Genomic DNA, 55,947 nt, shown 5'->3' with positions numbered 1-55,947 from the left:
TGCCGCTCTCCACGGCCGCGTGGGCCTCGGCGACGTCGGCGAGCGTGAAGTGCCGCGGGTCGAGCAGTGGCCTGAGTGCCCCGGCGTCGGCGAGGGCGGCCGCTTCGCGCATGATCTCGCCGTGGTGCTCCCGACCGCGCCCGGTCAGCAGGGGCAGCAGGGTGAAGACGCCGGAGTAGGTCGCCCCGCGGAAGGACAGCGGGGCGATGCTGTGGGTCCCCCAGCCCAGGGCGCTGACGACGTGGCCCGTGTAGGTGCGCACCGCCGTGAAGGAGGCGTCGAGCACGGAACCGCCGACGGTGTCGAAGACGACGTCGAAGCCCTCACCGCCGGTGTACTCGGCGACGTACTCCTCGACGGAGGAGGCGGTGTAGTCGATCGGGGTGGCTCCCAGTCGCTCGACGACCTCGTGTCGCGCGGGCGAGGCGGTGGCGAAGACCTCGGCACCGCGGGCTCGGGCGATCTGGACGGCCACATGGCCGATGCCGCCGGCCCCGCCGTGGACGAGGACCTTCTGCCCCGCGCGGACCTGCGCCCGGTCGACCAGGCCCTCCCAGGCCGTGATGAAGACGAGCGGCAGGGCGGCGGCCTCCCGGAGGGTGAGGGCGGCCGGCTTGCCGGCCAGTAGACGGGCGTCGACGGCCGCGTACTCGGCGAGGGAGCCCTGCACGTCGCCGACGCCGCCGGTCATGCCGAAGACCTCGTCGCCGGGCGCGAAGCCGTGGACATCAGGACCGACCTCCTCGACCACGCCGGCCAGGTCCAGGCCGAGGACGGCCGGCAGCGTGCGCCGGGCGTGGGCGGCCTTGCCGGCCCGGATCTTGGTGTCCAGCGGGTTGACGCCGCTGGCGCCGACCTTGACCAGTACCTGGCCCGGGCCGGGGGTGGGTACGTCGATCTCGCCGAGGACCAGCGGGGTGCCGAACTCGTGGAGGACCACTGCGCGCATGACTGCGCCTCTTTTCCTGTCGTGCTGGGGTGGGAGCGGACCGGCGCGGCGCCGCACCGGGTGCGGTCAGGTGTGGGCGGTCACGAGCAGGCGTGCCGCGGACTTCGCCTCCTCGACGACGGCGCGGTCCTGGAGCAGGCGTCCCGAGGTCAGGGCTCCGTCGATCAGGAGTCCGATGTGCCGGGCAAGTGCGTCCGGGGCGGTGGCTCCGGCCCGCTCGCTCAGCTCGGTCAGCCAGGCGTGGCGGCGCCGGGTGTGCTGCACGGTGACGGCCCGGGCCTCGGAGTCCAGGTCGGCTTCGACGGCCGCGCTGACGAACGGGCAGCCGAAGAAGCCGTGCCGGTCGAAGGCGTCCGTCAGCGCGTCGAACAGGCCGACGAGCTGTTCACGGGGGTCGTCGCCGGTACGGGCGGCGGCGTCCTGCAGCTGTGCCGTCCAGGAGTCGTCGGTCCTGCGCAGGTACGCGGCGACCAGCTCCTCCTTGGTGCGGAAGTGCACGTACAGGGTCGACTTCGCGACGCCCGACGCCGCGATCACCTGATCGATGCCGACTCCACGCAGCCCGTTCGCGTAGAACAGCTCCGCCGCCGCGCCGAGGATCCTCTCCTCGGACTTGGTCTTCCTGATCCGCGTCGCCATCACCGCACCTCCTTAATCAAACAGACTAGTTCGTTCGATTAGTGGGAGCAAGTGCCTGGGCGGCGAGGGCGTCGCGCAGCAGGCCGGCCCGTTCGCGCAGCGAGAGCGGGTCGAACTGGCCTGCGGCCGCCCGCGATGCGGCGGGTTCCACGCCGGGCAGCGCGGTGCGGACGGCCCGGGTCGGCAACCGCGCGATGTGGCCGCTGACGAGGTCGTCGCCAGTCGACGGTGCTGCGCCCCACCGCACAGGGCTGACCGCCGAGGCACCGAGGCCGCTCTGCGCCCGGCGACGGGAGCATGGGCGGTGACGTCGCTGGTCACCGGGTGGATGACAAGCCCCGGCCCGGGCAGCCACAGAGAGGGGCCTGGGCGGCAGGATCGCTCATCGTATCGACCGATGGCGCGAGTTTCGACCGCGAACGGCCCTCCTGACAGCCCTCACCGCCTGCACGACGGCAGGCTCCTCTCACACCCCGCAGTGCAGGACCGCGACCGGAGGGACCCCCGCCATGTCACCCGCTGACTCCCAGCTGCTCGAACCGATGACCGAAGCCGTCCACGCCGTCGGCGCGCTGGTGCGCACGTTCGACCTCCCTCCCGAGCCGGCCCGGGACCGGGAGGAGTTCCTGCACCGCTTCTCGGCCGTCGACGAGCCCGCGCTGGCCCTGCTGCACGAGCGCCTCGGCCCGCTGCGGCCCGGGGCCGTGTGGGCCGACGAACTGGACACCCGCCTGCCCGGGGACGGGGAGGTGTGGATCGCCGACGCCGTGGACGGCGCGGTGCAGTTCCTCCAAGGGCTGCCGCAGTGGTGCGTCTCGCTCACCCTGGTGCGCGAGCGCCGAGCGGTGGCCACGGTGCTGCACCACCCGTTGCTCGGCGAGACCTGCGTCGCGGCGCCGGGCGGCGGCGCCCTGCGTGACGGAAGGCCGATGCGCCCCTCCGGCAAGCGCACGCTCGACGCCGCCCTGCTGGGCACCAGCCAGCCGCCGGGTGTCGCCCGCGAGCCCGAGGCCGTACGGGGCGCCGGCCGGTCGCTGAGCGCGCTGCTCCCGAAGGCGGGCGCGGTCCGCGACCTCGGCGCCACCTCCTGGCAGATCGCCGACACCGCGGCCGGCCGGCTGGACGGGTTCTGGCAGTACGGCACCGACGACGCCAACCTGATCGGCCCCGCGCTGATCGCCGCGGAGGCCGGCCTGACCGTCACCGACCTCGCCGGACGGCCGTGGCGGGCCGGCGCCGACGGCTTCCTCGCCGCGCCGCAGCCGCTGCATCCCCTGATCCTCGACACGATCCTCGGCTGACGCCGCCACACTGCACGGTGTGAAGCACAGCGAAGGCAACCACGGCGGCGCCCCCGACCCGGGTGACGCTGACGTCCTGTCGGCCGCCGACCAGCGTCTGATCGCCGCGCTGCAGTGCGACGGCCGCGCGGCCGCGGAGCGGCTGGCGAGCGTACTCGGCGTCAGCACCCGCGAGGTGCACCGGCGGCTTGGGGCCCTGACCCGCCAGGGCACCGTCCGCGTCCGCGGCCGCCTGGCGCAGCCCCCGGATCTGGGAGCGGTACAGCTCCGCATCCGCGTGCTGCGCGGCAGGCTTCAGCAGATCGTCGCGGCGCTCGCCGCCCGGGACGACATCCCGTTCCTGGACGTGTCCGCCGCGGGGGACGAGATCCACGCCGTCCAGTTCACCCGCGGGTCCGCCGCCCAGCGCAACCGCCTGCTCTTCGAGCAACTGCCCGCCACCAGCGCCGTCACCTCGGTGGAGGCGCAGACGGTGCTGCACGCCTTCCGCCAGGCCCACGAGTGGCGGCTGGACGTGCTCGCCCCGGCCGAGCGGCAGGCGCTCACTCCGCCGTGCGTCGCCCCGGCGTGGCGGGAGTTGGACGAGGCCGACCGGGCCATCGCAGCCGCTCTGGCCGAGGACGGCCGGTCGTCCGCGTCGGCTGTCGCCGAGCGCACCGGTCACCCGGCCTCGACGGTCCGCCGGCGACTGGCCGCGCTGCTCTCCGAGGGCCTGCTGCGCACGGAGGTCGTGGTCGATCCCCGGCGGCTGGGCCTGCATGTCGACGCCAACGTGTGGCTGCAACTCCCGCCCGACCGGCTGGACGCGGCCGGCCGGGCCCTCGCCGCACACCCGGCCGTGCACGGCGCACTGGCCGGCACCGGGCGCAGCAACCTCTCCCTGGCGCTGTGGCTGCCGGACACCGCAGCGCTGTACCGCTTCATCAGCGAGGACCTCACCGGTCTGGGCATCACCGCCGCGGAGACCTTCCTGGTCGGCCGGGCCGTGAAGCGCCCCGGGTGAGCACGGATGCCACTGACGGCGCCGATCGCCGTGCCGGCGCCGGTGTTCGCGGCCGGCGCGCCAGGCCGTCTGCCAGAGCGCTGACGAGGCGGATGAGGGTGGGTTGCGTCGCCGAGCGGTCACGGCATGGTCAGCCGCCGATGGTGGTCAGGCCGGCGATGCCTATGGCGTAGAGCACGAGGACGGCGATGCTGTCGACGCCCATCCGCAGATACTGCCGCTGCGGCCGGAAGATCAGCCCGGTGATGTAGACGGTGGTCAGGATGATGCCGAGGGCGGTGAGGTAGATGTCGGTGTGGTGAGCGTCGGGAAGCACCGGCTTGCCGGAGATGACGGTGGCCGGCAGGAACAGCACCGGCAAGAAGGCGTTGCCGCCGAAGATGTCGCTGATGGCGAGCTGGTAGTCGCCCAGCTTCGTCGAGGTCAGCCCGGTGCTGATCTCCGGCAGGGAGGTGGCGGTGGCCAGCACGGTCGCGCCGAAGAGGATGCCGCTCAGGCCCTGCCGGGCGAAGAACTCCTCACCGCTGCGCTCGATCACCACACCGGCGACCAGCGTCGCCACGGCGGCGGCGGTGAAGACCAGCGCCGCTCGCCCGGTGCTGACGCCCTTGCCGGTGGCGGCCTTCTCCTTCTTGCCCTTGGAGTGGCCCCGCGGCTCCGGCTGAGCGCCGGGGGCGTCCCCGCCCTCCCGCCACGGCAGCCCCTTGCCGGCCCGGTTCAGCAGCAGCAGGCCGATCACCCAGAAGGCGGCGACGACCACGGCTGCCGGGCTGAGCCGGGCGAAGGCCAGGCCGCCGGACAACTGCGTGCCCATGACGACCACGCCCAGCACGGCGATGACCAGCGCGCCCTCCAGGACCAGGACGAGACTGGCGGCCAGCCGGGTCAGCGGGGCGCGCGGCCGTACCCCCGCCGCGTCCAGGACGACCAGTACGACCGTCTGGACGGCGATGCCGCCCAGGATGTTGCCCACCGCCACCCCGAGCTGACCGGCCACGGCAGCGCCGGCCGTGATGGCGATCTCCGGCAGGTTCGTGGCGATCGCCAGAAGGATCAGGCCGCCCAACGCGCCGCCGAGGTGGAGACGTTCGGAGAGCACATCGGTCGTGTCGGACAGCTTGATCCCCGCGTACCAGATGACGGCCGCACTGGCCAGGAAGAGCACCAGCAGTGCAGGCGAGCTCAAAGATCCCATGAGTCGCCGGGTACCCGAGACGACGCGAAATATCGACCTTCGGTCAGTGGCCAGGGGTCCAGTACTGCCCGTCAGACCCGGCGCAGGACCGTCGACTCGGCTTCCTGAACGGCGCGCGAACGCGTGGCCGCAGCCGATCTCCCGAGAGACCGGCTACGGCTCGACACGTCATCAGGTCACCGTCATCGGCGTCAGCTGACGTCCTTGCAGGGCAGTCCGACGGAGGTGTACGTGCCGCCGGAGAGCTCCCACCCCTCGGCGCAGGTCTGACCGGTCCCCCTGCCGGACCCCGCCACGCCGGGATAGGCGCTGTCCTGGCCGTTGACCCTCATGTTGGGGCCCCAGACGTTGATGTGGCCGTAGAACCGGTTCGTGCCGCTGTAGCTGCCTCGGGTCGTGTAGCCGGACGCGTTGCCGGTCACGCTGATGCAGACCTTGTGGTTGCATCCGCGCGCGTCCTTCAGCCGAGCCTCGCTGCCCACCCGAAGACACACCTCCTTCGCGCATGTCCAGCTCGCGCTGGACGCCTGAGCCGTCTCCGCGGCTCCGGCGGCCGCGCCGCTGCCTACGACCAGGCCGAACACCGCTGCCGCGACGAGTACCGAACGCATCGAGCCTCCTGTGTGAGGGTGTGCCGGGCCCAGGGCCGTCCCCGGGGCCTCGGCTCAGGGATAGCCGGGATTCCTTGTTCGGTGTCCGGACGGCGGCGATGAACAATCAATCGCCGAACATCAAGGGCCGGCCGGCGCGCGCGAGCCCCAGCCGTCGGTGGTGGCTCCGGGCTGGAGGTGTCGTCCACTGAACGGAGGAGCCGAACCCGAACGTCACACCGGACGGTGACGAGCGGGCCGGGAATCGCCGCCTCGGCACCGGTGACTTCCCCGGGCGACGACACTGGTCGCAGAACAGGTCGGATCGGGGGAAACATGCCGCGCAGAGAGTCACCGCTTCCCGAAGGCGACGGCCCGGTGGTGAGGTTCGCCGCAGAGCTGAGGGAACTTCGCCGGACGGCGGGCAGCCCCTCGTACCGCGATCTCGCGGCACGCGCCCACTATTCGGTGGCGACTCTGTCAAGCGCCGCCGCGGGCCGGAAACTTCCGTCCCTGGAAGTGACCCGGGGCTACGTCAGTGCCTGCGGCGGCGACGTGGAGCGATGGGAGGCCCTCTGGCACACAACGGCCGCGGGCGTCGCTCTCGCGGAGCGCACGGCGGACGGCACCGCTCCCCCACCGGAGGAGGAGGACTCGCCCTACCCGGGACTCGCCTCCTTCGGCTCACGGCAGAGCCGGTTCTTCTTCGGGCGTGAACGCGTGGTCGAGCAGTTGCGAAGGCGGCTCACGGAACAGCGGTTCATCGCCCTCTTCGGTGCTTCGGGAGCCGGCAAGTCCTCGGTGCTGCACGCGGGGCTGTCACCGCGCCTGCGATCCGAAGGCCGATCCGTCGTCTCGCTCACACCGGGCGTCCGGCCGCTGGAGGAGCTGGCGGTACGTCTGGCGGGCCATGTCACCACCACGCCCGGTCGCCTGCTGCAGGAGGTGCGCGCACACCCCGTGAACCTCCACCTCCTCCTGCGTCAGATCGTCACCGAGAACCCCGGGCGGGGCGAGGTGATCCTGGTCGTCGACCAGTTCGAGGAACTCTTCACCCTCTGCCCCCAACAGGAGGAACGGAACCACTTCATCAATGCTCTGCTCATGGCCGCCCGGGCCGGCAACAGCGCGTGCCGCGTCGTTCTGGGGGTCCGCGCGGACTTCTACGCCCACTGCATCGCACACGTCGAACTCGCCAGGGCCCTCGACGCGGCGATGGTGACCCTGGGCCCGATGGACTGCGAGGAACTCCACCGGGCCATCTGCCGCCCCGCGGACGCGGTCGGCTGCCGAGTCGAGGGCAGGCTGCTGGCCTATCTGATCGCCCAGGCCCAGGGCAACGCCGGGATACTCCCGCTGCTCTCCCACGCGCTCCTGGAAACCTGGCGGCACCGCCGGGGCACGCTGCTGACCATGGAGGCCTGCCGGACCGCGGGGTCCATTGAGCACGCCCTGGCGCACAGCGCCGAACGGTTCCACGAGGCGCTCAGTGCCCGGCAGAAGGAGGCAGCCCGGCACATCTTCCTGAGGCTCGTCGCCGTCGGGGAGGGCGTCGAGGACACCAAACGCCGCATCCGCCGCTCCGAGTTGTCCCCCGATCCGGACACCATGACGATCGTCGATCGGGCCGCCGCCGAGCGACTGATCACCGTGGACGGCCAGCACGTGGAACTGACGCACGAAGCACTCATCCGCGGATGGCCACGACTGGGCGGATGGCTCGCGGAGGACCGCGAGGTCCTGCGCACCCGTCGGCAGCTGACGGAAGCGGCCGCGACCTGGGCGCACCTGCAGCGGGACCCGGGCGCCCTGCTGAGAGGCGCACGACTGGAAGCGGCCCGCCCCCTGGCCCAGGCCGAAGACGCGGGTCTCACCGCACGCGAGAGGGCGTTCCTCGACGCGAGTCTGGCAGCGGACAGGGCGGCCATGGCGGAAGCGGCCCGGCGCAGGCGCCGACGGCGTCTGCTGATCGCCGCGGCGGCGGTGCTCCTCCTCGTGTCCCTGACCACCTCGCTCCTCGCGGTGCTCGCCGACCGGGAGGTCAGGGCCCAGCGCGACGAAGCCGTCGCCCGCAACGCGAGCACGGCGGCCACCGAACTGTCGCATCGCTCACCGGGTCCAGCCGCACAGCTCGCCCTGGCCGCCTACCGGTTACGGCCTGGCCGGCACAGCCGCGACGCGCTCCTCAGCACGCTGATGTCCACGTGGACCGCGCACAGGGCCGAGATGTACGCCATCGACATCAGCCCCGACGGCGGCGTCCTGGCAACGGGAGGCCGGGACCGCACCGTGCGCCTGTGGGACGTGCGTACCCCACGTCACCCCCGTGAGACAGCTGTGCTCACCGGCCACAAGGACGCCGTCTACGCGGTCGCCATGCACCCCAGCGGCTCCGTACTGGCCGGCGCGGGAGCCGACGGAACCCTCATCCTGTGGGACATCACCGACCCGCACCGACCGCGCCGGCTGTCCACCGTGCGGACGCACACGAAGACGGTACGCGCACTGGCCTTCAGCCCGTCCGGAGCCACCCTCGTGAGCGCCGGCAGCAACGGGGACGTGGTGTTGTGGAACACCCGGTCCGTCACGAGACCCGTCCGCGGCGTCAGCTTGCACGGCCATCAGGACGAGGTCCGGTCCGTGGCCTTCAGCGCGGACGGACGGCTGCTGGCGAGCGCGGGAGGGGGCGACGAACACGTCATCCTCTGGGACACCACGTCCCCGGCTCACCCCGTCGAGCGCGCCGACTGGCAGGCGCACACCGGTACCGCTCTCTCCGTCGCCTTCAACCCGCGCACCGCTGTCCTCGCCACGTCCGGCGGCGGTGACCGTCCCGTGAAACTGTGGCGCGTCACGGGAACGCACCGCCCGGTCCTGCTCGCCGCACTGGACGGGCCCACCGACGTGGTCGGCAGTGTCGAGTTCAGCCCCGACGGCCGCATGCTGGCGGCGGCCAGCGACGACCGCACGGCCCGGATCTGGCGAGTCTCCTCACCTCGGCGGCCCCGGAAGGACACCGTGCTCACGGGATTCACGACGGCGGTACTGGGACTGAAGTTCACTCCGGACGGTCAGCAGGCGATCACCGGCGTGTTCGACGGCACCGCCCACACCCTGCCGACCGATTTCGGCCGACTGGTCGCCCACGCGTGCACATACGCCGGCCGACCCCTCACCCACGGCCAGTGGCGCCACTACCTCGGTGGAGTGCCCTACCGCCGGCTGTGCTGACAGCAGGGGGTTCCACCGCTCAGGGCGTACGAGGTGCTCCCTTCGGAGGAAGGACGCTGAGCAGGACGCGCGAGGTCAGGCCCAGAGCTCCCGGCTGTCGCAGACCAGTGCCCCCATGTTCCGCTCCATCATGCGCAGCGCCGCGTCCGCCAGGTCCTCGTGGATGTGCGCCACCGCGTCCCGGGGGACGACGACGTCGAAGTGCCGGATGTGCGCGTCGAGGGACGAGTAGAGCACACACTGCTCGGTCACCTGGCCGGAGAGTACGAGCCGCTCGATCCCCTGCTGCCGCAGCAGGTACGCCAGCGGAGTGTCGAAGAAGATCGAGTGACGGGCCTTGAGTACGAACAGGGAACCCTTGTCGGGCCGCAACGGCTCGACGAGCCCTGCATGCGGCCCGGCCAGCGCGTGATCCAGCAGTTCGCCGTGGTGGGAACGCCACTCGCCGAAGTTGTCGTTCACGTAGATCACCGGCACGTCGTCGCGCCGGGCGCGTGCGAGGAGGTCGGTCAGCACGGGCACGACGGTTGTCACCGAGGGGAGCAGCAGCTCGGCGTCCTCGTGGTCGTATGTGTTGATCATGTCGATGACGATCAGCGCGGTCTTGCTCATGCCGCCTGAGTTCCACGCGGAGGGGGCGGGCAACCGGGGGGGGTGACGGAGAACGATCTCGGCGTACACCTTCGTGATCCCCGTGTCTCAGAGCGCGTGGGTGAGCAGGGGGAGATAGCCGAGGGAGTGGCCGCCGGCCGTCGGGTGGTAGGACGCACCGAGGTCCAGCCAGTCGACGCTGTGCAGCCAGGGTGCTGACGAACATATCTCGTGGCCGCCGAAGGCCCTCCGCACGTCGACGAAGGTGAAACCGTGGGCGGCGGCGCGCGCGGCGAGCACCTGGTCGAGGTGGTCGGCGGCGGCGTTGAGCGCGGCCCGGTCGGTGTCCGGCAGGCCGCCCGAACAGCTGCCGTGCAACTGGTACAGGCGCGGGTAGCCGAGCACCACGACACGGGCGGCGGGCGCCTTGCCGCGGATGGCCGAGTAGAGACGGTCGAGGTCGCCCGGCAGCGCTCGGTCCGTGGCGGCGCGGGCCTTGGCCACGGCGGACCGGCACCTGCCGCCCCCGCCCAGCGCGCAGGTCGCCATCACGCTGGTGAAGCCCACGTCCCGGCCGCCTGCCGTGATGGTGACCAGGCCGGTACGCGGGCCCAGGGGGCCCAGCTGGTCCTTCAGCACGTCGCCGGTCCGGGCGCCGTCGCAGGCGGTGAAGCTGAACGACGACGGCGAGTGGGCCGCGGCCCACAGGGCGGGGAAGGACAGGCTGCTGCGCAGGCAGCGCGGAGCGGCGGTGAGGTAGCTACCGGCGCCGACCCCCGCCGAGTAGGAGTCACCGAGGGCCACGTAGCCCGTGGCCGCGAGGCCGGGTGCCGCCGCGGTGGCCGCGGGACCGGCGAGGGTGCAGGCGGCCGCGAGCAGGAGGGCGGCCGCCCAGGGCGCTATCCGGGACTTTCTCATGACTCTCCTCTATCCCGGCCCGGCCGGCGCCGCCCGCCCCGGTCCCCCGTGCGCCCCGCCCGGGTTGACGGATGCCGCCGCTCATGGCGCGGGCGCGGAACCGTGTGAGGTCGGGAGCGCGAGTCCGGCGTAGGCCCGCGGCCGAGGTCCCGTCCGCCCGGCTGGTTTCACCCGATGGGCCGTCGCCCGCATGGCGCACAGCCCGCACCGCTTCGGCGGGGCCGGCGTGACGTGAAGCGAGGAACACGTGTGTCGTGGGTTGAGGAGTCCTATGAGATCGACATCCCTAGCGCTCCCGGCTCTCCTCACGTGCCTGCCGGAAGGCATCGGAGATCGTCTCCGCAGCACCCGACAGGGCGCCCTTCGTCTTGCCTCGTGCGCCGGACTCCATGACTTTCCCCGTGAGCTCGGTCAGCCCCGCGGGCTTGCGCGGCCCCGCTTCCAGGTCGAGGCGGTTGCACGCCTCGGCGAAGCGGAGGTAGGTGTCGACGCTGGCGACCACGATCCGTATGTCGATCTTGAGTATCTCGATGCCGACCAGGGAAACCCGCACGAACGCGTCGATCACCAGCCCGCGGTCGAGAATGAGTTCCAGCACGTCGTACAGGCCGCTCGAACCGCCTCCGCCGCCCTGCTGTGTCGCCACGGTCATCGCGACCAACCCCTCGCGCTTCGTATCTGCTCAGTACGGTCTCATCGGCGCTCGGCTGGCGGCGATGTAGGTCTCCCCGTGCTAATAACCCCGAAACCGGCAACCACGCACCGGGAAGAGACCGGCGAGCCGGCCGTGACGAGCCGGGTCAGCTCCCCAAGGCCGGCCATGGTGGGCAAGGCGGCACTGGCGCTCCGGGCAACTGACGGCGGGCCCCGATGAGCGCGGCGTCGATGTTCCCGGCAAGCGGCACGGGGAAGCGACACGGGCAGGAGGTACCCCTGGCAAGGTCTCAGAGGCGGGGCTCCAGCACCTCCAGGGCGCCGGTCTCGGTGTCGTAGCTGCGCAGGGTGGTGAGCCGGACCGACAGCGGCGGCGCCGGCAGCAGATCGGGGACCCGGCGGTCGGCGAACGCACCGGCCCGCCGGGTACGGCCCAGGGTGACGTGCGGGCTCCAGCGGCCAGGTGCGTGGAATGGATTGAGCGTCTCGGGCGGGCTGTCCGAGGCCACCGCCTCCCACACCAGGCGATGCAGGCCGGCCAGCGCGGAGTCGAGGTCCAGCGCCCACGCCAGCACCGAGGTCGGCCGCTCGAAGCGGACCACGCCGGTGAAGCGCACCGGAAGCGGCAGGGCGGCGGCCACCCCGGCGAGCTCCCAGCGGATCGGGGCGGTCAACTCAGGACAGGCGGCCAGGGTGAGGTGCGGGCTGTTCGTCGGTGAGCGGTGGCGCGCCTGACTGGGCAGCCCCGCCTCCGCGAGCCGCCGCCAGGCCTCCCGCACCGCCAGGTCCGCCGCCTCGTCCAACAGGAGCTCGACCGTACGCACCACCGCAGCCTACCGGCGCTCAGCTGCGGCACCGCCGCCCACCGGCCCGAGCATCAGGCCAGGTGGGCGGCGGGGTACCGAGCCACAGCCGCCCGGCGTCAGCCGACGTGCTTGGTCTTGCTGACCCACTGCGGCAGCGTGAGCCCTCCGGCCAAGGGAGCGGGGTTGCGGCGACGGGGCGGCACGTGGCTGCGCCCGGATCGGCCGTCGTGGTGTCCGTGCTGGTCGCGGTGGGTGTCGCGAGCCAGGCTGTCGCGCAGGAGGGTCAGATGCGGCGCCACGGCTTCAATGCCGTCGTGGACGTCGTGCGTCCGGCGGAGCGCCGTGGTCCGGTCGTAGTCGCTGGTCCGGCTGAGGGTTTCGATCATGGTGAGACCTCCGTTCGCCATCCCACCTTCGCCCAGCGGCGACCCCTCGCGCGTCGTCCCCGCGCAGTGATTCCCGGCTACCGCGGCCGCAGTATGCGTGTGGCCTGACTACAACCGAGGCAGACATGCGGGGTTACGTGGACGCCTGCGAGCGCGTCGGTTCCGGCGCCGGGCAGGCCAGGCCGCACTGGTACGCGATGACCACGAGCTGGGCCCGGTCGCGGGCCGCCAGCTTGGTCATGGCCCGGTTGACGTGCGTCTTGGCCGTCAGCGGGCTTACGAACAGGCGTTCGGCAATCTCTTCGTTCGACAGCCCGAGGGCCACCAGCCCCAGGACATCGCGTTCCCGTGGCGTCAGGCACTCCAGCCGCTCGTGCACCTCCCCCGGGCGGGGGTTGGGCTGGGCGAGGAAGCGCGCGATCAGCGCGCCTGTGGCCGCGGGGGACAGCAGCGCGTCCCCCGCGGCGACCGTGCGGACGGCCTCGACCAGTTCCTCGGGGCGCGCGCCCTTGCCCAGGAAGCCGCTCGCTCCGGCGCGCAGTGCTTCGGCCACGTGCTCGTCGTCCTCGAAGGTGGTCAGGATGAGCACCTTCACCGCCGCGAGATCGGGGGACTCACTGATCAGCCGGGTGGCGTCGAGGCCGTCCATCTCCGGCATGCGGATGTCCATCAGCACGACGTCCGGTTGATGGGTCCGCGCCAGCTCCACCGCCTCCCGGCCGTTGGACGCCTCGCCCACCGTCTCCATGTCGCTGGTGGAGTCGAACAGCATTTTGAAGGTGCCCCGCAGCAAGGCCTGGTCATCGACAAGCAGTACGCGAATCGTCATGCCCGTTGCTCCTTGGTAGGTCACTGATGAGCAGGCCGGGGCGCAGCGGCAGGTCGGCCGTCACGCTGAAGCCGCCCTCAGGGCGCGGTCCCACGTGCAGCCTGCCCCCGACCGTGGCGACCCGCTCACGCATTCCGATCAGCCCGTGACCGGTGCCCGCGGGCTGAGGACGATCGTGCGCGGTCCTGCCGTCGTCCTCGACGGTGATCGTCAACCGTTCGGGGTGATGGTGCAGGATCAGCCGGGCCTGGTCGGCCCCGGCGTGCTTGCGCACGTTGGTCAGGGCCTCCTGAACGATGCGGTACGCGGCCAGATCGACCGCCGGCGCCAGGGGGGCGGCGGTGCCGTGCCGGGTGAGGCTGACCTTGAGGCCCGCGCGTTCGAAGGACGCCAGGAGCGCCGGTATGTCGACCAGGCCGGGCATCGGGTTGCGAGGCGCGACCGGATCGCTCGACTGGCGCAGCAGCCCCACGGTGACCCGCAGCTCGTCGAGCGCCGACCGGCTGGTGTCCCGGATGTCCTCCAAGGCGGTCAGTATCTGGTCCGGCTGCTGCTTCGCGAGGTGGGCGGCGACGCCGGCCTGGGCGTTGATCAGCGCGATGTGGTGCGCGACGATGTCGTGCAACTCGCGCGCGATGCGTACCCGTTCGGCCGCCACGCGCTGCTGCGCCTCCTGTTCACGCGTGCGTTCGGCGTGCTCCGCCCGTTCCTCCACGGCCGCCACATAGGCCCGGCGGGAGCGCAGCCCGTCGCCGACGGCGGCGGGCAGCGCCGTCCAGGCCAGCAGTGCCGCGTTGTCGGGCTTCAGCCATGAGTGCGGGGCGTACAGGAGGGCGGCGCCCACCAGGATGACGCCCGAGGCGGAGGCGGCGGTCCAGGTGGTGCGCCGGTCGGTCACGAGGGCCACGGTGTAGACGGACAGCAGCACCGGGCTGATGACGAGCGGGCTCTCCCGGAACCCGAGGACCAGGAAGCTCACGCCGCAGCCGAGTGCGACGGCCAGTACGCCGATCGGGTGGCGGCGTCGCCAGATCAGCGCGGAGCAGCCGACGCCCGCCAGCACCACGGCGGTGCAGCGTAAGGAGAAGCGGTGCTCGTGCGGTTCGATCGACGCAGCCACCACGGACAGCAGGAAGAGGACGGCCAGACCCAGCGCGTCCGTCACACGCATCGGGGTCGGCGCGTGCCGCCTTTCGTCGCTGATCAGCACCATGCCACTACCGTAGGGTCGGCAGGCGGATCGGGCATCGTGTCGCCACACCGGCGGCCGCCGCCGCGGAGGCGACAACGAAACGAACGCGACGGCGGCCCGCTGACGAGGGAACAGCGGGCCGCCGAGGGCGCGATCGCGCATGACGACGAGGCTCGGGCCGGCCGAAGGGGACCGTCCTGTCAGTCGCCGACCACCGTCGCCTAGCGGGCCGCCGTGGCCGCTTCGCGTCGGCTGTCGGTGCCGAGTGCGCGCAGGATCTCCTCCACGCTCTGTTTGGCGTCGCCGAAGAGCATGCCGCTGTTCTCGCGGAAGAAGAGGGGGTTCTGCACGCCCGCGTAGCCGGAGGCCATGGAGCGCTTGAAGACGATGACCTGCTCGGCCTCCCAGACCCGCAGCACCGGCATGCCGGCGATCGGGCTGGTGGGGTCCTCGGTCGCGGCGGGGTTGACGGTGTCGTTCGCGCCGATGACCAGCACCACCGAGGTGTCGGCGAAGTCGTCGTTGATCTCGTCCATCTCCAGGACGATGTCGTAGGGCACCTTCGCCTCGGCCAGCAGCACGTTCATGTGCCCTGGCAGGCGCCCGGCGACGGGGTGGACGCCGAAGCGGACCTCGACACCCCGCTCGCGCAGGTGCCGCGTCAGCTCCGCGACCGGGTGCTGGGCCTGGGCGACGGCCATGCCGTAGCCGGGCGTGATGACCACCGATCGGGCCTGGGCGAGCATCTCGGCCGCCTCCGCGGCCCGCACCTCGCGGTGCTCGCCGTGGTCCTCCTCGCCGCCGGACGGCGCCTCGATGCCGAACCCGCCCGCGATGACGGAGAGGAAGGAGCGGTTCATCGCCTTGCACATGATGTACGACAGGTAGGCGCCGGAGGAGCCCACCAGCGCGCCGGTGACGATGAGCAGGTTGTTGTCGAGCAGGAAGCCGGCCGCGGCGGCCGCCCATCCCGAGTAGCTGTTCAGCATGGAGACGACGACCGGCATGTCGCCGCCGCCGATCGAGGCGACCAGGTGCCAGCCGAGCGCCAGCGCCAGCACGGTGACCGCGATCATCAGGGCCAGGTCCGGGCTGATCGTGAACCAGACGGTCAGCGCGACGAACGCCGCGAGCGCGCCGACGTTCAGCGCGTTCTTGCCCGGCAGCATCAGCGGACGGGACTTGATGCGCGCCGAGAGCTTCAGGAACGCGACGATCGAGCCGGTGAACGTGACCGCCCCGATGAAGATCCCGATGAACACCTCGGCGTGGTGGATGCCCAGCAGGTCGGCGCCGATCCGGGTCTGCGCCGTGCCGTGGGACTCCACCTCCAGGTAGCTGTTCCAGCCCACCAGCACCGCGGCGAGGCCGACGAAGCTGTGCAGGACGGCGATCAGTTCGGGCATCTGCGTCATCTCGACCCGGCGGGCCCGCCACAGGCCCATCGCCGCGCCGAGCACCATGGCCAGCACGATCAGCGCGACCGCTCCGGCGGTGATGCTCTGCGCCGCCACGACCACCGTGGCGACCAGGGCGAGGGCCATGCCGGCGATGCCGTAGACGACACCGGCGCGGGAGGTGCGGTGCTGGGACAGGCCGGCCAGGCTGAGGATGAACAGCAGGGCGGCGACCAGGTCGGCCGCGTGGGAGGCTGTCAGGGAGGTCATCTCGGCTCAGCCTTTCGAGAACATGGACAGCATGCGGCGGGTGACGGCGAAACCTCCGAAGATGTTGACGCTCGTCAGCAGGATCGCCACGAAGGACAGCGTGGTGACGATCCAGCTCTCGTGCCCGATCTGCAGCAGGGCGCCGATCACGACGATCCCGGAGATCGCGTTGGTCACCGACATCAGGGGCGTGTGCAGCGCATGGTGCACCTTGCCGATGACGTAGTAGCCGATCACCACCGCCAGCGCGAACACGGTGAAGTTGCCCGCGAGTTGCGCGGGGGCGAAGGCCACCAGCAGGAACATCGCGAGCATTCCGAGCCCGATCAGGCCGAAGCGGCGCGCCGGTGTCAGCTTCGGCTGCTTCGGTTCGGGCGTCGCGGGTGCGGCCGCGGGCTGCGCGGCGGGCGCGGCGGAGACCGCGACGGGCGGGGGCGGCCAGGTGACGTCACCGTCGCGCACCACGGTCACCGCCCGCTGCACGGCGTCGTCGAAGTCGATCGTCAGCTGCCCGTCCTTGCCGGGAGTGAGCAGCTTCAGCAGGTTCACCAGGTTGGTGCCGAACAGCTGCGAGGCCTGTGCCGGGAGCCGCGAGGCCAGGTCGGTGTAGCCGATGATGGTGACGCCGTTGTCGGTCACCACCGTCCGCCCCGGCACGGTGCCCTCGACGTTGCCGCCCATAGCGGCCGCCATGTCGACGACGACGCTGCCCGGCTTCATCACGGCCACGTCCTCGGCCGTCAGCAGGCGCGGCGCCGGCCGGCCCGGGATCAGCGCGGTGGTGATCACGATGTCCACGTCCTGGGCCTGCTCGTGGTACAGCTCGGCGGCGGCGCGGTCGTAGTCGGCGGAGGTCGCCTTGGCGTAGCCGTCGGTGCTCGTCTCCTGGGCGACGTGCACGGGGAGGTACTCGCCGCCCAGCGACTTCACCTGGTCCGCGACCTCGGGCCGCGGGTCGGTGGCACGCACGATCGCGCCGAGGCTGGAAGCGGCGCCGATCGCCGCGAGACCGGCCACACCCGCGCCGGCCACCAGCACCTTCGCCGGCGGCACCTTGCCCGCGGCGGTGACCTGGCCGGTGAAGAACCGTCCGAAGACGTGCGCGGCCTCGATGACCGCGCGGTAGCCGGCGATGTTCGCCATCGAGGACAGGACATCCATCGACTGCGCCCGCGAGATGCGCGGCACCGCGTCCAGCGCCAGGGCGGTCACTCCGGCGTCGGCGAGCGCCTGGAGCAGCTCGGGCTTCTGCGCCGGGGCCAGCAGGGCGACCACTGCCGCGCCCCTCCGCATCCGGCGGATCTCCGCGGTGGAGGGGGCGTTCACCTTCAGGACGACATCCGCGTCCCAGGCCTCGCCGATGCCCGCGCCGGCCTCGGCGTAGGCATGGTCACCGAAGCCGGAGGCCTCACCGGCCCCGGACTCGACGACGACGTCGTAACCGAGGCCCAGCAGCAGTCGTACCGTCGCCGGTGTCGCCGCGACCCGCGTCTCCCCGGAGACGGACTCGGCCACGACGCCGAGGCGGCGGGGAGGGTGGTGTGAGCGTTCTTGAGCAGACATGTCCTGTATCTCTCGTCAGGGAGGGTGCGAAAGGGGGATCTGCGCTCGGGGGAGTTACGACGTCCTTCCCCGTGATCGCTGGAACCTACCCGTCAGGTGAGTACGGGCCAACGCCGGCAGACGGTGACATGCTTCACCTTGCGCTACCGGCCCCCTGGGAGAGATGAGCCTGCGATCGCCGTCCCTCACACGGTCACAGCCACCCCTTGCGACGGAAGGCGCGGTACAGCACTCCCGCGCCGAGGGCCATCACGGCGAGGGCGCACGGGTAGCCGTAGCGCCAGTCCAGGGCGGGCATGTGGGAGAAGTTCATGCCGTAGATCCCGGCGACCATGGTGGGAACGGCGAAGATGGCCGCCCAGGCGCTGATGCGGCGCATGTCGTCGTTCTGCCACGTTCCCACCTTCGCCAGATGGGCGTCCAGGACGGAGGCGAGCAGGTCGTCCAGGGCGCGGACTTCGGTGTCGGTGCGGGTGAGGTGGTCCGTGACGTCGCGGAAGTACGGCAGGACCTGGCGCGGCCAGCCGTTCCGCGCCGCGGTGAAGGGCTGCATGACCGGCACCAGCGGCCCGACGGCGTCGCGGAACTCGACCACCTCGCGCTTGAGCGAGTAGATCCGTTCCGTGAGATCGTCCCGAGACGGCGAGAAGACGCACCGCTCCAGCTCCGTCAGGTCCCTGCGCACCTGGGCGGCGGCCTCGGCGTAGGCGTCGACGATCGCGTCGGTGACCGCGTGCAGGACGGCGACCGGCCCGAGCCGTGCCATGTCCGGCTGTTCCGCGAGCCGGCGCGCGGCCTCCACCGTGGGGTCGTCCGCTCCGTGCCGTACGGTCAGCGCGAAGGACGGGCCGAGGAAGATCATCACCTCGCCGGTCTCCACGTCCGCGGTCCTCTCCACGAACCACAGCGTCTTCACCGCGACCGCCAGCACGTCGCCGTAGTGCTCCTGCTTCGGCCGCTGATGGGCCTGGACCGCGTCCTCGACGGCCAGAGGGTGCAGCTCGAGGTGCTCACCCAGCCGCTGCACCTCCTCCTGGCGGGGCTCGTCCATGCGGATCCAGGCGAACTCGTCCGGCTTCAAGCCCGCCAAGCGGTCCAGGGTGACCTGGTATCCCGCGTCCGCCTGCCGGCAGTCGATCCGCTCACATTCACCCGTCCGCTCCTGATAGACCACGCACTCCATGCCCCTTCGGATGCTTCCGCCAGCGCGTTTCATGCCCCCGCGGGTGAAGGGCACCTAGTCCTCGTCCAGCAGCCGGCGCCAGACGCGGGTGCGGCGCAGTACGTAGAGGGAACCCAGCAGGACGATGGCCTGCAGTCCGATGGCGAGCAGCCAGAACTCGTCCCTGGTCTCCAGTTTGTCCGTCAGGAACGTGAAGTTCATACCGAAGAACCCGGTGAGGAACGACAGCGGCAGGAAGATCACCGACACGATCGCCAGCCGGTTGATCACACCGTTCTGCTCGCCCGCGACGAGCGAGGAGTAGCTGGCGAAGGCCCGGCGGGTGGCATCCTGAAGCGATTCGATGTCGGCCAGCACCAGCCGCCCGGCGGTCTGGAACTCCCGGGCGCAGCGTTGCCGTTCCTCGGGGAAGGACGGGTTCATCATCCGCCGGGTGAGAATCGCGTCGGTCACCTGGAGGTACGGCAGCAGGGCGTGGTGCAGTTGGGCCGAGCGCCGTCGCAGCTGCGCCAGGTAGTGGAGCTGCTGGCTCTTGCGGTCCTCGAACATGTCGTCCTCGAGTTCCTCGGTCCGCAGCAGAGCCTGCACGGCGGCCAGGCGGAAGGTCCCCAGGGCCTCCTGGAGCACCAGGAAGAGCATCGTCACGGTGTCGGACGGCCGCTCGTGCCGCAGCCCCTCGGCGATCTTCTGGGCGAGGCCCGCCTGGCCGCGGTGCGCGGTGGCCAGGAACCGTTCCGTGACCACCGCGTGGACGTGAGTGATCTCGTCCTCGTGCACCACCGGCACCACGAAACCGGCCCGGTCCCCCAGGAAGTCGGCCCGCGCGGGCTCGTCCTGCCTCCCGAACCAGTCCAGTTCCCCGGCGTCGACGTCGAGGCCCAGCCGGGCGGCAAGCGGTGTCTGCTGCCTCGGCGCGTCCAGCGGCAGCTCGATGTCGACGAGCAGGAAGGAGTCCACGCCCATCCGTTCCCGGGCCCCGGCGATGTCCGTGCGGGTGATGGTCACCTCCGGCATCGACACCACCGTTACGATCATCGCCCTCGCCGTCCGTCCCGAAGCCCGTCGCTCCGAGCGTCTCCGGACGGCGGTGCCCGCGCACCCGCAGCCACCCCTGTGCGCCGCGGGAAGGCCACCGAACGGATGACGGCGCCCAGGGGCGCGCCGTCCAGTACAGCGGCGCCAACTGGTGGCCGACCCTCAGCGGGCACCGCTCAAGGGGCATGGCGTCGGCGCGTCAGGTTCGCCCCGGCGTGAGGACGCGGGTGCTCGCCTTCGGGGAGCGCAGGCGCACGGTGACCCGCTCTGCGCGCTCCGGTCGCGGGGAGGCGAACAGCCCCTGTGCCCCGAGGAGAGTGAGCAGCCTGTCGATCATCGGGTTGCTGGTGCGGATGACGACGGTCTTTTTCTGGTCCAGGGCGACTCGCCGGAGGTCGAGGAGGACGTTCAGGCCGGAGCAGTCGCAGAAGTCCAGCCCGCCCAGGTCCAGGTCCAGTCCACGCGTGGAGCCGGCCAGCGCTGCGCACAGGTCGTCACGGAGCCGGTCTCCCGAGCGGAAGTCGAGTTCCCCTCGGACCGTCACACGGATCCGGTCGCCCTGGGTGGTGTACGACGCGGCGGCCCGATTCGGCGACTGCCGCTTCACCGGGCCGCCGTCGCCGGCCCGGCCGGGACGGCCCGGCCTCCTGAGGGACGGCGCCTGCGGGTAGGGGTCATGCATGGCTCACTCCCTCATGTCCTGGCGAAGCCCGGCGCGACGCTCCTCCCGGGACCCCACACACGTCAACTGATGCACGAAATGTAGTACGTGTTTTTGAGTGCGTGAACACCAGGTCGGTAAACTCGCGGCATGGATGGAGTGCCCGAGCCACACAACGGATGGACTTTCCTGACGAACCACGCCCGTGTACTGGCTGCCATCGCGGACAACCAGAACGCACGGATCAGGGACATCGCCGCGCACTGCCGCCTCACCGAACGCGCAGTGCAGAAGATCATCGCCGACCTGGAGCAGGACGGTTACCTCTCGCACACCCGGGAGGGACGCGGCAACACCTACCGGATCGACCCCGCGAAGACCCTTCGCCATCCCGCCGAAGCCAGCCTCGGCGTGACGGTGGCCTCACTCCTGTCCCTGCTCGCGCAGGACGAAGCCCAGCGCGCGGGGCCGTCCGACGAGCACGCGGCCGCACCGGCGTGACCGTGGCGGATGCGTGTCCGCAGCCGTGGGACCGATGGGGGACTGATCCCGCAGAACGTCGGTCCACCGGCCCGGGGCGGCAGGCGCGGCGCCGGGCGGACGTTCACCCGCCTGAGGCGCGCCGACCAGCCGGCAGCCCGTCATCGGATGTCGCCGCCCCAGTCGAAGCGGCCCAGGTCACCGCGGCGCGGGCCGTACATCGCCCGGCCGCCGGCGCCGAACCGCCCCAGCTCCGTGGGCAGAGCGACACCGGTGCGTATCTCGTCCCGCGTCCAGCCGGTGATGTCCAGCAGAAGGCCGTCCAGCGGCCCGCCGACCAGTTCGGCATAGCGCCGGCCCGCCACGGGGCCCGGGTGCTCGTGGTCGGCGCCGTAGACCCGGCCGCGCAGCAGTTGCTCGTCATCACGGTCCATGCCGTCAGCCTCGCAGCCGGCACTGACAGCGCCCGCTCATCCGGCGGCGCGAAGCCCACTCGGGCCCGGAGAGCACGGGTCGGCCCGGCCTCCGCGGGCGCCGTTCCCCTGCGGTCGCGGCGGAGAGGGCAGGATTCGAACCTGCGTGGGCCCCGAAGGGGCCCGACCGTGAGCCGAGCTCGCTGGTCCCCGATCAACCACTCCGGGCACCTCTCCCTGATCCCGGCTCTCGGTCTCCCGTGCCGGTCACAGGAACAACAGTGCCGGCAGCCGCTGACCGCGCCCTGACACGACACTGACCGAACTCCGGCCGAGCCCCCCTCTTCGCGTGCCGGGCCGTCAGCCGGCGTGCCCACAGAGGGAAAACCCTGGAAGGGCGGGCGTGCTCTTGTCGCGGTGGTCCCGCAGGCGCTTCACTGGCGCTGCTCCACCCCCCCCACAGGAGAACACCCGTTCCCTCGGTAGAAGGGTTTCTCTTGACCGTCCTACGCGCCTCCGCCGTCACCGCCGCGGCCTGTGCCGCCGTACTCGCCACCGCGCTGCCGTCCTCGGCCATCAACTCGTACAACGCGACGCCCGCACCCGAGCGCACCGAGGTCGGCGCGCTCATCGCGACCTGGGACAACGACGGCGATCCCACGACGCCCGACCGGGTCGACTGGGTCTGCTCCGGAACCATGATCGACGCGGACACGTTCCTGACCGCGGCGCACTGCACCACCGACTGGCCCGACAACGTGAAGTTCTACGTGTCGCTGGACCAGGACGTGCAGGCCGGTCTCGACGCCGCCGCCAAGAAGTACCCCGGCGATCCGGCCGCGCAGGCGAGCGCCGTCGCCGTTCAGGGCACCGCCCACAGCCATCCCGACTACCCCGGGCCCTCGTCCGACCCCCACGACATCTCGGTGATCGAGCTGCCCGCGACCCAGGTCAAGGCCCGCTGGACCTTCACCCCGGCCACGCTGCCGACCGCCGACCAGCTCGGCGCGCTCGGGCCGCAGGGGCTGAACTCGACCGACTGGTTCGTCGCGGGATACGGCACTCAGGAGGCCCAGCGCGGCCCCGGCGGCCAGACCCACCCCGGCGGCGGTGTCCGCATGAAGGCACCCGTCACCTACAACGCCCTCAACGACGCGTGGGTGCGCCTGGGGATGACCGCGCCCCAGGGCAACGGCGGCGCCTGCTACGGCGACTCCGGCGGCCCCAACTTCGCCGTGATCGGCGGCCGGAACGTGCTCGCGGCCACCACGATCACCGGCGACGGCCCGTGCTACGCGACGAACGTGTCGTACCGCCTGGACACCCCGGGCGCCCGCGCGTTCCTGGCGCCGTTCGTGAAGCTGCCGTAGCACCTTGCCGCGCTGCCGGGCCCACCGGCGACCGCGACTCGGATGAGCGGTCGGCGGCGGGCCCGGACCGTGCCGCCGGCGGCCGTCCCTGAGCGACGCGCGCTGGTAGGGCCACAGCTCACGTCGCCTCGTCGTACGCGCTTTTCAGGAACTCGTCGAAGACATCGGCCTCGTAGAGGACTACGTACTGCTCGACGGGGATCCGGTATCCGTTCACTTCGGCGGTCGGCGTGCCCGGGCCCTCGTGCCCGTTGTAGTGACCGGCGGCGGCGAACACCTTCTCGGAGTGGTCCACGAAGTCCTGGTACTTCATGGACTTCACCGCGCTGTCGAAGGCCGGGCTTCGCAGGCCCTTCACCTTGCTCGCCAGTTGCAGCAGGCGAGCCTGGGTGAAGCCGTCCTCCTCCTCGGGAGGCTGGTTCCGGTAGAGGACGGTGTGGTACTCGGCGAACCTGCCCTCCTTCAGCGCTGCGCGCAGCGCGTTGACCGCCTTCTTCGATCCGCTTCCTCCCAGCCGCCCGTCGAGGAAGGACGCCATGGTGTACTCGACTTTCACCTTGCGCGCCAGCAGCCACCTGGGCAGGACCGTGCCACCGCCCGACGTCTCGAACTGCCGGCACGCCGGGCAGCGCGGGTCTTCGTAGAGGTGCACGGTCACCCGCGCCTCGGGGTCGCCGACCACGATGCTCGTGCCGTCCGGTTTCACGTGCTCGGGCACGTCGGCCAGCCTGGTGTAGGCGGGCTTGTTCGCGGTGAGGTGCCCGCTGCCGTCCGTCGCGGCCGCGTGCCGGGCCTCGCAGCCCGACATCGCCGCACCGAGCACGCCTGTCAGCACGGCCGCCGTCAGCCGTCCACCCCCACGCTTCACGCGCAACAACCCCCTCATGCGTTCTGGAAACGCGAGAGTAGAGCATCCGTAGCGTGGCGAGGTGGGCCGCCCCCAGGACGAGCCGTCGGCGGTCTCTCGGCTGGTGAAGCCGAAGCACTTCCAGGCGCCGTGCGTCGTGGAGTCGGCGTTGTCGCCCGAGGAGGAGTCACCGTACGAGGCGCTGCTCGCGGCGGCAGGCGATCCGGGACGCGTGGACCGGTTATCAGCCCGCCAAAGCCCCGCACGGGCACTCCGCTGCCGCGGCTACGGCGGAGAGGGCAGGATTCGAACCTGCGTGGGCCCCGAAGGGGCCCGACCGTGAGCCGAGCTCGCTGGTCCCCGATCAACCACTCCGGGCACCTCTCCCTGGTCCCGGCTGGTGCTCTTCCGTGCCGGTCACAGGAGCAACAGTGCCATGAGCCGCTGACCGCGCCCTGACACGACACTGACGAAACCGGTCACGCCGCGCAGAGTGCCCTGAATGCCACCGCCTGCATTCGTCTGCCCGCTTTTGCCCCTTCGGCGAGCTGGGTGATTATGTTAGTCAGGAGGTGTGCGGTGCGGGATCTCGGGGCTTGACCGCACGGACTCGGGAAGGCCTTCCGGCGTGTGCCGGAGTCAGCGAGCTGGGTGAGCTGCATGGACCCCACACCACCCTCCTCTTCCTCTGCTTCGCCGTTCGACATGGTCAGTGGGGCCCTGGCGGACTACATCCCGAGGCGCGGAGGCGCGGCGGCGAGCACGGGGCCCGCCGCTTCACAGGGGGAGCGTCGTGCCCGGCGGTCCGCAGGGGGCGGCGGTGAGGGCGGGGGTGAGGAGAACGGGGAGCAGGAGCAGATCCTCGGGGCGGTCAACGTCGACAGGGATCTGAGGATCACCAGCTGCAATCTCGACGCCGCTCCGTTCGAAGGGGTGAGTGTGGCGCCGGGGACCGCTTTCGTCGATCTGCTGCCGCCCGCGGACGTACCGACGGTGACGCGGCGGCTGCAGAAGGTCCTCGAGACGCATGAGGCCCACGTCGCCCGGGTGCAGCGTCTGCTGCGGGACGACGGGACCGAGCTGGTGGTCTCGATGAGCATCCTGCCGGCGGCACCGCCGCAGGAGGGGCTGACGGTTTCCCTGATCGCCATGGCCAAGCGGCTCCACCTGTACGCGTCCGCTGCCGCGATCGGCACGTCGCTGGACGTCGGGGAGACCGCGCAGTCCCTGGCCCATTCCCTGCTGGCCTGGGGGGACGTGGCCGCCGTCGACCTCGACTACGCCGTGTGGACGGGCGAGGCCGTCACCGAGCAGGCGCACGAGCGCATCCGGCTGCGGCGGGCCGCCCTGGTGCCGGACCGGGCCTGGCCCGAGGGGTACCTGACGCCCGGGGACAATCTCCCCCGCGAGGCGAGCCGTCTGCTGGCCGGGGCGGTCCTGCGCGACGACGTGCCGCAGGCCGTCGTCCTTCCCGACCGGGAGGCGATCGAGCAGGTCCTCGGTGATCCGCGGCTGGTGCGCGCCCTGGTGCCCGGTGACCGGCCGGTGAGCGTCGCCTGCATCCCGCTGGTCGTGGAGGGACCGGAGGGCGCGCCGGGGCCGATCGTGCTCGGTGTGACGGAGGTCTGGCGGCGGCCGGAGCGCCTCTTCCGGGACAGTGAGCTGCTCGACCTGCAGGAACTCGTGGCCAAGACCGCCCGTCACGTGGACCTGGCCCGCCGGCACCAGCGTGAGCACGCCCAGGTCCTGGCGCTGCAGCGCCGGCTCCTGCCGCGGGCCGGCAGCGACACCATCGAGGTCGCGAGCGTCTACGAGCCCACCACTCCCGACAGTGCGGGCGTCGGCGGTGACTGGGTGAACAGCTTTCCGCTGGCGGGTGACCGCACCGCGCTGGTGGTCGGTGACGTCGTGGGGCACGGCCTGGGGGCCGCGGCGGCCATGGGTCAGCTGAGCATGGAGGCCCGTGCGCTGCTGTCGGCGGGGCTGGGCCCCGGGGAGGTGCTGGAGCGCCTGGACGAGACGGTGACGCTGCTGGACGACACGGACGCGGGTCTGGCGGCCGGCTACAGCGCGCTGGGATCGACATGCTGCATCGCCGTCTACGATCCGGTCGACCACCGGGTGGTGATGTCGAACGCCGGCCACCTCCCTCCGGTCCTCGTCCTTCCCGACGGGTCCGCCGAGACCCTCACCACGCAGCCCCATCCTGGGCTGGGAGCGGAGTTCGCCGTGCGGGAGCCGTTCGACGTGCACGAGTTCGCCGCGCCGCCCGGCTCGCTCCTCGTCCTCTACACCGACGGGCTGGTCGAGGATCCGGCGGCCTCCATCGACGAGGGGATCGGGCGGCTGATGGACGTGGTGCGCCTCGTGCATCCCTGGGACGATCTGCAGCGGGCCGCGCGTCGGGTGGTCGCCGGCCTGGCCCCGCAGGGGCGCCTGCGCGACGACGTGACCCTGCTGCTGGCCCGTATGGCCGGCCGCCGCAGCCAGGACACCGCGACCTGGCGGCTGCCCGCCCGTGCCGAGACGCCGGCCCGCGCCCGCGCCCTGGCCGGCCCGCTCCTGCGGCGATGGGGCACCGGCGACCAGGCCCGGGACGGTGCGCTGCTGGTGATGAGCGAACTGGTCACCAATGCCGTCCGGTTCGCCACCGGGCCCGTCACGGTGCGGCTGGTGAGGGCCGGGGGGCGCCTGTTCTGCGAGGTCGGCGACACGGGGAACGGCCGGCCGCGCCTGCGTCGCGGTGAGCCGCTCGACGAGCACGGGCGCGGCCTGCACGTCGTGCACAAGCTCACCACGCGCTGGGGGGTGCGGTGGACCGAGACCGGCAAGGCCGTGTGGGCGGAACTCGAGGCGTAGCGCCCCGGACGGGAGGGGACTCGTGGGCTTCGGCTACAGCCACTCCCCCTCCAGGGCCGTGGCAGTCAGCCCGGGCGCGGCCGCGTACAGCACCGTGCGGCTGCCTGTCTTCTGGCCGGCGTCGTGGGCGCGCCGCAGGATGTCGAGCACGGCGGCGCCACCGCGGTTGCCGGTGGTGTAGCTGTCCCGGCTGTGGGCCAGGAGCCCGGCCGGCCAGCCGTCGGGCATCGTCTGCTCCATGTACTCGAGTACCCGCGTCCCGCCGGGGTGCGCGAGCAGCAGGTCCGGATGCCACGGTTGCCCGTCGTCCTGGTGGCGTTCGCGCAGCCAGTTCCACATCGCGGCGACCGTCTCCTGCACGGCGCGCGGTCCGCGGCGGTCCATCACGAAGTGCGTGCCGTCCGCCCGGGTGTCCAGCCGGTGCAGGTCCACGGTGCCGGGGAGGGTGTGGTGCCAGGCCGCGTCCAGCCGCAGGATCGACTCCGTCCTGGGCCGGCCGGTGACCACCACGGCGACGGCGGTGTCCGCGAACAGCAGCCGGACGATGAGGGATTCGAGGGTGTCGTCGGCGGGCTGGTAGGTGGTGCTCAGCGCCTCGGATATCACGGCCAGCACCACCCGGTCGGGGTCGGCGGCGACCAGGTCGGCCGCCAGGGCCAGCGATCGGGTGCCGGCGATGCAGGCCCACTGGGTGGCCGGCAGCAGCAGCACGTCGCCGCGCAGAGGCAGGCGGTTGAGCAGGGACAGGTCCAGCCCGGGCAGGGCCGGGGTGGTGGAGTGACTGGTGATCAGGCAGTCGACGTCGGTGGTGTCCAGGCCGGCGCCGCGCAGGGCCCGGCGGGCCGCACGCTCCCCGTACGTCTGCACGGCCGCCCAGGCCGGCGCGGTGCGCTCCTGGACGGTCTGCGGTGCCGGTACCGCCTCCAGCGCGGCGATCGCACGATCCACCTCCTGGTCGGTGAACCCGCCGCGGGCCAGTGCCTCACGGGCCGCGGCGGCGACCGGAGTCCGCAGGCCGCTCCCGCTGCTGGGCGCGGTGGCCGCCTCCAACGGCAGCATCCACCCGCGGGAGGTGATTCCCGTACTCGCGGCGATGCCCTCGATGCGCGGCAGCCACGGTGCCTGCGGATGGCGGCTTCGCACCTCCGCCAGGATCTGGCCCGTCTCCACGGCGTGTTCACCGTGTACCACGGCCGGAGGACACAGATAGGCGCTCACGATACGCCCCTTTCGCCAAATGGGCATGAATGGCGTGGAGTTGGCCGACACCGCCCTGATTCAGCAGACTGCAGGTCAAAATGCCATCACTGCACTGTACTTCGCCTGCGGCCGTCAGCCCCCTCCGCTGCGCCGGAACGGTGCGATGGTCTTCCGGACCGCCTCGGCGGCACCCCAGTCGTCGTCACCATGGGCGATGGTGCTGAGGAGTTCACGGAGGTGGAGCAGGGGCATCCGCTCCTCCCAGCCCTCCTGGAGTCCGGCGATCTCCCGGTACGCGGCGAAGAAACGCTCCGCGGCGGGCGGGCGCGGCGAGCACCACAGCATGCTGAGGTCCACCTCCGGCCAGGTGCAGGACACGGCGGGGTCGATGAGCACCGGGGCGCCGTCGCCGGTGGCGAGGATGTTCTCCCGCCACAGGTCGCCGTGGGTCAGGCACGGCGGCTGGGACGGGACCAGTTCGGGCAGGGCTGTGCAGAGCCGTTCCAGGGCTCGCCGGTCCGCGGGGTCGAACGCGGCCTCGACCAGGGGTTCCGGTAGCCAGCGCAGGATGCGCCGTTCCGCGAAGAAGGTGTGGCCGTCCGTCTCCCAGGTGTTGTCCTGGCGCATGCGGCCCAGCCAGCCGTCGCGGTGCCAGCCGAACCGGTCGGTGACGGTGGACGTGTGCAGGGCCGCGACCATGTGAGCGAGCTGCTCCCAGAAGTCCGGGGCGTCGCGGCGGGGCCGCATTCTCTCGAGTACGAGCAGCCGTGGAGAGGCGCAGAGCACCTGCGGGGTGTTGACCCCTCCCCCAGCCCGGAGTTCCGCCAGGCCGGTGGACTCGACGGCGAACACGTCCGTCTCCGGCCCGCGGAGGGTCTTCGCGAAGACCTGTCTGCCGTCCTGAAGGGTGATCAGGCCCGCGACGGCGACCACTCCGCCGGTGGCCGCTTCCACCTTGTCCACCGCGAAACCTGCTTCACGGAGCCGTTCGACGAGTAGCTGTCCATGCGGCATCCGCACATCGAACCACGCCTGCCGGTGGGTTGGTGATCAGCGGCATGGTCGGGGCCGGTGGCGTCGCGATCGAGTCGTCCCTTCCTCAGGGGCCCAGATGTGCCCGGGTGATCGCCAGAGCCGTCGCCATGATGCTCAGTTGGGGGTTCACCTGCGGGCAGCTGGGAAGCGCGGAGGCATCCGTGACGAGCACTCCGTGTACGCCGCGGAGGCGGCCGAGCGGGTCGGCCGGGGACGTCCGGGGATCGGCGCCCGCGGCGACCGTGCCGGTGGGGTGGTAGGCCGACAGGTGCAACTGGCGTACGTCCGTGGCGGCGAGGACCTCGTCCAGTGCGGCGAGGCTGCGTACGCGGGGGGCTCGGGAGATGCCGGTGAGGACCTCCTCGGCGCCCGCGGCGAAGAGGATCTCGCCCATGGCGCGCACGGCCCGGATCAGGCGGCCGGCGTCGCGGGGGTGCACGTCGTAGCGCGGCAGCGCGCGGTGGCGGCCCAGGACCCGGCCCGAGGGACGGTCGGCGATCATCGCGCCGAGTGTGGCGAGCCGGTCGGCGTGCTCCAGTTCCCGCCGCAGTTCGGCGCCGAGCCCGGGGAGGACGAAGGAGCCCATGCCGGGTGGGGTGGCGGTGGCCTCGATGAGGATGCCGTCCGTGCGGTGCTGCTCCACCGCGACGCTCTGGAGCACGCCCTGCCAGGCGGTGACCGGTTCGCTGAAGCGGCCGGCCACGCTGGTGGCCGGGTGGACACTGAGGTTGGCCCCGAGGCGCGGATGGCGGCCCAGGCCGGAACGGCGCAGCAGCGGCGGAGACTCCAGCGCGCCGGCGGCGACGACGATCAGGGGCGCGAGGATCTCGAACCCCTCGTCTTCTTCGCCTCCTTGGCCCTTGCGGCGTACGCGCACTCCCGCCGCGCGCGGGCCACCGGGCCGGTCGGTGTCGAGGAGGATGCGGTCCACGCGGGCGCCGGTGACGATCCGCGCCCCGGCGGCGCAGGCGTCGGGCAGCACGGAGAGCTGCACGCTCTGCTTGGCGCCGGTCGGGCAGCCCACCACGCACTGGCAGGAGCCCCGGCAGCCGGGGGCGTTGCGGCGCAGCGGCGCGGCGTCCCAGCCCAGCGCACGGGCGCCGGCGAGCGCGATGCGGCCGTTGTTGCCCAGGACGTCGACGGACTGGGCGGCCACCCGCAGGGTGCGTTCGGCCTCGTGCAGGTGGGCGTCGAGGCCGTCGGCGAGCGTGAACCCGAAGTCGCGGCTCCAGCGGGTCAGGACGCGGCGCGGAGTGCGGTAGCAGGTGCCGGAGTTGACGACCGTGGTGCCGCCGACGGCGCGGCCCACGGGCAGCAGCAGCGGTGGACTGCCGAGGGCGACGCTCGCGCCGCCGTCCCGGTAGAGCTCGGTGAACCGCTCGAGCGGAGGGCGGCGGGCGAAGGACGCGGTGGAGTGGTGCTGACCCTCTTCGAGGACGACGACGTCGAGTCCGGCCCGGGCCAGGGTGCGTGCGGCCGTCGCCCCGCCCGCGCCGGAGCCGATGACGACGGCGTCAGCGGTGGAGCGGGTGGGCCAGGCGTGTGCGGGGGTGAGGTCGAGCGGGGGGTCGGGGCGGTGGGGGCCGACCGGTGGGGCCGTGTTCCGGAGCATGTGTTCCGTTCCGGCGGCCAGCAGCACGGGCACCTTGAGCACGTCCAGAAGGGGCAGCAGCGCGGGGCGTGCGCCCAGGCCGTCCAGGACGAGTTGCCGCTCCCGCGGGGTCAGGGAGTCCAGGGTGCGACCGGTGCGCAGCAGGGCGTAGGCGTCCACCGCGTGCGCCGCGGCGCGGATGCCGGCCCGGGCGGCGAGCGGCATCGTGGCGAGCACCCGGTGCAGTCTGCCGGGCACGCGTCCGGGCCAGTCGGCGGTGGCGTCGTCGGCGATCAGGGCGGCCACGAGGCCGGAGAGGGTCATCGGGTGCCCACCTCCGCGTGGGCCGTGCCGGACAGGGTCCACTCGGCCTCGGTGCGCCAGCCGCCGAACCACCAGCGCTCCAGCAGGACATGCGCGTCGGCGCGTTCGCTGTTGCGGCACGTGGCGTGGCGGCCGTCGGGGTCGGTGTAGTCGAGGGTGAGGGTGCGCTCCGGAGGCTGGGTGACCTGGACCCGGATCCGGCGCAGGCCGGCCCGGCCGGTGACCGTCCATGTCGGCAGGGCGATGTCGGCGCGGAAGCGCCCCGGGCCCGCCCAGCCGACGGCCCCGCGTTCGCCGCGGCGGGGCCAGGTGCGGCCGTGCCGGCGCAGCCGGAGGAAGACGAGTGGAGGAAGCCTGCGCAGACCCGGGCGCGTGGAGACGGCGGCGACGATCTCCAGGACCGCCGCGCCGCCGAGGTCGGCGTGCAGCCAGGCCCAGCGGCGGGCGTTGCCGTGGCCGTAGATCCGGGCGGACGCACCCGGGGCCGCGGTGAGGGTCAGCGTCGTGCCGTCATGGGTGAAGGTGCCGTCGTAGGAGGCCCGGGCGGCGGGGAGCACCTGGGCGGCCGGCAGCACGGGGTGGCGCCAGGACCAGCGGGGGAAGGTGAACAGCGGTCCGTCCGCGGGCCGTTCGGCGAGGTTCCAGCGCAGGGCGCCGTTCTCCGCTGATCCGGTCAGCCTGCCCGGCTCGGCGACGGCCCCGGCGGCGTCGAATCCGCGACCCTGAGGTTTCCATGGGGCCGGGCCGAAGCGGGCGTGCCGTACGGGGCCGTTCTCGGGGAAGACCGCGGCCCAGCCGTGCGCGTAGGGTGCGGATCCGTCGGCGGGCGCGGTCAGTTCGTGGTGCAGCCACAGCCCGGTGCCGGTGTCCGGGTCGGTGACCGTGGTGTACCAGACCTCGGTGCGGCCGCTCTCGCCCCGCCAGCGCGGCGCGAGGAACGCACCGGGTTCCTGACGGCGCGGGAAGCGGAAACTCGCCAGGAACGGCAGGAGCCGGGTGGCGAGCGGGAAGCGCAGGGTGCCGGTGCCGATGCGGACGCCGTCCTCGTCGTGGAGCGTGTACGGCAGCACGGTCATCGAGGCCACGGGCCTGCGCGCGGTGAGGGACTTCCAGCCGTCGAGCGTCATCCGGCGGCCGCCGGCGGTGAACGTGACGCGGTACCGGATACGGCGTCGTGCGAGCGGGGAGATCTCCACCTCGCCCTCGGCGCGGGGGTCGTCGGCCCAGCCGAACACGCGTAACCGGCCCGTGGCGCGGGTCCCGGTGGTGCCGAACGGCCGCAGGAGACGGTCCGACGAGACCGTCAGGTCCAGGCGGACCCTGCGGGCCCGGTCTTCCGTGTCCAGCCTCAGCTCGCCGAGCATCGTCTCGCGGAAGACGGTGCCCCGAGGGGGCGAGCCGTCTCGCGGGCCGGGTCGCGAGGTGGGGTCCTGTCGTGAGGTCGGGTCCGCGCTCATGCCAGGCCCTCCAGCATGATCCGCTCCGTCGTCGTCAGATACTCCTCGGCCGCACGGCGTGCGCATGCCGGGTCGCCGGCCGCCACCGCGTCGACCACCGGCTCCAGGCGGCCGCGGGCGACCCTCGGGTCGGTGAACGGTCCCCGGAGGGCTGCGCGCACCGGCAGGTACGCGTTGAAGAGGGTGTTGGTCAGCAGGACGTAGACGCGGTTGCCGGTGGCGCGGGCCAGGGCCCGGTGGACTTCGATGTCCGCGAGCTGGGTCGCGTCGGCGTCCGCCGCCTCCTCCACGGCCGACAGCAGGGTCCGCAGTTCGGCCCGCTGCCGGCCGGTCGCCCGGGCCGCGGCGCGCTCGGCGATCAACGCGCCGATGCTGCGCCGGACTTCGAAGACCTCGCCGATCCAGTCGGGGCTGTGCCGGACGAGCATCGGCAGCAGGTCGGCGCCGCCCAGGCGCAGATAGTCGCGCACCCGCGTGCCGACTCCGTGCCGGGTCTCCAGGAGCCCGGCCTGCATGAGGCGGCCGAAGGCGTGCTTGAGCGTGGTGCGGGTGACGCCGTAGCCGTCGGCGAGCGTGCGCTCGGGGGGCAGGTAACTGCCCGCCGGGTGGCGCCCGGTGAGGATCTCCTCTCGCAGCCGGCTCTCCAGGACGTCGACGATGGTCTCGCGAGGCAGTGGCTCCACGCCGCCCTCCCAATGGCTCAGTGGATGAGCCACTCAACCAACACCTGCGCGCGGAGTCAATGGATGCGCCGCCGTCCGTTCGTCGTCCTCAGACGCCGGCCGAGCGGCGGCCGAGGACCGGCTCGGCCAGCAGCCTGGCCGTCGCGCGGAGCGTCTGGCCGTGCCGGGCGAAGAGCTCGTCGCGCGAGTCGAAGTGGCCGAGGTCCGCCAGGACATGGGCCGAGAGATCGCACGAGGCACCCGTGGCCGGGCAGGCGGTCGCGCCGTCCCAGTCGACCGCCGTCCTGGACAGGGCCTCGAAGAGCGTCTCCGCACCGGTGTTGGTGAAGCCGCCGCCTGCGTCGCGGCTCAATGCGTGCAGGTCGCCGAAGAGTTCGGAGACAGTCAGCCACGGAGTGCAGGGGTGGTCTGCCGCCGGCAGTCCTTCGATGCGGAACTCCGGCCATGCGAGCACCACCTGATGCGGGACCAGCCGGTGCATCCGGGGGAAGCGCGGGTACCAGAACCCGCCGTCCACCAGCAGGCCGCGCACCCGCGTGGCCACCCCCGACGCCCGCGCGACGGACTCCAGTACGGCCAGCCGCTGACTGCACGATCCGCGGCCTCGGCGGAGCACCTGGGACACGGGCCGCTCGTCCTGCACCGAGTACACCGGCCGTATCACTGCCGCGATGTGACGGTGGGCCCGGCGCAGGGCCTCCGTGCGCCGGGCCGGATCCGAGGCGTCGCCGGAGTGCCCCGCTGCGCCGATCCGCCGGACCAGCGACGCGACGTTCGGATGCCGCCAGTCGAGGATCGGCGTCGGGGCGACGCTCCCCGCGTCCCCTGTGGCCGTTCCCCCGCCGGCAGTCACCCTGCCGGCCGTGCCCGCGCGGACCCCGCCGCGCGGCATGAGAAGCGAGCTCGTCATGACCGTGGTCCTCCCACCATCCCGCGTTCCTCGACGACAACGCGTATGGTGACAGCATTTTTGAACACGTTCAACCATGGTGGCGGTTCTTGCCGGCCCCCTCGTGGCGGGCGGCGACAACAGTCGGCGATTCGGGGGCATGAGCAGAAGTGATCTTCGTTGTCGCCGTGGCTGTCCAGGAGGAAGTCGGCATGACCGTACCCGTGCACCCCCTACGACGTGAGGGCCGCGACCGGCGCTTCGATCTGCGCGCCACCGCCCTGTTCTTCCTCCTGCTCGCCATCATCCTGTGCGTCCTGGCGTTCGCGGCGCGCACGGCGGCGGGCATCGTGGAACGCCGCCCGCTGTGGGCCGGCGCACTGCTGATATCCGGCGTGGCCGTCGCCGTGCTGTGCCGGTCCAGACGGCGCCGCTTCTCCGCGGCGGCCTACGCGCGCCGGGCCGCCCGGGCGCTGGAGGAGGCGGCCGAGACGGCGTCCACCAGCCTGAGCGTCGCGGCCGCCGGCGCGCCGGTCGCGGCGCCCGCGGGCACCGCCGCGGCGGCGGACCCGCTCCCCTCCGCCGCTCCGCCGGCTCCCGGCCACGGCGAGGAGTACCCGCCGCCCGAGAGCACCCAGGCCATCACCGTGCCGCTGCGCCCCGGGGCCGAGGAGAGAACCGAGTGCGTCACCGAGGTGATCGACTATGCCGAGCTGGACCCCGACGGCTTCGAGCAGGCCATAGCCGACCTGTGCGTCCGCGACGCCTGCCGGGACGTGGTCGTCGAGGGAGGGCCCGGCGACCTGGGGGCGGACGTCAGGGCGGTCACCCCGGACGGGCGGCGGGTGATCATCCAGTGCAAGCAGTACTGCGAGACCAACAAGGTCGGATCGCAGGACATGCAGCGCTTCGGCGGAACCTGCTTCACCGTGCACGAGGCGGACGTCGCGGCGGTCGTCACGACGAGCGACTTCACCGAACCCGCTCTGGAGTACGCGCGCCAGTGCGGCATCGTGTGCGTCGACGGCCAGGACCTGCAGGCGTGGACGGACGGCACCGGACCGAGCCCCTGGGAACGGGCGGGCGTCGCCCCCTGACGCGGGGCGGGTTCGGGAGCGGCGCCCGGCCACGGCGTCACGCCCGTGGCGGGAGCCGCTGTAGGCGGCGAAGGACTGCGTGACCTGTTCCGGCGCCGGGGAGACCGACGTGAGCGTGAGGGTGGCGACCGTGCGCCAGGGTTCGGCGGCGGGCGCGCGAAGGTGGAAGCGCAGCGGCGCGCCGGCACGCGGTCGCGCCGTCCCGCCCGGTAGGCCCGGAGGGCGGGGTAGGGCCGCCGAGCGCGTCGTACCGCAGGAGGGGCAGGGTGGCGGCCCAGGAGGCCCGTCCGGCCATCGGTGGCAAGGCAGGCCCAGCGCACGCGACCAGCGCGCCGTGACCGCGTAGGAACCGGGCCGGACCGGGCCGGTCCAGCCCGAAACGTTCCGTCAGGGGGTCAGGACGACTTTCTCGCAGTTGTCCCGCTTGTGCTTGAACAGCTCGTAGCCCCGCGGCGCCTCGGTGAGGGGAAGCCGGTGGGTGATCACCCGGGTGGGGTCGATGGCGCCCCGCTCGATCAGCCGGAGCAGGGGCTTCATGTAGCGCTGTACGTGGCACTGCCCGGTGCGCAGCGTCAGTGACCTGTTCATCCAGGCGCCGGCCGGGAACTTGTCGATCATCCCGCCGTACACGCCGATCACCGAGACGATTCCGCCGCTGCGGCACGAGGTGATCGCCTGGCGCAGCGCGTGCGGGCGGTCGGTCTCGGAGCGGACGGCCTGCTTGGCGCGGTCGTAGAGGTCGATGTGGCCGGCGCCGTGCGTGGCCTCGAGGCCGACGGCGTCGATGCACTTGTCCGGTCCCCGGCCGCCGGTCATCTCCAGCAGGGCCGAGCGTACGTCGGTGTTCCGGAAGTCGATCGTCTCGTAGCCCTGGGCCGCGGCCATCTGGAGGCGGTAGTCCTCCTTGTCGATCGCTATGACCTTCTCCGCTCCCAGCACGCGGGCGCTGTCCATGGCGAACTGGCCCACGGGCCCGGCGCCCCAGACGGCCACGACGTCGCCGTCCTGGATGTCGCACATCTCGGCGCCCATGTATCCGGTCGGCAGGATGTCGGAGAGGAACAGCACCTGTTCGTCGGTGAAACCGGAGCCGACCCTGAGCGCGTTGACGTCGGCCAGGACGACGCGGGCGTATTCGGCCTGCCCTCCGGCGAAGCCGCCGGTGAGGTGGGAGTAGCCGTAGATCCCGGCCGTGGGATGGCCGAAGAGCTTCTCGGCGATGCCCGCGTTGGGGTTGGTGTTCTCGCAGCAGGAGTACAGCTCGGCCTGGCACGCGGAGCAGGCTCCGCAGGCGATGGGGAACGGGACGACCACCCGGTCGCCGACCCTGATCCGGGCCGGGTCGACGCCCGGGCCGACCTCGACGACCTCGCCCATGAACTCGTGGCCCATGATGTCGCCGTTCTGCATGGTGGGCACGTAGCCGTCGAGCAGGTGCAGGTCGGAACCGCAGATGGCCGTGGACGTGACCTTCACGACGGCGTCGCGGCTGTTGAGGATCGACGGGTCCGGTACCTCCTGCACCTCGACCGAGTTGCGGCCCGTCCAGCAGGTGGCCTTCATGACAGGGCCTCCTTCAGCTCTTCTTCGCTCAGGGGTCGTGCCGGGTGCTGCGGGAACTCGGAGCGGGCCCGCTTGCCGCCGGGGGCGCCCTCGGAGCGGATGACCTCGCCGGTCTCCATGACCTGCTTGAGGCGGCGCAGGTCGTCGTCCAGCTGCTGGTGCGGTTCCTCGCCGAACCAGCGCGCGGCCGCCTTGCCGAGCGCTCCCGCGGGGAGGTCGTAGCGCAGCCGCACGTGCACTTCGGTGCCGCGTCCGCCGGGTGCGGGGAGGAAGCGGACCTCCCCCGAGTTGTCGATGTCCGCGCCCTTCAGCGAGCGCCAGGCGATCCGTTGCCCGGGGACGTCCTCGGTGGTCTCGGCGTCCCACTCCACGGTCCGGCCGAAGGGGGCGGTGGCCGTCCAGTGGCTGGTTCCGGGGCCCGTGGCCCGGACCTCGTCTAGGTGGGTCATGAACTCGGGCAGCCGGTCCAGGCGCTGCCAGAACTCGTAGGCCTCGTCCGGTGATTTGCCGACCGTGACGGTGGAGGTCAGTTCCAAGGGACTGCTCCTGAAGGTGCGGGTGACGGCCGCGTACACGTCCGCGGCGGCGATCGCCGAGGTCGCGGCGGTCGCGGCCATGGTCCGGGCGCTGCCGCGGCCGTCGCGGTTCATCAGGGCGCGCGCCAGCAGCGCGAGATCCATCGCGTCGCCGCCGACGCGGGTCCACAGCCACGCCGGGTGCGGCCGGCCCAGCAGGCCGGCGGCGGCGGTCAGCTCGCGCACCCCGATCGCCGCGCCGGTCCACCGGTTCCGCAGCGCGGGGGCCGTGCCGAGGGCCCGGGTGAAGCCGTACGGGCTGACAACCTGGGGGACGCCGAGGGCCAGGCTCGCCCAGCCGAGTCCGCGGACCAGCGGGTCGTGCGCGAGGGTGACGGTCGAGCGGCTGTTGCGCTTCATGGGGAACTCCGGTCCGGAGGGGTCGCTTGAGCCGGAACATCGCTTGAGCCGGAACGCCGGGAGCGGATACGCGCCCTGACAAGGCCGGGGTTTCCTCACGGGGCGCCTTCAAACGGCCCGGGCGCCCGTACCGGGCGCGGGCGGCGCTCGTGGCCGATGTCTCGGTGACACGCGACGGTCGACTTCTCGGCACTCGGGTACGGCCGGCTATGCCCGCGCCCGTTACCCCCGCCGTCGGATCCGAAGCCGCTTTCCTCGCAGCACCGGCCTCGATGGTCGTGCTCAGCACCGGGCTGGTCATCCAGAACGCCGATGGGGCGTACGCCCGGGCCACGCTGCGGGACCGCGAGGAGCTGATCGGACGGCACGTGTTCGACGCGCTCCCGGACAACCCGGACGATCCCGAGGGGGACGGCGACGGCGGTCTCCTCGGCATCGTGCACCACGTGGAGGACGGCACGGACGTGCGCCTGGACCTGGAGCGTGTACGGCGCGCGTACGCCCGGTCCGACGCTCCCGGCGCGCAGGTGGCCGAGTCCCAGCACCGGTTCGCCCGGTACCTGGCCGCGGCCGACGAGGCGCGGTCGCACCTGGAGCGCCTCGAGGGCGAGGTCACCCAACTCCGCCGGGCGCTCGCCTGGCGGGCCGTCATCGACCAGGCCATCGGCATCGTCCAGGCCGAACGCCGCTGCGCTCCCGACGACGCCTTCCAGGTCCTGGTCGCCCTGTCGCAGAAGACCGACACAAAGCTCCGCGAGGTGGCGGCCGCCCTGGTGCGGCTCGCCGCATCCGGCGACGGGAACCCGATCGTGCCCGGGCCGTTCTGACCGCCGGAGGTCAGGGGCCGGCCGGTCGGCCGTCGTCCTCGGCGTCCGGGTACCGCGCGGGGTGCTCCCCGGCCTCGACTCCCTCCAGGGGCCTGCCCGCCGTCGTACCGTGCTCGGCCCGGTAGCCCTCCGGGCCGCTCGCCGTACCCGGTACGGACCGCTTCCGTGACTGGCTTTCGGCGCCGGAGTGCGCGCCCGGCTCGTGGGGACCGCGTGCCCGGTCGTACCGGTTACCGCGCTGATCGTTCGGCTCGGTGATGTCGGTCCCTCCCGTCGAGGTGGGCGCTCCGCGTTCCCCCGGGCCGGCACCGGGAAACGGATCCGGGCTCGTCTCAGCCGGCCGGCGGGTCCTCGACCGGGCCGCTCACCACCGTGAGCAGGTCGTCCTGGCCGGACACCGCCTCCAGGGACAGGGTGCGGTAGCCGGCCTGGTCGAACAGTACGGTGATGCGGTCCTGGTCCTCGCTCAGCACCGTGCCGTCGCCCCACTCCCGGTGCCGGACCCCGGTCCCGGTGGGATAGGAGGCCGCAGCGGGGTGGGCGGGCTGCTCCTCTCGTCCGTTCTCGGCGCCTTCCTCGTCGCAGGCGTCGCAGGTGTCGCAGTTCCCGCAGGGCGCTTGGTAGTCCTGACCGAAGTAGGCGAGCAGGAAGTGCCGTCGGCAGCCGGTGGTCTCGGCGTAGGCCCGGGCCATCTCGACGCGTGACCGGTCGGTCCGGCGGTGGGCCTGCGCGGCCCGCTCGGCCTGCTCGGCCGCCTGGCCGGGGGGCACGCCGGGGGCGGGGCGTATCTCGCCGTCCTCGCCCGTGGCGACGGCGTCGGCCTCCTCCAGGAGGTTCACGGCCGCGGTGACCCGGTTCCTGGACAGGCCCGTCTCGCGGCGCAGCTCCTCCAGGCCGGCGGGGTCGCGGCGGTGCTCGTGGACGGCGCCCGCCACGTCGGACAGGGCGGTGCGCCCCGGTGACCGGGCGGCGAAGTAGGTCTGCATGCCCGTGTCCTCCGGCCGGTAGTGCAGGACGGCGAGGACCGGGCGCCCGTCCCGGCCGGCCCGGCCGATCTCCTGGTAGTAGGCGTCCAGCGAGCCCGGCAGCGCGGCGTGCAGGACGAACCGCACGTCCTCCTTGTCGATGCCCATGCCGAACGCCGAGGTCGCCACGACGACGTCCGCCGCTCCGGAGAGGAACGCGTCGTGGATGCGGGCGCGTTCGGAGGCGCGCAGGCCCGCGTGGTAGCTCTCGGCGGCCAGTCCCAGGGCGGCCAGCTCGCCGGCGAAGTACTCGGTGTCCTTCCGGGTGGCGGCGTAGACGATGCCCGGCTTGGGCTCGGCGGCCGCCCGCTCGATCACCGCCCGGCGCCGCCGGTTCTCGTCGAGGAAGCGGCTGACCTCCAGGCGGATCTCCGGCCGGTCGAAGCCCGTCACCATCAGCTTCGGCCGGCGCATGCCCAGCCGCTCGGTGATCTCTCTGCGCACCGGTGGCGCCGCGGTCGCGGTGAGGGCCAGGACGGGTGGGCCGCCGATGCGGCGTACGGCCTGTTCCAGGCGGAGGTAGTCGGGCCGGAAGTCGTGGCCCCAGGAGGACACGCACTGGGCCTCGTCCACCACGAACAGGGCGGGACGCAGCTCGGCCAGCCGTTCCAGGACCTCGTCCTTGGCCAGCTGCTCGGGTGCCAGATACACGAACCGGGCCTCGCCGCGGCGCACCGCCTCCCAGGCGGCCCGGGTGCCGGCCGCGCCGAGGTCGGAGTTGACGGCGACGGCACCGGGTGCGCGGTCGCCGTCCGGCAGTCCCGCCATCTGGTCGCGCTGGAGGGCCAGCAGCGGCGACACGACGACGACCGGCCCGGACAGCATCAGGGCGGGGACCTGGTACACGGCGGACTTGCCGGATCCGGTCGGCATGACCACCAGGGTGTCCTCGCCCTCCACCACCCATTCCATGGCGGTGAGCTGCGCCGGCTGGAGGGTGTCCCAGCCGAACACCTCGGCGGCGATCTCGCGCAGGCGCGCGGCGCTGTCCTGCCCTGTCCCCGGCGTGTCTGGTCCCATGGCCCGCTCCCCGGCTGCTCCGTGTGTGCCCGTGCGGCCCACGGTGCCCCCGGTACCCCCGGCGCCGGACGCGTACCAGCCGCCGCCCCGCCGGGCGGGCCGGCCGACGTGGCCCCGAACGGAGCAGCCGCGCGGGCCACAGGCGTGCGGAGCCAGTGTGATGGAGGGGTCCCGACCCCCTGTCTGCCCCGGGAGGCAGCTCATGCGCATACGCAGCTTCACCACCACGGCCGTGCTCACCGGAGTTCTCGTTCTGCCGGGCGGGACGGCCGCCCGCGCCGCGGACCCGGTCCCGCGGCCGGCCGGCAGCGCCGCCGCGCCCGCCGCCCAGCTCAACGTGACGGACTGCGTGGGGGTGCTGTCCGACCAGGGAGTGCTCAACGGCTACACCAGCACCGGCTGCCTGCTCACCGCGGACGACGCGCTGTCCCTGGCGGACTGCGTGCAGTACATGGTCTTCTACGACGTTCCGGCCGTCGTCGCCCAGCAGGCGTGCACGGCGGCGAAGCGCCCGTCCGCCTGACCCGCGCCGGGAAGTGGCCACGGGGGCAGCGGGTTGGCCGCCGGTCGGTGGGGCAGACGGGCGTGGAGACGGGCCAGGGACACGTCGGGCATCGGAGGTCCTCGTGACGCAACGGGACGAGGCGATGCGGCGCATGCTGACGGGGTTGCTGGCGGAGAGCCACGTCACGCGGTTCGAGCACCTGGCCCTGCGTGTGGCCGAGCACGCCGCGGTGCGCGGCTTCCACCACGTCGTGGTCTACCTGGCCGACCTGCAGCGCGAGGTCCTGCGGCCCCTCGCCGGCGGCCTTACCGAGACGGGCACCCCGGAGGGCCGGGCGCCCCTGACCGTGGAGGGCACCGTCGCCGGCCGCGCCTACCAGCACGGCCGGATCGTGCCCGCGGCCGACGCCGCGGACGGCCGGCACGGCTGGTGGGTGCCCCTCCTGGACGGCACCGAGCGCCTCGGCGTGCTGTACCTGACCACCTCCGACGACGGCGAGGACGTCCGCGAGGACCTGCTGGCGCTGGCCTCCCTGGTGGCGATGCTGGTGGACGGCTGCCGGGAGACCAGCGACTCCTACGCCCGCCTGGCCCGGATCCAGCCGATGAACGTCGCGGCGGAGATGCAGTGGGCGCTGATGCCACCCCGTACCTACGCCGACCACCAGGTGATCATCAGCGCCGTGATGGAACCCGCCTACCAGGTCAGCGGCGACGCCTACGACTACGCCACGGCGGACGATCTCGTCCACCTGTCGATCTTCGACGCCATGGGTCACGACATCTCGGCCGGTCTGACCGCCACCCTCGCGGTGGGCGCCTGCCGCAACCACCGCAGGCAGGGCACCGGCCTGGAGGCGCTCGGGGACGCCATCGAGGGGGTGCTGCTGGAGCAGTTCGGTCCGTCGCGTTACGTCACCGGCGTGCTGGCCGACCTCGACACGGCCACCGGCATGCTCACCTGGGTCAACCGCGGTCATCCCCCTCCCGTCGTGATCCGCGAGGGACGCTGGACGACGCTGCTGCGCTGTCCGCCCGCCCATCCCATGGGCACCGACCTGAAGCTGCCCGGCACGCTCTGCCACGAGCAGCTCCAGCCCGGCGACCGGGTGGTGCTGTACACCGACGGCATCACCGAGGCCCGGACGCGGGGCGGCGAGCAGTTCGGGCTGCCGCGTTTCATCGACTTCCTGGTCCGCCACCACGCCGACGGCCTCACCGTCCCGGAGACGCTGCGCCGCCTCGTCCGCGCCCACCTGCGCCACCACGGCGACCGGCTGGAGGACGACGCGACCATCCTGCTGTGCGAATGGCTCGGACCCCACGCCGACACCGCCACCAATACCGCTCCCCTGGCGGGCGTGCCCAACCCGCCGGCCGGCCGCTGAGGCTGCCGGGTCCGGTCCGCCGGCCGTGGCACAGTGGGCGTATGTGCGGCCGCTACGTCTCCACCCGCAGTCCGCAGGACCTCACCCGGCTGTTCGGCGTCACCGACTGGCGCCCCGAGGAGTCGCTGGCACCCAGCTGGAACGTCGCCCCCACCGACGACGTCTACGCCGTCCTCGAGCGCTCCCCCCGCGGGGAGAGCGCGGGCGCGCCGGTGCGCAGGGAGCTGCGGCCGCTGCGGTGGGGTCTGGTGCCGTCCTGGGCCAAGGATCCGAGGACGGGCTCCCGGATGATCAACGCGCGGGTGGAGACCGTGCACACCAAGCCCGCCTACCGCCGCGCCTTCGCCCGGCACCGCTGCCTGCTCCCGGCCGACGGCTTCTACGAGTGGCAGCCGGTGAAGGACGCGCGGACCGGCAGGACGCGCAAGCAGCCGTACTTCATCCATCCCGCCGACGGGCAGGTGATGGCGCTCGCCGGCCTGTACGCGTACTGGCGCGACCCGGAGGTGGCGGACGACGGCGATCCCGCCGCCTGGCTGACGACCTGCACCATCATCACGACCGAGGCGACCGACGCGGCCGGCCGCATCCACCCCCGCATGCCGCTGGCCCTCACCCCGGACCACTACGACGCCTGGCTCGATCCCCACCGCGACGACGCCGACGCCCTGCGTGCCCTGCTCACCCGGCCCGCGGCGGGGCACCTGGACGCCCGGCCCGTCTCGACGGCCGTGAACAGCACCGGGAACAACGGCCCGGACCTCCTGGAGGAGGTCACGGTCCCCTGAGCGCGGCCCGGCGGGGACCCCGGTTCAGTAGCGCTGGGCCTTGGTCAGACGGGGTGTCAGTTTCGGCTCGGGCGGCTCGTGGCTGAAGACGATGGGTTGCTGCTTCTTGCCGGGTTCGAGGTTCTCCGCGCCGGTGTAGCGGGTCTCGGCCACGTGCCCCTGGGAGTCCAGGAAGTCGACCTGCACGGCGTACGAGGCCTTCTGACCGGTCTTGTTGGTGATGGTGACGGCGACGGCGAGCACCCCGCCGGTCTGGTTCCTGGACAGCCCGGTCATGGCGACCTCGGACCGTGCGTTGCCTCCTCCCTGCACCCCTTTCAGGGCCTTCTGGGCCGCTGCGGTGCGACGGGCGGACTCGGCCGACACCGACGCCTCGAACTCCGAGGCGCGCACCGACGCCGACGAGGCCGCGGCGGAGGCGGAGGCCCGGGCGGAGGCGATCGCGGACGACGCGGACGACGCGATCGCGGACGGCATGGTCCCGGAGAAGGACGCCGTGTTCGGCGAGGAGGGTGTGCCGGTCGTGGAGCCGCCGCCGCCCCCGCCGCATCCCGTCAGCAGACCGGCTGTCAGGACGCAGGTCAGGGCGGCGGCCGGGCGGGTGCCGGGGCGCAGGGCGCGCGGCGGGGCGACGCGGGAGGGAGAAGGCATGCGCGGTTTCCTTCGGTTTCTCTCGGCCGGGGAGCTTGATCCCATCGTCGGTGCCGGACGCCCGGCGCGCGACTCGGCTCAAACGGCCGACGACGGTCCTGCGCCGCGGCCACGGAGCTGGTAATCCGGTGAGACGACTGCGCCGTGCGTGTTCAGGGCTTCGCGGGCGGGAGACCCGCACCGCACGGAAGCAGCCGACGCGGACACCGACGGGACGGAGACGGACTGATGGCAACGACCGTGGGCGGGGCGGGCCTCCCTCCGGCACCGGCAGGCCTCCAACTGCCGGGCCTCGTGCTGGGAGTGGGGCTGGGCGGGTTCGTCGACGGCATCCTGCTGCACCAGCTCCTGCAGTGGCACCACATGCTCAGCAGCACCAACACCGACCGCATCGGCGTGAAGTACTACGACCCGCACACCGTCTCCGGGCTGCGGATGAACACGGTCTGGGACGGCGTCTTCCACGCCGTGTGCTGGCTCGCGGTCCTGCTGGGCCTGGCCGTCCTGTACTCCCGGGTCACCCACAACCGGCGCGCGGTGTGGGCCTCGCGCAAGCTGTGGGGCTGGATCCTCGCCGGATGGGGGCTCTTCAACCTCGTCGAGGGGATCCTGGACCACCAGGTCCTGGGCATCCACCACGTCCACGGCGGCCGGTACGAGGTCTGGTGGGACATCGGGTTCCTCGTCCTGGGCGCTCTGCTGCTCGTGGGCGGCTGGCTGCTGCAGCGCGGCGCCCCCGCCTTCGACCCCGGCCCCGTCTCCGGTACCGGTCCCGGCTCCGGCCCCGGTGAGGCCCCGCGGACGGCGCGGGGCGCCTGATGCACCACGACATGCCCCTGCACTCCGGTGCGGGCAGTGGCCTTCCGGCCGTCCTGCCGCCCCTGCTGGTCCTGCTGGCGTGCGCCGTCGGCTACGGCGGCCTGGCGCGCCGGGCGCGGCGCCGCAACCCGGTACAGGGCTGGAGCCCGTGGCGCACGGCAGGGTGGGTCACCGGGCTCGTGCTGCTGGCGGCGGCGGTGCTGCCGCCGGTCGCGCCCTTGGCGCACCGCGACTTCCGCGGCCACATGGTGCAGCACATGCTGCTCGGCATGTACGCCCCGCTCGCGCTGACCCGCGCCGCGCCGGTCACCCTGCTGCTGCGGACCCTGCCCGTGCGGCGGGCCCGCCAGGTCACCGCGATCCTGCACGGCCGGCCCGCGCGCCTGCTCACCCACCCTGCGGTGGCCCTGCTCCTGTCCACCGGCAGCCTGGCGGTGCTGTACTTCACGCCGTTGTACGACACCGCGACGGCCCACCCGGCCGGGCACTGGCTGCTGCACGCTCACTTTCTTTTGTCGGGATGCCTGTTCGCCCACGTCGTCGCCGGACCGGACCCCGCTCCCGCCCGCCCCGGCGTGCGCACCCGGCTGGTCTACCTGGGCTGCGCCATCGCGGTGCACGCCGTCGTCTCGCAGTTGATGTACGGCGGTTTCTGGGTCGACATCCATGCCCCCGTCCCCGAGGTCCGCGGCGGCGCGGAGATCATGTACTACGGGGGCGACATCGCCGAACTCCTCCTCGCCGCCGCTCTCGTGGCCACCTGGCGCCCCGCTCCCCGCACCCGCCGCTCCCCCGGCGCGGCGCCCTCCTGCCGGCCCGCGGAAGGGTGACGTGCAGGGCCGGTCCAGGGCGGCGGGCGAGCCGTCTCAGCCGCGCTCGGCGACGTACAGGGTCTGGGTGCCGCGGCCGAGCGGGCCCTTCTCGTCGTGCAGGGCGGACTCGGCGAGCCCGATGCCCGCCCCGTCCACCGCCGTACGGGCGTCCAGGCAGACCCACTCGCCCTCGGGGTGGCGGTGCAGGCTGACGGTGAGGTCGGCGTTGATGAAGACGTAGCGCCGGAAGTCCAGCGCGGCGCTGACGCCGTTGCCCGAGTCGGCGGCCGTCAGGACCCGGCTGAGCGGTGCGATGTCCTCTCCCGCGACCAGCGGGACCCGCATGCGCATCCACGCGGTGGCCGGGCCGGGCTCCAGGAACGAACCGGCGGCGAAGCGCACGTCCATGGCGGTGTGGTAGCCCTGGTCCCACGGCACGGGGAAGAAGGCCTCCGGGGTCACCTGTCCGGGTCCGGGCACCTGCGGGCCCGGCGACACCTCGGGTACGGAGTCCGGTGCCGTCTTCATCAGCAGGGCCGTCACCCGCATCACCTCCTCACCGCCGTCAGGGGTCAGGGCGGCCTCCACCAGTTCGACGCTGCGCCCGGCGCGCAGCACGCGGCTGGTCACGGTCAGGGGCCGGAGCGGGACGGGGCGCATGATCTCGTACGTGAGCCGGGCGACCCGCATCCCGGGCCGTCCGCCCGGCCGTTGCTCGACGGCCAGCCCGAGCAGCGCGGCCGGCGGGCCGGCGTGCTGGGAGCCGGCGTCCCAGGGGCCCCGGGTGTAGACGGTGGGGAGGAACCGGTCGTGGGCCTCCCGCTCGTAGAAGGCCTCGGCTTGCGACGTCGGCATGACTTTCCTCCCTGGCGCTGTCGCGGGGACTGCCCGCCCACCCTATTACCAAGCGCTTGCTCACGACACGGCTCGGTTCGGGTAGGGCGTCGGACGCGTCAGGCGACCGGCCGGCTCGTCAGGTGCCGCTGGATCCAGTCGGCGGCGGTCCGGCGGAAGAGGCGCCGGTTGTCCGCGCGGCGGAAGTCGTGGCCCTCCTGGCGCAGCAGGAGGAGTTCGGCCTCCAGGCCGCGCTCCCTGGCGGCGCGCACGAACTGGCGCGACTCCCCCACCGGCACATTGGTGTCGTGCTCCCCGTGCACGGCGAGCACGGGAACGCGCAGGGCGTCGACGCGGCTCATGGGTGACAGGGCCCGCAGCAGGTCCTGGTCGCGTTCGGGGTGCCCGTACTTGTGCGCGGCAGACTCGGCTATCCACGGTTCGGTGCCGGCGAAGAACGTGGTCAGGTCCGACATCCCGCACACCGCGACACCGGTCCGGAACAGCTCCGGGTGCCAGACGAGGGAGGCCATCGTGAGGTAGCCGCCGTAGGAGCGGCCCATCACCGCCAGGCGCTGGGGATCGGCCAGGCCGGCCACGACGGCGTGGGCCGCACAGGCGGCGACGTCCTCGATCGCGGCGAACCGCCGGGTGCCGAGGTCCGCGTCCACGAAGGAGCGGCCGTAGCCGGAGGAGCCGCGGACGTCGGGGGCGAAGACGTCCAGGCCGCGGCCGAGCAGCTCGTGGTAGAGGGTCTGCAGGACGGGCCGTTCCTGGTCCTCGGGGCCGCCGTGCAGGTGCAGGACGCACGGGGCCGGCTCGCCCGGGGCGCGGCCGGGCGCCCGGTAGTACCAGCCGCCGAGCGGGAGTCCGTCCCGGGCGACGGGACGCAGCGGAAAGGGCCGTACGGGCGGGTGGCCTGCGTCGGGGACCGCGTCCTCGTCGCGGGACGACCAGGGGGTGCGCAGGGCCGTGCCGTGCGGCAGCCACCACACGCCCGGCCGCCGCCGCGACCCCGACAGCGCCACGACCGGGGCGTCGGGGTCGGCGGTGGCTGCCACGCGGGTGACCACCTCGTGCGGCAGGGGGACGCCGCGGGACGCACCGGCCGGGACCTCGGCGGCCGGGCGGACGGTGACACCGCCTTCCGGGACCTCGCCGGGCAGCTCGGTGATCTCCAGTTCGCTGACACCCCGTACGTTCCAGGACAGGACGGCGCCGAGCCCGTCGCGGCGCAGGGTCAGCAGTTCCAGGTCGCAGTCCGGGCGGGCGGCGGCCGGCCACTGCCCCAGCCACTCCCCCCGCGGGCCGAGCCGGACGGCGAGGAGCGCGGCGAACTCCCGGTCGTGGTCGCTGCGCAGCCAGACGGTGCGCCCGTCCGGCGCGAAGCCCCCGATCCACGGGTCGCCGTCCGCGACCCGGACGGCGCCCGTGACCGTCCGGTCGCTGCGGCGCACGACGAGTGCCTCGCGGTTGCCCCGGGGCCCCCGGCGCAGCAGGGCGAACCGGCCGTCCCGGCTCAGCGCGCACAGACGCAGGGTCGGTGCCCCGGCCTCGCTCGCGACCAGTTCGGGCGCCTGCGCGCCCTCGGGGTCGACCAGGTACACCGCGAGGGCACGCGGTCCGTGTTCCCGCGCCGTCGCGGTGCGGGGCCCGTGGATCACGGTCGTCTCCCGCACGGCGGAGGTGACGGTGAGCGGTGCTCCGCCCAGCAGCACCGCGCGGCCGTCCCGGCCGGCCCAGTCGCCGGTGTGGGCCGGGGCCGGCAGGTCCGCCGCCGCCACCGGTCCGTCGGGGCCGGTCCGGATCTCGCCGGGGGGCGCGGGTTCGGTGACGGTCACGGCGACGGCCGAGCCGTCGGGCGCCCAGCGGCCCAGGTAGGCGGACGCGCCGGGCTCGCCGCCGGCCAGCAGGCGCCGGCCGGTGCCGTCGGGCCGGACGCACAGCACCCGGGTGAGTTCGCCACCGCCGGGGGCGGTGGTGTAGGCGATCCACCGGCCGTCCGGTGACCAGGACACCTCCGTGACCGGGTCGGGGTCGGCGTCCAGCAGCCGTGCCTCGTCGCCGTCGACCGGGCCGGTCCACAGCTGCGGCACCCCGGTCCGGTCGCAGATGAAGGCGACGTTGCGGCCGCCCGGGTCCGCGGAGGGGTACCAGCAGCCGTGCGCGACGAGCCGCTGCGGTACGTCGTGGGGGGCGTAGGTGTCGGTGAGGAGGACGGGTTCCGGGGCCGGACGGACCGCCGCCCCGCCCTCGCCCGGGAGGGACAGGCGTGCCGCGTGCCCCTGCCGGGCGCCCCCCGCCGGGGCGGGGGCGTGGCGCCGTTCACGGCCGTCCGGCACCGCCCCCTGGGTGCCGGGGCCCGTGCCGGTCAGCGGATTCCGTGCGTCTGCAGCCATATCTCCAGCAGCGCTACCTGCCACAGTGTGTTCGCTCCTCGCCTGGTGCGGTGCGCGTTGGGTGCCTCGAGCAGCTCGGCGACGTGACTCTGGCGGAAGACGCCCCGCTCCTTGGCCTCCGGGGCGGTGAGGGCCTCGCGGACCCGTTGCAGCACCGGGCCTGCCATGTGCTTGATCGCCGGAACCGGGAAGTAGCCCTTGGGCCGGTCGACGACCTCCGCCGGGAGCACCTTGCGTCCGGCCGCCTTCAGGATGCCCTTTCCGCCGTCGGCGAGCTTCAGCCCGGGCGGGCAGGCGGCGGCCAGTTCGACCAGTTCGTGGTCGAGGAAGGGCACGCGGGCCTCGAGGCCCCAGTCCATCGTCATGTTGTCCACGCGTTTGACCGGATCGTCGATCATCATCACGTGGGTGTCCAGCCGGAGGTCGGCGTCCAGAGCCGTCTCGGCGCCCGCGGCGGCCATGTGGGCGCGTACGAAGTCGGCGGAGACGTCCCGCTCGGCGAGGAAGCCGGGCTCGAGGATGCCGGCGAGCTCGGTGTGGGACCGGTCGAAGTAGGTGTCGATGTACGCCTCGGCGGCCTGCTGCCGGGGCGCGCCGGCCATCGCCGGATACCAGTGGTAGCCGGCGAACACCTCGTCGGCGCCCTGGCCGCTCTGGACGACCTTGACCTCCTTGGCGACCTGCTCGGACAGCAGGTGGAAGGCCACCACGTCGTGGCTCATCATGGGTTCGCTCATCGCGCGCACCGCCGACTCCAGCGCCCCCGAGACCCGGTCGGAGGGCACCATGAGCTGGTGGTGGCGGGTGTCGAAGTGGCGCGCGACGAGGTCGGAGTAGTGGAACTCGTCCCCCTCCTCGCCTCCCTCGGCCTCGAAGCCGACGCTGAAGGTGGCGAGGTCCTGCTGCCCCTGCTCGGCCAGCAGGGCGACGATGAGGCTCGAGTCCAGCCCTCCGGACAGCAGCACGCCGACCGGGACGTCGGCCACCATGCGGCGGCGTACGGCGGTGCGCAGGGCGTCCAGCACGGCGTCGGTCCAGTCCTCGGCGCTCAGGGCGGCGTGCTCCGGGCGGCGGGTGTAGGACGGCTGCCAGTACAGGTGGTCGTGTTCGGTGCCGTCGGCCTCGAAGACGCGCACCGTGGCCGGGGGCAGCTTGCGCACGCCGTTGAGGACCGTGTGGGGCGCGGCCACCGTGGCGTGCCAGCTGAAGTACTGGTGCAGGGCCACCGGGTCGAGGGAGGTGTCGACGTCGCCGGCCGCCAGGAGGGCGGGCAGCGAGGAGGCGAACCGCAGCCGGTCGGGCGTCTGCGCCAGGTACAGCGGTTTGATGCCGAGGCGGTCGCGGCCCAGCACCGTCCGGCCGGTGTCCAGTTCGACGAGGGCGAAGGCGAACATGCCGTGGAAGCGCTGGACGCAGTCCGTGCCCCACTGCTGGTAGGCCTTGAGCACGACCTCGGTGTCGGAGTCGGAGAAGAACTGGTGGCCGAGCGCCCGCAGTTCCTCGCGCAGCTCGCGGTAGTTGTAGACGCAGCCGTTGAAGACGCCCGCGATTCTGGCGCGGGGGTCCGCCATGGGCTGCGCTCCGGCCTCCGACAGGTCGATGATCTTCAGCCGGCGGTGGCCGAGCGCGACCGGCCCCTGGGACCACACACCGCGGCCGTCGGGGCCGCGGGGCGCCAGCCGGTCGGTCATCCGTTCCACGGCCGCGATGTCCGGCCGCTCCCCGTCGAACCGTATTTCCCCGGCGAGCCCGCACATCAGAGGTTCCCCCTTCCCCTGCCCGTGCACCGCACGGCCCCGGCCGTGCCGCTGGTGCGCCTGTCGTGGGGGCCGGCCACACACCCGGGCGCCGCGCGCCCGGGGCACCGAAGGCCGGGGGTCGAGGGATCCTGCGTGGTGTGCATGGGGGTACGACTCTCCTTGGTCGGGTTCTGGTCCGCGGTGACGTCCCGGCGCGCGCGGGCCGTGGACGCCGGCGGCGGGGGCGCTGCCCTCGGCGAACGGCTCAGGCGCTCGGTGCCGGGGCGGTGGGGCCGCGGTCGTAGGCGTGCGCTCCGACCGCGGTGAGGTGACGGGGGCGGCGGGCCCGCGGGCGCCCCGCCGGGCGCTCGCCGCGGGTCTCGGCCGCCATCAGGTCGATGCTGGCGAGGAGGTCGTCGGCCTGGGCGGCCCGGCGCAGGCGGTGCGCGGCGCTGCCGGCGGCGAGTGCCTCCTCCAGCAGGCCGTGCACGGTGTCCCAGTCGCCGGACGCCTCCAGGGCCGGGCGCAGCCGGGCCAGCATGCGGGTCAGCACGGTGCGGGCCGGTGCCGCGCACCGGTCGACGGGGTCGACCAGCTGGCCTTCGAGGCCGGACCGGGCGGCCCGCCAGGTGGCGGCGCGGAGCCAGTCGTGGCGGCCGTCGCACAGGGGGCCGTCCGCCCGTTCCAGGCGTTCGCAGGCGTCACGGACCAGGGCGCGGAAGAGGCCCGCGACGAGCACCACGGTCTCCACCCGCGGGCAGGCGTCGCAGATCCGCAGTTCCAGCGTGCCCTGGTGGGCCGACGGCCGGACGTCGTGGTAGACCATGCCGGCGTCGCTGATGACGCCCGAGCCGATCAGTTCGGCGACCGACCGGTCGTAGGCGGCGGCGTCCGGGTGGCAGCCGACCGGTCCGGCGGTGGGCCACCGCTGCCACAGCATGGTGCGCCAGCTGGCGTAGCCGGTGTCGGCGCCCAGCCAGAACGGTGAGCTGCCGGAGAGGGCCAGCAGCGGGGGAAGCCAGGGCGAGACCAGGCACATGGCGCGGACGGCGGTGTCCCGGTCGGGCACGTCGGCGTGGATCTGCGCGCTGCAGATGAGCTGTTCGTCGGCGACCAGGCGGTAGTCGTCGGCCATGTGCTGGTAGCGGGCGTCGGCGGTGACGTTGCGGGGGCCGATCCGGGCCAGCGGCACGGTGCCCGCGGCGACGACGGCGAGGCCGAGGGTGGACGCCGCCGCGTCCAGGCGGCGCCGGGTCGAGGCGAGGTCCGTGTACAGCCCGTCGAGGGTGGTGTGCACGGCGCTGTTGCTCTCCACGACCGTCCGCTGCAGCTCCTCGGTGAAGCCCGGTCTGCGCAGCCGCCCGAGCAACTCTGCGGCGCGTGGCACGAGATGGCCGCTCTCCACGTCCAGTACGTGGAACTCTTCTTCTGCTCCGAGGCGTGGTGTCACGGCTTGCTTCTCCCCTGCGAGTGGACCACAGCCGCCGGCGCGCTGACCTGCGGCTGCGCTCCGGCCGGTTGACGCGGTCCGGGTTCCCTGATCGGCCGGAACCAATCAGCACCCCTTACACATGTGACGCATGCATCTCATCTGAGCACAGAGCGCCACATCGTGAGGTGCGGGGACGAACCCTGCCGACGGACACCCCCGGATGCGGGAGGCAGGCCGTGACCGCGTCGACGAAGCGGCGCCCCGGGCCCCGCACGGCGTGCGGGGCCCGGGGCGGGCCTTCGGGGTGTGGGGGCTGCGATCAGTTCGCGGGGGACGAAGTCCGGCGCGGCAGCTTCCAGTTCGGGCGGGGGAAGTGGCAGGTGTAGCCGTCGGGGTAGCGCTCCAGGTAGTCCTGGTGCTCGGGCTCCGCCTCCCAGAAGTCGCCCACGGGCTCGACCTCCGTGACCACCTTCCCGGGCCACAGGCCGCTCGCCTCGACGTCGGCGATCGTGTCGAGGGCGGTGCGGCGCTGGCCCTCGTCGGCGTAGTAGATGGCGGACCGGTAGCTGCGGCCGATGTCGTTGCCCTGGCGGTCCCGGGTGGTCGGGTCGTGGATCTGGAAGAAGAACTCCAGGATGTCGCGGTAGCTCGTGGCCGCGGGGTCGAAGAGGATCTCGATCGCCTCGGCGTGGTCGCCGTGGTTGCGGTAGGTGGCGTTCGGCGTGTCGCCGCCGGAGTACCCCACCCGCGTGGAGACCACGCCCGGCTGCCTGCGGATCAGGTCCTGCATGCCCCAGAAGCAACCGCCCGCCAGTACAGCTCGTTCGGTTCCCACTGTCATCGGTCGCTCCCTCGTGTTCGAGCCGCGGTCCGGCACGCCCGTCGACGTGCCTGCTGCACGTTCGTCCAGCTTATGGCTCCGTGGAGGTAACCATGGAGGGCCCCCGAATAGTCCGCGGGTGCGGGGCGGTCCGGCGCGCGGCGGTCAGGCGTGCAGGCGGGGCAGGACCCGGTCGAGGCGGCGGGGTATCCACCAGTTCGCCCTGCCCATCAGGAACATCGCGGACGGCACCAGGACCAGGCGGACCACCGTGGCGTCGACGATGACGCTGACGGCCAGTCCCAGGGCGAGCATCTTCACGACCACGGTCGGCGAGGCGGTGAAGGACAGGAACACCGCGGTCATGATGAAGGCGGCGGCGGAGATGACCCGCGCCGTCGCGGACAGCCCCTCCCCCACGGACAGCCGGTTGTCGCCGGTGCGCCGCCAGGCCTCGGCGATCCGGGACAGCAGGAAGATCTCGTAGTCCATGGACAGTCCGAACACGATCGCGAACATCATCATCGGCACGTACGACTCGACGGGCACCGGTTCGGACAGCCCCAGCAGCGAACCGCCCCAGCCCCACTGGAAGACCGCGACCAGCACGCCGTAGGACGCGGCGGTGGTGAACAGGTTGAGGACGACGGCCTTGAGGGGGATCACCACGCTGCGGAAGACCGTCATGAGCAGTACGAAGGCGAGGACCAGGACGATGGCGACGACGACGGGCAGCCGCTCGCCGACCGTGTGCCGGAAGTCGGCCTGGCCGGCCGCGCTCCCGGTGAGGAAGGCCTCGGCGCCCGTGCCGGCGAGGGCCTTCGGCAGGGTGTCCTCGGCGAGAGCGTCGAGGAGGGCGGCGGTGGCGGCGTCCTGGGGGCCCGTGGCGGGGGTGACCGTGGTGACGAGGAGCCTGCCGTCGGGGCTCGGCGTGAGCGGGGTGAAGGACGCGACGCCGTGGGTGTGCCGGAGCGCGGCGGTGACGTCGTCGGAGACACGGTCGGCCGGCGTGTCCGCTCCGCCGAGGTCGACCACGGTGACCACGGGGCCGTTCGCGCCGGCGCCGAAGCCCGGGCCGTGACCGTGCGCGATCCAGTCGTACGCGGTCCGGGTGCTGCTGCCGGGGCGGTCGGCGCCGGCGTCGACGTGGCCGAGGCGCATGGACAGCAGCGGCACGGAGCACACGCCGAGGAAGGCCAGGCCGACGGCCAGGAAGGTCCAGGGGCGCCGGGAGACGAGTCCGGCGTAGCGGTGCCAGCCGTCGTGCGCTCCGGCGCTCTCGGCGACGGGGCGGCGCAGCCGGATCCGGTCGACGTGCCTGCCCACCAGTCCGAGGGCGGCCGGCACCAGGGTGAGGGCGGCAGCGGCGGTGACGACGACGGCGAGCGTGGCCGCCAGACCGATCCTGCCGATGAGGCTCAGTCCGCACGCGTACAGGCTGAGCATGGCGACGGCGACGGTCAGGGCGGCGATCAGGACGGCACGTCCGCTGGTGGCCGCCGTGCGGGCCGCGGCGTCGTCCGGATCGTGCCCGTCGAGGAGGTCCTGGCGGAAGCGGGTGGTGAGGAACAGGGCGTAGTCGATGCCCACCCCGAGGCCGATCATGCCGGCGAGGGTGGTGGCGGAGGTCGCGAAGGAGACGGTCGCGGCGACGATGCCGACGACACCCAGGCCGACTCCGACACTGATCAGCGCGGTGGCCAGCGGCAGCAGGGCGGCGAGGACGCTGCCGAAGGCCAGCAGCAGGATGACGAGCGCGGTGACGACACCCACGCCCTCGCTCAGCGCGTCGTCGGCGGGTTCCCGGACGACCTGTTCGAGGTCGCCGCCGTAGGCCACGCCGATCCCCGCCGCCCGGGCGGGCCGCGTCGCGGTGTCGAGGCGCGCGGTGTAGCCGTGGCCCAGGTTCTTCAGCTGCTCGTCGAAGGAGACGGTGGTGTAGGCGGTGTGTCCGTCGTCGCTGGTCACCGGGGTGGAGACGGCGGTGACGTGCGGCAGGCCGCGCAGGTCCGCCAGCGTTTCGCCCAGCGCGGAGTGCCGGTCGGCGACGGTGCCGGAGCCGGTGTGGAAGACGACCTTGCCGTTGGGCCGGCCCGCCGCGGGCATGGAGCCGGCGAGCAGGTCGGCGCCGGTGTGCGAGGGGGTGCCGGGCAGGCTGACCTGGTCGCTGAAGGTGGGCGCCGCGATGTGCCGCCCGGCCAGGGCCGCGACGAGTACCAGCAGCCACGCGGCGAGGACGGTGGCGGGGTGCCGGGCGCAGAAGCCGCCGAGGCGGCCGAGCCTGCCGCGCACCGGGTCGGCGTCCGCCTGGTGAGGGGTCTCGCCCGGGCGGGCGTCGGCGGGTGCCGAAGGGTGCTGAGAGGGTCCGGGCACCGTGTCTCCAACCGTGTCTTCGAGTGAATGTGTCACGAGTGACACGAACTGTAGAGAGCACATGGCACACATGACAATTGGCATGAGTGACATTTTCTGGGGACCGCAGCGGAGTGCGGTGGTGACACGCGTGTCAATTGACACCTGCGACACCATGGCGGAGGCTCGGCGCATGCCGAGTGAGACCGCCCCCGCCGGACTGCGGGAACGCAAGAAGGAGGAGACCCGGCGCCTGCTGCGGGAGGGAGCGGCGCGCCTGTTCGCGGAGCGCGGCTTCGAGGGCACGACGGTCGCGGACATCGCCGCCTGCGCCAACGTCTCCGTGCGCACCTTCTTCCGCTACTTCGACAGCAAGGAAGCGCTGCTGCTGCCGGACGGGATCAAGGTCTTCGCCCACGTCGAGGACGCCCTGGCCGGGCGCCCGGCCGACGAGGAACCCCTGGACGCGGTGTGCAACGCGCTGCTGGCGGCGGCCGAGCCGTTCGCGGCCTCCACGCTCACCGCCCTCGGCCATCCGCTGGAGGACATCGAGAACGTCGTCACGGGCCGCCTCGTCCAGGCGTTCTCCGCGTTCGAGGAACGGCTCACCGTCCTGGTCCGGCGCAGGCTGCCCGCGGACACGCCCGATGCCGACCTCAGGGCGGCCGTCATCGCGGGCGCGGCTCTGTCCACGGTGCGCGCGGTGCTGCGGACACGCCGGGCGCGCCGGGCGTCGGGGATGACGGAGACGGGACCGGCGCCCCTGCCGCGGGCGTTCGAGATCCTGCGCGAGATCGGCTCCGCCGGGCGGCCTTGACGGCGGGGGCGATCGCGTGACCCGGAACGCGGCATGAGGCGGCCGGTGCCGCCGTGGTTCGGGGCACCGGCCGCCTCCGGTCGTCAGCCGACGGCTGGGCCCGCCTCCTTCGTGCCGGACAGTTCCACGAGGAACTGGTGGCAGCGGGCCGCACGCTCCGAGTCCTGTTCCATGACGCCGCGGAAGAACTCCGCGATCTCCTTCTTGTTCGCGTTCTCCGCGTCGCGCACGTACCGGCCGCAGTCGTGCCCTGCCTTGAGGGAGTGGTACTGGACCGAGATGAGGTCGTAGACGACATCGCTGAATCCGGTCTCACCGGTGGCCATGTGTCCTCCCGGGACTGCTCGCGGACGGAACAGGTGCCGGGTATCACCCTTTCACCGGCTGAAACGGCACTCCGCGGCCACTAGTCCTCCTGCTCGTCTCCGTGCGCGGACTCGTGCCCTTCCTCGCCGCCCTTGTACTCGGACTTCTCGTGGTGCTCTTGCGGCTTCTCGGGGTGGGCCGGCTTTTCGGGGTAGGACGGCTTCTCGGGGCGGGCGGGCTTCTCCGGGTACGCAGGCCTTTCGGGGTAGGCCGGCTTC

Annotated in this window: 49 protein-coding genes and 2 pseudogenes (1 of these 51 cut by a window edge); 14 read left to right on the top strand and 37 right to left on the bottom strand. The window is 72.9% G+C overall.

The window, feature by feature from the left end:
• On the bottom strand, positions 1–949 hold the 5' portion of the coding sequence (locus AQJ66_RS29510) for a zinc-dependent alcohol dehydrogenase family protein (protein WP_061928137.1). 35 nt of this gene lie to the left of the window's left edge; 949 of the gene's 984 nt are visible here — the first part of the coding sequence; the start codon lies at positions 947–949; the stop codon falls past the left edge of the window.
• A gap of 66 nt (positions 950–1,015) precedes the next feature.
• On the bottom strand, positions 1,016–1,588 hold the full coding sequence (locus AQJ66_RS29505; protein ID WP_061928136.1) for a TetR/AcrR family transcriptional regulator: 573 nt from the start codon (positions 1,586–1,588) through the stop codon (positions 1,016–1,018).
• 509 nt (positions 1,589–2,097) lie between these two features.
• On the opposite strand from AQJ66_RS29505, the gene AQJ66_RS29500 reads away from it, so the two are divergent.
• The gene (locus tag AQJ66_RS29500; RefSeq protein WP_061928135.1) at positions 2,098–2,889 is read left to right on the top strand and encodes an inositol monophosphatase family protein; all 792 of its coding nucleotides are present in this window, start codon (positions 2,098–2,100) and stop codon (positions 2,887–2,889) included.
• Positions 2,890–2,908: 19 nt separating this feature from the next.
• Positions 2,909–3,892: an Lrp/AsnC family transcriptional regulator gene (locus AQJ66_RS29495; RefSeq protein WP_079060501.1), complete on the top strand. Its 984-nt coding sequence runs from the start codon at positions 2,909–2,911 to the stop codon at positions 3,890–3,892.
• Positions 3,893–4,022: 130 nt separating this feature from the next.
• On the opposite strand, the gene AQJ66_RS29490 is transcribed toward AQJ66_RS29495, so the two are convergent.
• Entirely contained in the window at positions 4,023–5,087 is a 1,065-nt protein-coding gene (locus AQJ66_RS29490; RefSeq protein ID WP_061928134.1) for a sodium:calcium antiporter, read from the bottom strand.
• Between the two features lie 191 nt (positions 5,088–5,278).
• Entirely contained in the window at positions 5,279–5,698 is a 420-nt protein-coding gene (locus tag AQJ66_RS29485) for a hypothetical protein (RefSeq protein WP_159052663.1), read from the bottom strand.
• A 498-nt stretch (positions 5,699–6,196) separates the two neighbouring features.
• Here AQJ66_RS29485 and AQJ66_RS29480 point away from each other — a divergent pair, with 498 nt between their 5' ends.
• On the top strand, positions 6,197–8,908 hold the full coding sequence (locus tag AQJ66_RS29480; protein ID WP_061928132.1) for a WD40 repeat domain-containing protein: 2,712 nt from the start codon (positions 6,197–6,199) through the stop codon (positions 8,906–8,908).
• A 75-nt stretch (positions 8,909–8,983) separates the two neighbouring features.
• Here the strand turns inward: AQJ66_RS29480 and AQJ66_RS29475 are convergent, their stop codons facing one another.
• The 12 genes from AQJ66_RS29475 to AQJ66_RS29420 all read right to left on the bottom strand — a co-directional run bounded on the left by AQJ66_RS29475 (position 8,984) and on the right by AQJ66_RS29420 (position 20,414).
• Positions 8,984–9,520 (bottom strand): cysteine hydrolase family protein, encoded by a 537-nt coding sequence (locus tag AQJ66_RS29475; protein ID WP_061928131.1) that lies wholly within the window; start codon positions 9,518–9,520, stop codon positions 8,984–8,986.
• Between the two features lie 87 nt (positions 9,521–9,607).
• Positions 9,608–10,417, bottom strand: coding sequence for an SGNH/GDSL hydrolase family protein (locus AQJ66_RS29470; RefSeq protein ID WP_061928130.1), 810 nt, complete (start codon positions 10,415–10,417; stop codon positions 9,608–9,610).
• Positions 10,418–10,703: 286 nt separating this feature from the next.
• On the bottom strand, positions 10,704–11,069 hold the full coding sequence (locus AQJ66_RS29465) for a gas vesicle structural protein GvpA (RefSeq protein WP_061928180.1): 366 nt from the start codon (positions 11,067–11,069) through the stop codon (positions 10,704–10,706).
• 292 nt (positions 11,070–11,361) lie between these two features.
• Positions 11,362–11,895 (bottom strand): 2'-5' RNA ligase family protein, encoded by a 534-nt coding sequence (locus tag AQJ66_RS29460; protein ID WP_061928179.1) that lies wholly within the window; start codon positions 11,893–11,895, stop codon positions 11,362–11,364.
• Between the two features lie 98 nt (positions 11,896–11,993).
• Positions 11,994–12,263: a hypothetical protein gene (locus AQJ66_RS29455; RefSeq protein WP_159052662.1), complete on the bottom strand. Its 270-nt coding sequence runs from the start codon at positions 12,261–12,263 to the stop codon at positions 11,994–11,996.
• A 133-nt stretch (positions 12,264–12,396) separates the two neighbouring features.
• Positions 12,397–13,092 carry a response regulator gene (locus tag AQJ66_RS29450; RefSeq protein ID WP_061928128.1) on the bottom strand — a complete coding sequence of 232 codons (696 nt, stop codon included), beginning with the start codon at positions 13,090–13,092 and terminating at the stop codon, positions 12,397–12,399.
• Complete coding sequence (locus AQJ66_RS29445) at positions 13,064–14,305, bottom strand: histidine kinase (RefSeq protein ID WP_061928127.1); 1,242 nt, start codon at positions 14,303–14,305, stop codon at positions 13,064–13,066. The genes AQJ66_RS29450 and AQJ66_RS29445 overlap by 29 nt, the downstream gene beginning before the upstream one ends.
• Positions 14,306–14,505: 200 nt before the next feature.
• Complete coding sequence (pntB, locus tag AQJ66_RS29440) at positions 14,506–15,951, bottom strand: Re/Si-specific NAD(P)(+) transhydrogenase subunit beta (RefSeq protein WP_061928126.1); 1,446 nt, start codon at positions 15,949–15,951, stop codon at positions 14,506–14,508.
• A gap of 6 nt (positions 15,952–15,957) precedes the next feature.
• The gene (locus AQJ66_RS29435; protein WP_061928125.1) at positions 15,958–17,514 is read right to left on the bottom strand and encodes a Re/Si-specific NAD(P)(+) transhydrogenase subunit alpha; all 1,557 of its coding nucleotides are present in this window, start codon (positions 17,512–17,514) and stop codon (positions 15,958–15,960) included.
• A gap of 193 nt (positions 17,515–17,707) precedes the next feature.
• Complete coding sequence (locus AQJ66_RS29430) at positions 17,708–18,604, bottom strand: magnesium and cobalt transport protein CorA (RefSeq protein ID WP_244162974.1); 897 nt, start codon at positions 18,602–18,604, stop codon at positions 17,708–17,710.
• Positions 18,605–18,751: 147 nt separating this feature from the next.
• Positions 18,752–19,732 (bottom strand): CorA family divalent cation transporter, encoded by a 981-nt coding sequence (locus tag AQJ66_RS29425; protein ID WP_244162973.1) that lies wholly within the window; start codon positions 19,730–19,732, stop codon positions 18,752–18,754.
• 199 nt (positions 19,733–19,931) lie between these two features.
• Positions 19,932–20,414, bottom strand: coding sequence for an STAS domain-containing protein (locus AQJ66_RS29420; RefSeq protein WP_061928123.1), 483 nt, complete (start codon positions 20,412–20,414; stop codon positions 19,932–19,934).
• Positions 20,415–20,543: 129 nt separating this feature from the next.
• Between AQJ66_RS29420 and AQJ66_RS29415 the strand changes: the two genes are divergently transcribed.
• Entirely contained in the window at positions 20,544–20,894 is a 351-nt protein-coding gene (locus AQJ66_RS29415) for a MarR family transcriptional regulator (RefSeq protein ID WP_061928122.1), read from the top strand.
• Between the two features lie 140 nt (positions 20,895–21,034).
• On the opposite strand, the gene AQJ66_RS29410 is transcribed toward AQJ66_RS29415, so the two are convergent.
• Together AQJ66_RS29410 and AQJ66_RS39105 are read right to left on the bottom strand one after the other, a co-directional pair.
• Positions 21,035–21,307 carry a hypothetical protein gene (locus AQJ66_RS29410; RefSeq protein ID WP_061928121.1) on the bottom strand — a complete coding sequence of 91 codons (273 nt, stop codon included), beginning with the start codon at positions 21,305–21,307 and terminating at the stop codon, positions 21,035–21,037.
• Positions 21,308–21,427: 120 nt separating this feature from the next.
• A pseudogene (locus tag AQJ66_RS39105) lies at positions 21,428–21,523 on the bottom strand.
• A gap of 260 nt (positions 21,524–21,783) precedes the next feature.
• Here AQJ66_RS39105 and AQJ66_RS29405 point away from each other — a divergent pair.
• Entirely contained in the window at positions 21,784–22,656 is an 873-nt protein-coding gene (locus tag AQJ66_RS29405; protein WP_061928120.1) for a trypsin-like serine protease, read from the top strand.
• Between the two features lie 118 nt (positions 22,657–22,774).
• On the opposite strand, the gene AQJ66_RS29400 is transcribed toward AQJ66_RS29405, so the two are convergent.
• Positions 22,775–23,524 (bottom strand): DsbA family protein, encoded by a 750-nt coding sequence (locus AQJ66_RS29400; RefSeq protein ID WP_061928119.1) that lies wholly within the window; start codon positions 23,522–23,524, stop codon positions 22,775–22,777.
• Between the two features lie 270 nt (positions 23,525–23,794).
• Positions 23,795–23,890, bottom strand: a pseudogene (locus tag AQJ66_RS39100).
• A 273-nt stretch (positions 23,891–24,163) separates the two neighbouring features.
• Between AQJ66_RS39100 and AQJ66_RS29395 the strand changes: the two are divergent.
• Positions 24,164–26,362 carry an ATP-binding SpoIIE family protein phosphatase gene (locus tag AQJ66_RS29395; RefSeq protein ID WP_061928118.1) on the top strand — a complete coding sequence of 733 codons (2,199 nt, stop codon included), beginning with the start codon at positions 24,164–24,166 and terminating at the stop codon, positions 26,360–26,362.
• A 33-nt stretch (positions 26,363–26,395) separates the two neighbouring features.
• Here AQJ66_RS29395 and AQJ66_RS29390 read toward each other — a convergent pair whose 3' ends face one another.
• The 6 genes from AQJ66_RS29390 to AQJ66_RS29365 all read right to left on the bottom strand — a co-directional run bounded on the left by AQJ66_RS29390 (position 26,396) and on the right by AQJ66_RS29365 (position 33,562).
• On the bottom strand, positions 26,396–27,580 hold the full coding sequence (locus tag AQJ66_RS29390; RefSeq protein ID WP_107119081.1) for a beta-ketoacyl-[acyl-carrier-protein] synthase family protein: 1,185 nt from the start codon (positions 27,578–27,580) through the stop codon (positions 26,396–26,398).
• Positions 27,581–27,694: 114 nt separating this feature from the next.
• Positions 27,695–28,576 carry a fructosamine kinase family protein gene (locus AQJ66_RS29385; RefSeq protein ID WP_061928116.1) on the bottom strand — a complete coding sequence of 294 codons (882 nt, stop codon included), beginning with the start codon at positions 28,574–28,576 and terminating at the stop codon, positions 27,695–27,697.
• Positions 28,577–28,661: 85 nt separating this feature from the next.
• Positions 28,662–30,512, bottom strand: a complete 1,851-nt coding sequence (locus AQJ66_RS29380) for a GMC family oxidoreductase (protein ID WP_061928115.1) — start codon at positions 30,510–30,512, stop codon at positions 28,662–28,664.
• Positions 30,509–31,969 (bottom strand): hypothetical protein, encoded by a 1,461-nt coding sequence (locus tag AQJ66_RS29375; RefSeq protein WP_244162971.1) that lies wholly within the window; start codon positions 31,967–31,969, stop codon positions 30,509–30,511. The genes AQJ66_RS29380 and AQJ66_RS29375 overlap by 4 nt, the downstream gene beginning before the upstream one ends.
• A complete protein-coding gene (locus tag AQJ66_RS29370; protein WP_061928113.1) occupies positions 31,966–32,652 on the bottom strand; it encodes a FadR/GntR family transcriptional regulator in 687 nt (228 codons plus the stop codon). Before AQJ66_RS29370 ends, AQJ66_RS29375 begins: the two co-directional genes overlap by 4 nt.
• 88 nt (positions 32,653–32,740) lie before the next feature.
• A complete protein-coding gene (locus AQJ66_RS29365) occupies positions 32,741–33,562 on the bottom strand; it encodes a transglutaminase domain-containing protein (protein ID WP_061928112.1) in 822 nt (273 codons plus the stop codon).
• A gap of 191 nt (positions 33,563–33,753) precedes the next feature.
• Here AQJ66_RS29365 and AQJ66_RS29360 point away from each other — a divergent pair, with 191 nt between their 5' ends.
• On the top strand, positions 33,754–34,638 hold the full coding sequence (locus AQJ66_RS29360) for a restriction endonuclease (RefSeq protein ID WP_061928177.1): 885 nt from the start codon (positions 33,754–33,756) through the stop codon (positions 34,636–34,638).
• 387 nt (positions 34,639–35,025) lie between these two features.
• Here AQJ66_RS29360 and AQJ66_RS29355 read toward each other — a convergent pair whose 3' ends face one another.
• Both AQJ66_RS29355 and AQJ66_RS29350 read right to left on the bottom strand, forming a co-directional pair.
• Positions 35,026–36,201, bottom strand: coding sequence for a zinc-dependent alcohol dehydrogenase (locus AQJ66_RS29355; RefSeq protein WP_061928111.1), 1,176 nt, complete (start codon positions 36,199–36,201; stop codon positions 35,026–35,028).
• Positions 36,198–37,136, bottom strand: a complete 939-nt coding sequence (locus AQJ66_RS29350; RefSeq protein WP_061928110.1) for an SRPBCC family protein — start codon at positions 37,134–37,136, stop codon at positions 36,198–36,200. The genes AQJ66_RS29355 and AQJ66_RS29350 overlap by 4 nt, the downstream gene beginning before the upstream one ends.
• Before the next feature lie 272 nt (positions 37,137–37,408).
• Between AQJ66_RS29350 and AQJ66_RS29345 the strand changes: the two genes are divergently transcribed.
• Positions 37,409–37,963: an ANTAR domain-containing protein gene (locus AQJ66_RS29345; RefSeq protein ID WP_061928109.1), complete on the top strand. Its 555-nt coding sequence runs from the start codon at positions 37,409–37,411 to the stop codon at positions 37,961–37,963.
• A gap of 332 nt (positions 37,964–38,295) precedes the next feature.
• Here AQJ66_RS29345 and AQJ66_RS29340 read toward each other — a convergent pair whose 3' ends face one another.
• On the bottom strand, positions 38,296–40,008 hold the full coding sequence (locus AQJ66_RS29340; RefSeq protein ID WP_061928108.1) for a RecQ family ATP-dependent DNA helicase: 1,713 nt from the start codon (positions 40,006–40,008) through the stop codon (positions 38,296–38,298).
• Between the two features lie 202 nt (positions 40,009–40,210).
• Between AQJ66_RS29340 and AQJ66_RS29335 the strand changes: the two genes are divergently transcribed.
• From AQJ66_RS29335 to AQJ66_RS29325, 3 genes are all read left to right on the top strand, one after another.
• The gene (locus tag AQJ66_RS29335; protein ID WP_061928107.1) at positions 40,211–40,531 is read left to right on the top strand and encodes a hypothetical protein; all 321 of its coding nucleotides are present in this window, start codon (positions 40,211–40,213) and stop codon (positions 40,529–40,531) included.
• A gap of 133 nt (positions 40,532–40,664) precedes the next feature.
• Positions 40,665–41,900, top strand: a complete 1,236-nt coding sequence (locus tag AQJ66_RS29330) for a PP2C family protein-serine/threonine phosphatase (protein WP_167359197.1) — start codon at positions 40,665–40,667, stop codon at positions 41,898–41,900.
• Between the two features lie 41 nt (positions 41,901–41,941).
• On the top strand, positions 41,942–42,688 hold the full coding sequence (locus AQJ66_RS29325) for an SOS response-associated peptidase (protein WP_061928105.1): 747 nt from the start codon (positions 41,942–41,944) through the stop codon (positions 42,686–42,688).
• 24 nt (positions 42,689–42,712) lie between these two features.
• Here the strand turns inward: AQJ66_RS29325 and AQJ66_RS29320 are convergent, their stop codons facing one another.
• Positions 42,713–43,339, bottom strand: a complete 627-nt coding sequence (locus AQJ66_RS29320) for a hypothetical protein (RefSeq protein ID WP_061928104.1) — start codon at positions 43,337–43,339, stop codon at positions 42,713–42,715.
• Positions 43,340–43,567: 228 nt separating this feature from the next.
• On the opposite strand from AQJ66_RS29320, the gene AQJ66_RS29315 reads away from it, so the two are divergent.
• Together AQJ66_RS29315 and AQJ66_RS29310 are read left to right on the top strand one after the other, a co-directional pair.
• On the top strand, positions 43,568–44,158 hold the full coding sequence (locus tag AQJ66_RS29315) for a DUF2243 domain-containing protein (RefSeq protein WP_079060497.1): 591 nt from the start codon (positions 43,568–43,570) through the stop codon (positions 44,156–44,158).
• Positions 44,158–44,988 carry a cytochrome c oxidase assembly protein gene (locus AQJ66_RS29310; protein ID WP_061928103.1) on the top strand — a complete coding sequence of 277 codons (831 nt, stop codon included), beginning with the start codon at positions 44,158–44,160 and terminating at the stop codon, positions 44,986–44,988. Before AQJ66_RS29315 ends, AQJ66_RS29310 begins: the two co-directional genes overlap by 1 nt.
• Before the next feature lie 36 nt (positions 44,989–45,024).
• Here the strand turns inward: AQJ66_RS29310 and AQJ66_RS29305 are convergent, their stop codons facing one another.
• The 6 genes from AQJ66_RS29305 to AQJ66_RS29280 form a co-directional block, all read right to left on the bottom strand.
• Positions 45,025–45,825, bottom strand: a complete 801-nt coding sequence (locus tag AQJ66_RS29305) for a thioesterase family protein (RefSeq protein WP_061928102.1) — start codon at positions 45,823–45,825, stop codon at positions 45,025–45,027.
• 98 nt (positions 45,826–45,923) lie between these two features.
• Positions 45,924–48,203 carry a prolyl oligopeptidase family serine peptidase gene (locus tag AQJ66_RS29300; protein ID WP_061928101.1) on the bottom strand — a complete coding sequence of 760 codons (2,280 nt, stop codon included), beginning with the start codon at positions 48,201–48,203 and terminating at the stop codon, positions 45,924–45,926.
• The gene (locus AQJ66_RS29295; protein WP_061928100.1) at positions 48,176–49,960 is read right to left on the bottom strand and encodes an N-acetylglutaminylglutamine amidotransferase; all 1,785 of its coding nucleotides are present in this window, start codon (positions 49,958–49,960) and stop codon (positions 48,176–48,178) included. Before AQJ66_RS29295 ends, AQJ66_RS29300 begins: the two co-directional genes overlap by 28 nt.
• A 247-nt stretch (positions 49,961–50,207) precedes the next feature.
• Positions 50,208–51,392, bottom strand: coding sequence for a carboxylate-amine ligase (locus AQJ66_RS29290; RefSeq protein WP_061928099.1), 1,185 nt, complete (start codon positions 51,390–51,392; stop codon positions 50,208–50,210).
• A 301-nt stretch (positions 51,393–51,693) separates the two neighbouring features.
• On the bottom strand, positions 51,694–52,215 hold the full coding sequence (gene msrA, locus AQJ66_RS29285; protein ID WP_061928098.1) for a peptide-methionine (S)-S-oxide reductase MsrA: 522 nt from the start codon (positions 52,213–52,215) through the stop codon (positions 51,694–51,696).
• A gap of 144 nt (positions 52,216–52,359) precedes the next feature.
• Positions 52,360–54,567 (bottom strand): MMPL family transporter, encoded by a 2,208-nt coding sequence (locus AQJ66_RS29280; RefSeq protein WP_244162970.1) that lies wholly within the window; start codon positions 54,565–54,567, stop codon positions 52,360–52,362.
• A gap of 172 nt (positions 54,568–54,739) precedes the next feature.
• Here AQJ66_RS29280 and AQJ66_RS29275 point away from each other — a divergent pair, with 172 nt between their 5' ends.
• Positions 54,740–55,363 (top strand): TetR/AcrR family transcriptional regulator, encoded by a 624-nt coding sequence (locus tag AQJ66_RS29275; protein ID WP_159052661.1) that lies wholly within the window; start codon positions 54,740–54,742, stop codon positions 55,361–55,363.
• A gap of 83 nt (positions 55,364–55,446) precedes the next feature.
• Here the strand turns inward: AQJ66_RS29275 and AQJ66_RS29270 are convergent, their stop codons facing one another.
• Positions 55,447–55,689 carry a hypothetical protein gene (locus AQJ66_RS29270; RefSeq protein WP_061928095.1) on the bottom strand — a complete coding sequence of 81 codons (243 nt, stop codon included), beginning with the start codon at positions 55,687–55,689 and terminating at the stop codon, positions 55,447–55,449.
• Positions 55,690–55,947 lie beyond the last annotated feature (258 nt).

It is taken from the genome of Streptomyces bungoensis (assembly GCF_001514215.1).
In the GTDB taxonomy this organism is placed as follows: domain Bacteria; phylum Actinomycetota; class Actinomycetes; order Streptomycetales; family Streptomycetaceae; genus Streptomyces; species Streptomyces bungoensis.
Note: the sequence above shows the minus strand (reverse complement) of the source record. Positions and strands in the feature narration are given on the sequence as shown.

Bases quoted from the DNA above. Each gene is read 5' to 3' on its own strand.
- AQJ66_RS29455 (WP_159052662.1), bottom strand. From the start codon at position 12,263: ATGATCGAAACCCTCAGCCGGACCAGCGACTACGACCGGACCACGGCG.
- AQJ66_RS29410 (WP_061928121.1), bottom strand. From the start codon at position 21,307: ATGGACCGTGATGACGAGCAACTGCTGCGCGGCCGGGTCTACGGCGCC.
- AQJ66_RS29385 (WP_061928116.1), bottom strand. From the start codon at position 28,576: ATGCCGCATGGACAGCTACTCGTCGAACGGCTCCGTGAAGCAGGTTTC.
- AQJ66_RS29485 (WP_159052663.1), bottom strand. From the start codon at position 5,698: ATGCGTTCGGTACTCGTCGCGGCAGCGGTGTTCGGCCTGGTCGTAGGC.
- AQJ66_RS29470 (WP_061928130.1), bottom strand. From the start codon at position 10,417: ATGAGAAAGTCCCGGATAGCGCCCTGGGCGGCCGCCCTCCTGCTCGCG.
- AQJ66_RS29435 (WP_061928125.1), bottom strand. From the start codon at position 17,514: ATGTCTGCTCAAGAACGCTCACACCACCCTCCCCGCCGCCTCGGCGTC.
- AQJ66_RS29340 (WP_061928108.1), bottom strand. From the start codon at position 40,008: ATGGGACCAGACACGCCGGGGACAGGGCAGGACAGCGCCGCGCGCCTG.
- AQJ66_RS29305 (WP_061928102.1), bottom strand. From the start codon at position 45,825: ATGCCGACGTCGCAAGCCGAGGCCTTCTACGAGCGGGAGGCCCACGAC.
- AQJ66_RS29355 (WP_061928111.1), bottom strand. From the start codon at position 36,201: ATGAAGGCCACCTGCTGGACGGGCCGCAACTCGGTCGAGGTGCAGGAG.
- AQJ66_RS29445 (WP_061928127.1), bottom strand. From the start codon at position 14,305: ATGGTGCTGATCAGCGACGAAAGGCGGCACGCGCCGACCCCGATGCGT.
- AQJ66_RS29465 (WP_061928180.1), bottom strand. From the start codon at position 11,069: ATGACCGTGGCGACACAGCAGGGCGGCGGAGGCGGTTCGAGCGGCCTG.
- AQJ66_RS29335 (WP_061928107.1), top strand. From the start codon at position 40,211: ATGCGCATACGCAGCTTCACCACCACGGCCGTGCTCACCGGAGTTCTC.
- AQJ66_RS29315 (WP_079060497.1), top strand. From the start codon at position 43,568: ATGGCAACGACCGTGGGCGGGGCGGGCCTCCCTCCGGCACCGGCAGGC.
- AQJ66_RS29310 (WP_061928103.1), top strand. From the start codon at position 44,158: ATGCACCACGACATGCCCCTGCACTCCGGTGCGGGCAGTGGCCTTCCG.
- AQJ66_RS29365 (WP_061928112.1), bottom strand. From the start codon at position 33,562: ATGACGAGCTCGCTTCTCATGCCGCGCGGCGGGGTCCGCGCGGGCACG.
- AQJ66_RS29300 (WP_061928101.1), bottom strand. From the start codon at position 48,203: ATGGCTGCAGACGCACGGAATCCGCTGACCGGCACGGGCCCCGGCACC.
- AQJ66_RS29395 (WP_061928118.1), top strand. From the start codon at position 24,164: ATGGACCCCACACCACCCTCCTCTTCCTCTGCTTCGCCGTTCGACATG.
- AQJ66_RS29505 (WP_061928136.1), bottom strand. From the start codon at position 1,588: ATGGCGACGCGGATCAGGAAGACCAAGTCCGAGGAGAGGATCCTCGGC.
- AQJ66_RS29270 (WP_061928095.1), bottom strand. From the start codon at position 55,689: ATGGCCACCGGTGAGACCGGATTCAGCGATGTCGTCTACGACCTCATC.
- AQJ66_RS29420 (WP_061928123.1), bottom strand. From the start codon at position 20,414: ATGCATGACCCCTACCCGCAGGCGCCGTCCCTCAGGAGGCCGGGCCGT.
- AQJ66_RS29450 (WP_061928128.1), bottom strand. From the start codon at position 13,092: ATGACGATTCGCGTACTGCTTGTCGATGACCAGGCCTTGCTGCGGGGC.
- AQJ66_RS29425 (WP_244162973.1), bottom strand. From the start codon at position 19,732: ATGATCGTAACGGTGGTGTCGATGCCGGAGGTGACCATCACCCGCACG.
- msrA (WP_061928098.1), bottom strand. From the start codon at position 52,215: ATGACAGTGGGAACCGAACGAGCTGTACTGGCGGGCGGTTGCTTCTGG.
- AQJ66_RS29325 (WP_061928105.1), top strand. From the start codon at position 41,942: ATGTGCGGCCGCTACGTCTCCACCCGCAGTCCGCAGGACCTCACCCGG.
- AQJ66_RS29375 (WP_244162971.1), bottom strand. From the start codon at position 31,969: ATGAGCGCGGACCCGACCTCACGACAGGACCCCACCTCGCGACCCGGC.
- AQJ66_RS29330 (WP_167359197.1), top strand. From the start codon at position 40,665: ATGCTGACGGGGTTGCTGGCGGAGAGCCACGTCACGCGGTTCGAGCAC.
- AQJ66_RS29360 (WP_061928177.1), top strand. From the start codon at position 33,754: ATGACCGTACCCGTGCACCCCCTACGACGTGAGGGCCGCGACCGGCGC.
- AQJ66_RS29500 (WP_061928135.1), top strand. From the start codon at position 2,098: ATGTCACCCGCTGACTCCCAGCTGCTCGAACCGATGACCGAAGCCGTC.
- AQJ66_RS29415 (WP_061928122.1), top strand. From the start codon at position 20,544: ATGGATGGAGTGCCCGAGCCACACAACGGATGGACTTTCCTGACGAAC.
- AQJ66_RS29350 (WP_061928110.1), bottom strand. From the start codon at position 37,136: ATGAAGCGCAACAGCCGCTCGACCGTCACCCTCGCGCACGACCCGCTG.
- AQJ66_RS29320 (WP_061928104.1), bottom strand. From the start codon at position 43,339: ATGCCTTCTCCCTCCCGCGTCGCCCCGCCGCGCGCCCTGCGCCCCGGC.
- pntB (WP_061928126.1), bottom strand. From the start codon at position 15,951: ATGACCTCCCTGACAGCCTCCCACGCGGCCGACCTGGTCGCCGCCCTG.
- AQJ66_RS29345 (WP_061928109.1), top strand. From the start codon at position 37,409: ATGGTCGTGCTCAGCACCGGGCTGGTCATCCAGAACGCCGATGGGGCG.
- AQJ66_RS29275 (WP_159052661.1), top strand. From the start codon at position 54,740: ATGCCGAGTGAGACCGCCCCCGCCGGACTGCGGGAACGCAAGAAGGAG.
- AQJ66_RS29475 (WP_061928131.1), bottom strand. From the start codon at position 9,520: ATGAGCAAGACCGCGCTGATCGTCATCGACATGATCAACACATACGAC.
- AQJ66_RS29490 (WP_061928134.1), bottom strand. From the start codon at position 5,087: ATGGGATCTTTGAGCTCGCCTGCACTGCTGGTGCTCTTCCTGGCCAGT.
- AQJ66_RS29380 (WP_061928115.1), bottom strand. From the start codon at position 30,512: ATGACCCTCTCCGGCCTCGTGGCCGCCCTGATCGCCGACGACGCCACC.
- AQJ66_RS29295 (WP_061928100.1), bottom strand. From the start codon at position 49,960: ATGTGCGGGCTCGCCGGGGAAATACGGTTCGACGGGGAGCGGCCGGAC.